We start from the raw sequence: 57066 nt of genomic DNA, 5'->3' as shown, positions 1-57066 counted from the left end.
GTAACCGCGTTGGCTTGTGCACATTAGGGGTTTGTTAACCCTATTTTTCTTGCCATGCTGCGGGAATCGGGCAATTGTCACGATAATTAGATCAAACTTCCAGAATTATCGTGACTGAAGGCGAATAGCTAAATGAACGTGAAAATGGCCGCTTCGGAGAAAGTGACGAGTTTCGCGGACACGATCCTCGCACAAGGCGGGGATATATCCTCGAAGCTCGACATGCTGCGGCAGGAAAAATTCCCGCCAAACGCTCAGAAGACACTACGTCAATTCTCACTGGCCGAAGTCGCCGACTTTATCGGTGTGTCGCAGAGCTATCTCAAGAAGCTGCACCTTCAAGGGAAAGGCGTCGAGCCGAGCACAACCTCGACCGGCCGGCGCTATTATACCGCCAATCAGGTCGACGAGCTTCGCCAGTTGCTTGATCGGGTGCCACATCGGCAGGCTCATGAAAAGTTGCAGGTTATAGCAGTCGTCAATTTTAAAGGCGGTTCAGGGAAGACCACGACATCAGCTCACCTTGCGCAATTCCTCGCGTTGAAGGGCTATCGGGTGCTTGCCGTTGACCTCGACCCACAGGCATCGCTCACCGCGCTGTACGGTATACAGCCGGAGTTGGACGAGAAAAAAATCGTTTTACGAAGCATTAAGATATGACGGTGAACGCAAGTCGATCAAGGAGGTAATCCAGCCTACCAATTTCCCTAACCTTGATGTCGTGCCAGCGAATCTCGAACTTCAAGAATATGAGTACGAGACGCCAATCGCCATGCAGCGCAAAGATTCGACTGCCGGCAAGATGTTCTACACGCGGATAGGCGATGCTTTGGCGGAAGTTGATGATCGCTATGACGTCGTTGTCGTCGACTGCCCTCCCCAGCTTGGCTATCTCACACTGACCGCGTTGACTGCGGCTACATCGGTGCTCATCACAGTGCATCCGCAGATGTTAGACATCATGTCGATGTCTCAGTTCCTTCTGATGCTCGGTGAAATCCTGAAGAGTGTCGAAAGCGTGGGTGTCGATGTCTCGCTTGATTGGTTCCGCTATCTGGTCACGCGCTATGAGCCGACCGATATTCCGCAACAGCAGATGGTCGGCTTCATGCAGTCGATGTTCGCTCAACATATGATGAAGAACCATATGGTGAAGTCGACTGCTGTATCTGATGCGGGGCTGACCAAACAGAGCCTGTACGAAGTCGAGCGCGCTCAGTTCACGGCTACGACATATGACCGAGCCCGCGAAGCGATGGATGCTGTTAACAACGAAGTCATTGAACAGCTCCATAAGGCTTGGGGGCGGCGCATTGGCTAATAAGTTGTCAGCCGTACAGATGTCGAGATTTATCAACGAAAACAGCTATGTTGTGGAATACGGAGGGTGCTCCCATGGCGCGTAAAAACGTATTTGCGAACATCACTTCTCCGTCAAGCGAAGTAACCGAGCGTAAGGCAACACCAGGCTATGCCAATCATGGTGCTTCTCGATCGATGATCAGTTCGCTAAGCGAGCTTCGGGATAAGGTTGCGCAGGCGGAACAACAGGTACCAGGCGAGACGATCATTGAGCTTGATCCCAACCTCGTCGAATCCTCATTTGTCTCAGACAGGATGGGTATCGACGATATCGCCTACGCTGAGCTGCTCGAAGCAATCCGGGAGCGTGGTCAGGACACCCCTATACAGGTCCGGCCCCACCCTACAGCGGAAGGGCGCTATCAGATCGTCTTCGGGCATCGTCGCGCGCGCGCAGCCAAGGATCTCGGGCGCCCGGTGCGGGCGGTCGTAAAAGCAATCTCAGACGCGGACCATGTCATTGCCCAGGGTCAGGAAAATTCTGCCCGAGAAAATCTGTCCTTCATCGAGCGTGCAATGTTCGCCAAGCGGTTGGTTGACATGTCATATGAAAGGTCAACGATCCAGGCCGCACTCTCTGTTGACGCGCCGATGTTGACGAGGATGTTGTCGGTATCTGGTCGCGTACCAACGGAAATCGCAAACGCGATTGGCGCGGCGAAGTCCGTCGGTCGTGATCGTTGGACCGAGTTCGCACAGCAGATCGAACGACCGGCAACGCTCGAGTTAGCGTTGAAGCTGGTGAATGATCCGTCATTCTCGTCGCTCGATTCAGACGCACGTTTCGAGTTTCTTGCTATTGCCTTCAAGAAAGCTGCCAAGCCCTCGAAACGGCCTAGCAATACGAGCGAGTGGCGCGCGGATGATTCGAGTGTGCGGGCGGAGTTTAAGGGCAGCGGGAAAAGCTACTCGATCGCGCTAAAAGCGAACGACGCAGGCAGGTTTGGTCGGTTCATTGCCGAAAACCTCGGTCGTCTGCATCAGGAGTTTCTACGTTCAACTGAAACAGAAGGAAAATAGCGGCAAAAGAAAAAGGCCCCCAAACGTCGCCGTCGTGGAAGCCTTCCTCATGTCTAAGCAACCTGAGAATCGCATTTTCATGAATCGCAGTCAAGAGTCTTTGGCGCCAGTTTGGTGAACTGATTTCCTTTGCCTTTAAAAAGGTGAAAGAAACATGCGAACAGGAAATGTGACGACGCCGTTTGGGCGGCGGCCTATGACTCTTGCCTTGGTGAAACGGCAGCTTGCGACGGCAGATATCCAAGCGGGGAAAACTGTTGACAAGTGGAAAGTCTATCGCAGCGTCTGCGAGGCGAGGACGATGCTCGGCCTGCGTGACCGCGCCTTGGCCGTCTTGAATGCCTTGCTGAGCTTCTACCCCGACCAGGAGCTTAGCGAGCAGAGTAATCTCGTCGTCTTTCCATCGAATGCGCAGCTTGCGATCCGCGCCAACGGTATCGCGGGAACGACGCTGCGTGAGAACCTCGCTCTTCTCGTTCAGGCAGGACTTATCCAGCGAAACGACAGTCCGAACGGCAAGCGCTACGCGCGCAAAGGAACTGATGGAGTAATAGAAACCGCCTACGGGTTCAGTCTTGCGCCGCTTCTTGCCCGCGCAGAAGAACTCGCGATAATGGCTCAACATGTTGCCGAGGAGGGCCGGCGGCTGCGCATCATCAAAGAACGCATTACGATTACACGCCGCGACATTCGCAAGCTGATCACTGCTGCTGTGGAGGAGGAGCTGCGGGGAACTGGCAAGCTGTCGAGGATGCTCTTGTGACTACAATTGCTCGTATAAAGCTGGCTAAGACACCCCCTGCACTCGAAGCTTGCCTCGATGAATTGACCTTATTGAGTCAGGAAGCTGTCAACATGTTGGAAGTCCAGATGATTTCTCAAAAAACCGACACCAATGGCAACGGAAATCGGCATCACATACAGAATTCAAATACCGAATCCGTATATGAACTTGAGCCTAGCTCTAGAAAAGAGCAGGGCGAAAATGCGGTCGCAAAACCGATAGCAGCTGCCGAGCCGATAAAGGCTTTCCCGTTGGGTATGGTGCTTAGGGCTTGCCCGCAGATTGCAGATTACGCTCCCGGTGGCTCAATCTCTCACTGGCGGGAACTGATGACGGCCGCAGTTGTGGTTAGGAGCGCGCTTGGGGTTAGCCCGTCAGCCTATCAGGACGCCTGCGAAGCGATGGGACCTGAGAATGCAGCCGTGGCTGTGGCTTGCGTTTTGGAGCGGGCAGGGCACATCAACTCGCCTGGCGGATATCTGCGTGACCTCACGAGGCGGACGGTGCGAGGCGAGTTTTCGCTTGGGCCTATGCTGATGGCGCTGCTGCGGACGAAAGCAACGGATGAGCAGAAGTCGGCTTGAGATCCATGGTGGTTCCTCATCGTTTGAATCAGAGCAATCATGAGGTCCTTCGATTGTCAGCCGTACAGATAGGCATTTTTACCAATGATTACAGAAAGATGAGATAGTTTGTAGCCGGCAGGCGAGGCTATCGAGCGCCTGACAACGACCGTTAAGTCGGGAAACAGGCCAATCGACAGCACGCTGCACATTGGCTCGATCTCGAGCACAGAGTGGTATTCATCGATGAAGGAAATCATCGGCTCAGTGCGCGCTCGGGTTCCGTTACCGCAAATTATGCCGAAGCTTATGGGGGCTTCCGCTATAGAGCCTTCATTCTCTCGGCGAAGTTGCTCGGCAGCCCCGCCCGTTAGCCAATGTCGACCTTGGCCTTCTTCACCCACTCGTGGAGCGGATTATCCGATTTTGGCGGCATTCAAGGAAACCGCAGCCCCAGCGAGACGGATGCGTGGCCTCGTGTTCCGCCACCATACGAATAGCGCGGGCGCGGACATCAGAGCAAAATTTGTGCGTCATCTTGCTTGTCACAGACCCTACTCTTCACGAGATGGAGTCTTCGGCAAAGCCGGGGCGGTTCACAGCATGAAGTTTGCCTGCGCCTATGTGCGAGAGCCATCAACATAATGGGCAGACTTTAAAGGTAAGAATGAGGCAACTTAGGCGCTGTCGTGCGCAAATGACTGTTTGTTAGGGGGCGCTGTCTCGGTCAGTCAATCCCGGCGAGGTATTTCGATTGCCCTAAAAGCTGAGCAAAAACCATCTTCATCATCATAACGCACCGTTCGTAAGCGTCAGGTAATGTAAGGGAGAGTAACTCCAATTTCAGAGTTGTAGCGTCAGCGCTCTTTTAAATCATGTGCTGGCGAACTGCGCCATCATTCTATTTGTGATCCTCGCTTGGACACACGTTCCCTCTGGACGCAACACCAGCAGCCAATTTAATCACATCAAGACTGGTATTGTGTTTGGCCTTGGGGCACTCGCCGTGATGTTGCGGCCGCTCGAGGTTGAGCCCGAAATATATATCGACTTGAGAACCATTCCTGTCGCTATGGCAGGGTTGATCGGCGGTTGGCCCGGGGCTGCGGTTGCGGCTGTCATGACGAGCGCGTATCGGCTTTGGCTCGGGGGCGCCGGCGCATTGCCCGGTCTTGTCGTGATCAGTCTTACGGCGGCAACCGGCGCCGCGGGGGCCGCCTATCTTGGCCGTCGGATTGCACGTTTTATGGAAATCGCCCTATTTTCCGCAGTGATCTCATTGGGAGATTTCTTGGTCATTCAGCTTCTGCCAAAGAGCAACAGCATCATTCCGGAGATCCATAGAGCTGCCTTCATATGGACAACGATTGTCTTCTTCACAACATTCTTCGCCTGTCTTGCCGTTTTCGCTGAGCTCCGCCGGCGGGTCGCGGAGCAACGCCTCCAGATGTACGAGGCCGTCATCCAATCGCTCCCAGAGAGCTTGAATGTCAAAGATCCAGGAGGACGTTTTGTGCTGGCGAACCCAGCGACCGCCTCGCTGATGAAAGCGCCGTCGGCGCAGGCTCTGATTGGTAGATCAGACTTTGATTTCTATCCTGCCTTCGTTGCCAAGACGCTCCGTGCCGATGAAATCGCTGTTATGGCGCAGGGAGAGCCGCGCACGATGGAGCAGACCGTTTCGTGGGACGATGGTGAACCACTGGTTCTTTCCACGTTGAAGTCTCCACTCCATGACGAAAGTGGCGAGCTCATAGGACTTATCACTCACAACCGTGATCTCACGGAAAAGAAACGGCTTATGCTAGCGCTGGCCGATAGCGAGCGGCGCGCAAAAGCAGCCCTAAGCAACATGGCTGACGGCTTGATCATGTTCGACGCTGATCTGAATGTGGTCTTTTGTAACGAGCAATATCGGGGCATGTTTCCGCTGACGGCGGATCTGAGAGTGCCGGGAACGCCAGCGCGATCCATTCTTGAGGCAGCCATTGCGCGCGGCGAATTTGCCGACATAGCCGCTGACAAGGCAGACGAGTTCATCGATGCAGCGATGGGGAAACTACGTATGCCTGGCGTGGTCGAATTCCCGCTCTATGATGGCAGATGGGTGGAATCCCGTACAACGCCGACCGAGGATGGCGGCTGTCTCGTCGTCTGTTCTGACATCAGCCGTTCCAAGCGGGATGAGCAAGCGCTGAGGGATCTGAATGAAAAACTCGAGGAGATGGCCACGACGGATGGCCTGACAAATCTTCTTAACCGACGCGCCTTTGACGCCTCGCTGGCAGCGGAGATGACTCGTAGCCAGAAGAACGGGACATGCGTCAGCTTGCTGCTAATCGATGTTGACCGCTTCAAAGCCTATAACGATACCTACGGCCACACCGCTGGCGACGAATGTCTCCGCCAGATCGCGCAGGCAGTTCGCGCCACCGCGCGCCGACGCGGAGATCGTGCCGCGCGTTACGGAGGCGAGGAAATGGCTGTCATCCTTCCAAACACACCTGCTCCGGACGCCTTGGCGGTTTCGGATGATCTACGGCAGCGTGTCCGCGCCCTCAACCTGAACCATGAGGCAAGCGAAAAGGCATTGTCACCATTAGCGTCGGCGTTGCTACCTTCGGTCCGGATGGCAACTTAAAGACCCCTAGTCAATTGGTGAATCAGGCGGATGAAGCGCTTTACCGAGCAAAGGCTGAAGGACGAGACGCAGTGCGAACCGCAGAGGGTGCAAATCATTTGAGTGCAAAAGCGGAGCGGCAATAACTTATTTGGTTACCGGCCCAGTTCGAATGCGCCTGCAGTTCCAGCACAATAAATTTGGTCAATCAACGAAGTTTAACCAGACCTCAGCGACAAGGCGACGCTTTCGCCCCTGAAGCTAAGAAGAAAACAATCCCGCGAGAGACCAGTTCCTTTTCTATCTTGTTGAGTGCTGCGCTCTTGCTTGAAACGATTTCATCCTCGATGCGACGGATCGTGGAAAAGGACACGCCCGCAGCTTCGGCGAGGTCTCGGGCCGTTATACCCAAGAGCGCGCGAGCTGCCCGAACATGGCAGCCTTGTATTCGTGGCGTCTGCTGAGTATTCTGCGCTTGCGCTTCTCTTACCCACGACATTCCGTGCCACTCGATCAGCTCGCCATCTGACGCCAAAACCGGTGTCACTTTACAGTCGACATAGCAATATTCGCCATCGGCCCGTCTGACACGTATTGTAAACTCAACAGCCCTTCGAGAGCGTAATCCTTCAGCGCGGGTCTCTCTAACGATTTGGCGATCCTCAGGGTGAATTGCCGGGAGGCCCTCATGATCACGCAGGCGCTCGGCTGTCTCTCCGGTCAGCCGTGACCAACTGGCAGTATCTATCAATCGTCCTTCTGCATCAGTTCGCCAAAAGTCTGCGCCTGTGATCTTTTTGATGGACGAGATCTCAGTTGCAAGCAGGTGCGCATCTGACCGCACCTTCTCTTGATCCGATACGTCCTGAACAACGCCATGAAGAAGCACCAACCGTCCTTGCCGATCGTATTCCCTTTGCGAGCGGCTCTCCAGCCAAAGCAAACGCCCGTCAGGTCTGATCATCCTGAAGCGGCGGATCGCCAGTCCCCCGGATTCGGCTCGTTCGATAAGTTCTTCGTGAGAAAGTCGATCATCAGGGTGGATCATGAGGTCATAGAGTTCACGACTCGCCGAGACTGTCCGGGGATCTAAACCGAGCAAGGCGTAAAGACCCGCGGACCAATGCAGATCCCTTGTCTGAATGCTGTAGGTCCACATCCCACATACGAGAAGATTTTCGAGCAGGCTCAACCGCTTTTCGGGGGCACTGGCAACGCGTAGAGGCATGGGTTGTTCTCGTCATTGCCACCATGGGCACAAATTGCTCACAGCCGAACCTGAGCTCAGCTCGATATGGGCAGATAGTGCTCTTTTTCTCAAAATGAGCAACAAGTATTCATCATTTAACGTGATTTATAGGTCCGAGATTAATGCTGCCTATAAGAATGTGCTGATATGTTGTGGGCGTCCGCTCATCACATTCAGATGGTTCGTATGCTTACTGTTACGATATCACGTCTCACCGTCATTTTTGGCGCAGTTGTTTCTCTTGGCCTTGTCTCTGCCTTGGGCCTGCAGCGCAACGCGCTTGGTGAACTGAAGGTTGGCGGACCGGTCTACAGCAGGATAGAGCTCGAGAAGGATCTTGTAGCGGACATCCTGCCGCCACCCCTCTACGTCGTTGAGGCCTATGGCCTTGCGAGTGAAGCTTTTATCCATAAAGACGTGACGCAGAGGGACCTCACCAGGATCGACGGCCTCAAGAAGGCTTTTGACGGGCGGCGGCAATTTTGGAATTCGGCAAACCTGTCGCCGGCTCTCGCTCCATTGGTGCAGAAGGACCTGGAAACCGCAGACGCATTCTGGGCGGCTCTTACGACTTCGTACTTTCCAGCCGCAAAAGCCAATGACACAACGGCGATGCGAGCAACGTTAGATGTCTTAGAGGAGCGTTTTCATACTCATCAACAGGCGGTCGACGAGCTTGTCGCAACCGCCAATGCGGCGATGAACGAGACCGAAGCCTTCGCTGCCAAACAGGATTCCTTCTACAGCAAAATGGCGATGACCGGGGGCGTCGGGTCTGTCCTGCTTTTCCTTGTGGGGCTTTGGTATATTCGCCGCCGTGCCGTGACGCCTTTGGGAGCATTCGCCGCTTACATGGGCAACCTCGCCGGTGGCGACTACAGCCAGCAGGTGCCCTATACGGAGCGAAATGACGAAATAGGCGGAATGGCGCGGGCTGTTGAGGTCTTTCGGCAGGCGGCTCTTGAACGCCTGCGGATGCGACAGGAAATGGAAGAAGCCCGCACCTTTTTCAGAACAAGAGCGTCTTGACAGGGAAAAGCTTCAAGCTGAGCAGGCGGAGAACCTGGAGAAAGTCGTCCAGACTTTGGGCGCTGGCTTGGGCCGACTGGCAGAGTGCAATATCCGTATGACGATCGACGAGCCTTTTTCCGGGGATTCGAGACGCTGCGCAATGACTTCAACAATTCGATCGCCACGTTCCAGGCGACTTTGGAGCAGGTGCTTTCCAAGACCGTGAACATCACCGCGAATTCCCAGGCTATGAAAGAAGCTGCTGACAATCTTTCGCGTCGGACCGAGCAACAAGCAGCGGCGCTGGAGCAGACTGCCGCGGCGCTTGAGCAGGTGTCTTCCGCCGTCCAGGCTTCGACGGGCCGAACATTGGAAACACGTGATCTTGTTCGCGACGCCCGTGTTTGCACATCCCAATCCACGACGGTCGTCCAAGAGGCTATCCAGGCCATGTCCCGGATCGAGGGGTCGTCAGAAGCAATAGGGCAGATCATCGATGTGATCGACCAGATCGCGTTTCAGACAAACCTGCTTGCCCTGAACGCAGGCGTTGAGGCCGCACGAGCGGGTGAGGCAGGAAAGGGCTTTGCCGTTGTTGCACAGGAGGTAAGGGAGCTGGCGCAGCGGTCCGCCAAAGCGGCCAAAGAGATAGCTGGGTTGATCCAGCAGTCCCGCGGCGATGTGGCCGATGGCGTCAAGATGGTCGGACAGACGGTCGATGCTCTTCATCGCATTCACGGCTTCGTAAACGAAATCGATGGCAAGGTGGATGCAATTGCCACGGCCTCAAGAGAGCAATCGGTTGGATTGACCGAAATCACCACAGCGGTGAATTCCGTTGATCAGATGACCCAGAAGAACGCTTCAATGGTCGAGGAGACAACGGCTATCAGCCATGCAATCGCATCTGATTCTGAACAACTGTCGGAACTGGTCGGTAGGTTCAAACTAAACCGCCGCAAACACATTCGGGAGCCGGGGTCCCGAGAACGGACTTTGCTTCTGATACCCGTCGGGCCGTGGGTTGATCGAGATCGATAAGGGGTTTCTCAGTGAATCAAGCGACACCTGATACGTGGAACGATCTTGCTGGGAACTTTGCAGCTGTCGCTCTCATCATCTCCATATGGGCTCATGCGACTGTCCACAGCGAGGGCGTGTTAAGAAGCCAGCTTCGCGCAGTCTCGATTGGCTTGGCCTGTGGTTTGGCAGCGGCGATTTCTATCTCTATGGCCGTGCCTTTGGCTCCGGGCATCATCGTGGATTTCCGCAACGGACTTATTGCGGGCGCTGTGGTGGCTGGTGGGCCGATTGCAGGCGGGGTGTGTTTCGCAATTGCCTGCGTCATACGTGTTCTGCACGGCGGCGCAGGAGTACATGATGCCCTGGCCGCAATGTCTATGGTCCTGGCAGTATCATTCGCCTCTCATGCAATAGTCGGCAAACGAGCAACTGTTGTCCGGCTCGTGGTTTCCATTGCTACTCAGCTGTTAGTTTCAACAGCGCTCTTTCTGACTCTGCCTGCCTTAACCGAAACAGATGCGCTAGCCAGAGTAGGTCTTCCCTTCATCTTCCTGAATACACTGGCAATATTGCTGGTTACCCTTGTCGTCGAAGTTGTAAACGCCAACGGCAGGGAAAATAGGATCTTGCGAGCCGCACTCGCCCAGGCCCCGGATTTTCTTTATGTCAAGGACCTCAACTCGAAATTTATCGCAGTTAATCGCAACACAGCAGCGCATCACAAATACACCACGCCTTCTGCCATGATCGGCCTTGATGACTTCGCACTGACATGTCCGCCGAGGGCGGAAGAGCTGTTTGAGCAGGAACGGGCGATCATGAGGGGCAACAAGCCACTTTTGGATCATCTTGAGCATCTCGATGGCCGTATGTTTCTGACGTCGAAAGTCCCGCTACTTGATGCAGATGGCCAGGTTATCGGTTTGGCGGGCGTCACAAGAGACATGACGGAGCAGGCTAAGCTTGAAGCGGAAGTAATCGAGAAGGGTAAGCAGCTGACAGAGGCGCTAGAGACTATGTCTGACGGCTTTGCCATGTTTGACAGAAGCGGCACGCTGCTTCTTTGCAATGATCAATATCGTTCAGCCTTCCCACTGACCGGTCATCTTTTGGTTCCAGGCGCATCTGTGTTCGAAGCATTGCGCCGCGCCTTACAATTGGGCGAGCTATTGGACATTGGCGCAAACGACGACGATCAAGCGATGAATGAGTTGACACGAGCGATGAGCGTCGATGGCGTCAAGGAACTACATGTCTGCGACGGTCGATGGCACAGTATGAAGCTGAGGTGGGCAGGTGACAGGGCCATTGTGATTGCTTCTGATATCACTGCCATCAAGCAATCCGAAAGCACGCTGAGAGACGCCGCGGAGGTAATGCGGCATTTCGCTGAGACGGATGGGCTGACGGGGCTGGCAAATCGGCGGATGTTCGATCTCGCTCTGTCCCGCGAATTCTTGCCTGACACGGCAAGCCAGTCGCCGCTCAGCCTGATGATTATCGATGTGGATCACTTCAAGGCCTATAACGATCGCTATGGGCATCAAGCAGGTGATGATTGTCTCCGGCTGATCGGCAAATTGCTACGAGAAACAATGAAGCGAAGCAGCGACACCGTTGCCAGGTATGGCGGCGAAGAGTTTGTTGCAATTCTGCCTCAAACTGACGCGACAGCCGCCATGGCTTTGGCTGAGAAGCTGATGCAACGTCTAAGGGTCGAAGGCATCCCTCATGAAGGCTCCGGGTCAGGCATTGTGACGGTCAGTATTGGACTAGCCACAACATCGCGCGGTCCATGGTCAAACCTTCTAGAAGATCAATTTGTAAAGTATGCGGACGCTGCTTTGTACGAAGCCAAGCGGCTCGGCAGGGACAGAGCGTGCGTTTGGGGGCGAGCCTGGCCGATGAGCAACAACTGCAGAAGCTGATCCAAAGGTAGCAATTGCCATAGCGTTTGGCGACGCACGGTGCACAAGCCAAGGACGAAGTCAACTTGTAGAGCACAAGCGGGTCGCCCGTCCCATTTGGCCTCATAATCTTGAGATCAAATTGATGCTCCAAGTGGCGTGATGGCCCTCCTTAAGGCAAGCGGCCGCTCCGCATATTTGAGGGTGGGATAGCTGTGCGAAGCCTCTCAGTCGAGCAGCCTGGAGGCGCGGCCGCTGCGGCGTTGGGCATTGTTGTAGTAGCTGGACGCCTGCTGCACCGAACGATGCCGCGACTGCTCCATGGCTTCCGGCAGCGGAATGCCACGATTGGCGGCTTCGGTGAGATAGCCGGACCGCAAGCCGTGCGCGGAAAACTCGCTCGGATCGAGCCCTGCTAGCTCCGCCCGCTGCTTGACGATGTCGTTGACGGCTTTGGGATCGAGCGCCCGCCGGGACAGATTGCCCCAGCGATCGATAGCGCGGAAAATGCTGCCGCTGTCAATTTTCGATGCTCGGAGCCAACTGTCCAGCACGTCGACCGGCCGGCCCGTGAGATAGACGATCTCGCCGCTTTCCGCCGAACTGGTTTTGGTGCGGCCGAGGTGAATGGCGAGCGAGGGGAGGGATGCTCCGTCGACCTTTACAGGCTCTTCCGGCGCCAGTTGCTCTACTCTGAGCCCCGCGACTTCGCTGCGCCGCCGCCCGCCGGAGGCGAAAGCGACCATGAGGAGGGCTCGATCGCGGAGATCGCGCAGACTATCGGTCTTGCAGGTGGCGAGCAGTTTTGCGAGCACATCGCCGGTCACCGCTTTGGCGCTCTTGCGCCGCCGTGGTCGAACACTGGCCCGGACCGCGAGTTTGATCGCGGATTTGAGGGCAGGGGAGGGGAAGGCGCCATCGAGCCCGCGCCATTTGGTCAGGGTGGACCAGGTGGCGAGCCGACGCCGCACCGTATCCGGCGCATGCGGACCGTCCGCGCGGAGAAAACCCTGCAGCCGTAGTTTGTTTTCCACATCCGCCGGCATGCCATGCAAGGGATCTGTGAGGCGGCGTTCGGGATCCCAGAGATGATGGGCGACAAACTTCAACAGCAGCGCTTCTGGCGCCGGCCATGGCAGGGCGTCGCCAGTCGACGCAAGCGACCAGGCCTGCAGATATGCGAGATCGGAGGTCAGCGCTCTCAGCGTGTTGGCCCCCATGCCCTCGTTGACTAGATGACGAAGCGTCTCGACATCCTGATCGGTCAAAAGTTCCGCCAGCTCATCGCGGCGATCCATTGGCAGCACTGCAGCGATAGTGTCGAGTTTGGCCGCGCGGAGATCGACAGGATCTTTCATGAACAGTGAACCTCAGAATTGGAGCATCTAGTTGCAATGTGGGCCATGAGCGATTTGCAAAAGTTCCGTAATCCCCGTATAGTCCGGAACAAAGGAGACCTGCCATGACATCGATTGTGACAGCCGCTGCGGTTTCGAAGAACTTTGGCGCTTATCAGGACGCCGCGGTCCGTGAGCCGGTGATTATCACCAAAAATGGTCGCCCGCGTACTGTGCTGATGGCCTATGAGGATTACATCCGGCTGGCGAAGCGTGATCGGCGTGTCGAGCTCACTACTTCTCTCGATGACGATGAATTGGCCGCGGTCGAGGCGTCGACGATGGAGCCTGGCCTGGATCATCTCAACGCCGAACTGCTGATGGACAAGAATACTACCGACTGACCCGAAAGTCGGCTGGGTCTTTCGCTATTCCTATCTTTGGCGCTGGCAGCATCTGCAAGGGCGGGAAGAGGGTGACAAGGATCGCCCTGCTCTCGTGCTGGCGATTGTCGCCACACTTGAGGATGGAACGCCTGTGGTTCGCGTCCTGCCGATCACGCATTCCCCCCGTCCGATCCCAGCGAAGCCATCGAAATCCCAGCGGCCACCAAACGCCGCCTGGGCCTGGATGACGAGCGGTCGTGGATCGTGCTCTCGGAGAGCAACCGCTTCGTCTGGCCAGGACCCGACGTCCGACCTGTTGACAGCGAAACCGGTTATTGCGGAGCCGTGCCGCCCGCTTTGTTCGAAGAGGTGAAGCGACGCTTTGTCGAATTGGCAAGGAGCCAGCGCCACAGGGCGACCGTCCGCAGCGATTAAGCGGCTTTGCATTCTCTTGTCTGCCATCGAAATCCGCGCGTCCTGCAGTCGTTTTCAACGTGATTTGCTGCGACTCTAAGGCTTCAGAGTCGCCAAATCAATCAGTTCCGATAAGGGTTACTTATCGGCGGCCAGGCGTGGCCTGGAGCATTCTATGGGGTGGCGAACTCAAATGTAGAGATAGATTTCGCTTAATGAATCATTTACCATAAATTCAATGTCTTACGATCTCGCAAAATTGCCCATCCAGAGCCTGCTGCGGCCAATTTCCGACGCCGCCGTCGTGCTTGCCCGCCTCGATGAGCGCATTGCCCGCTCTCCCGTCGGTAAGGGCTTTCTCGAGCGCTCGCATTTCCTCGAGGCGCATGCCTCACTCTGGGTCGATGGCGAACTCGTCCATCTCGAGGACCTCGTCCTGCATGATGCACTCCGCGACATCCGCGCACCCACCCACGAACTTACTATCGCCCGCGACATCCTGAAAACCCGCCGTCGCATCGCCGCCCATCCACCGGCCTGGGCGCTCTCTGTTCAAGGCCTCGCTTCGCTGCGCGGGCGGGCGTGGCCCGCGGCATCATCGGGTGACGACGGGGAGGGTTTGCCGGATGGGAATGTTGAGGTCAGCGACACTCGGGCTGGGGTAGGGGAGGCCGGAGATCCTGATGCCGACGGTCTGAGTGATGCGTTTGCCGCGATCGATGCGGTGCTCGCCCGGTCCGAGGCCGCGATCGAAGAGGCGAAGACGCCGGGTCGCGCCAAGAACACTCCGGACAAGGATCCCTTCGTTTATGACCTCGACTGGGATGAGGACGAGCGGCTGGCGGAGTGGCAGGCCGTGCTGGCTCGCGCCCAGGATCTGCCACCGGTCCTTCAGGCGATCGTCGCCCTCGATGCCTGGAATGAGATCTCCGTCCTCCAGCATGCGCCCTGGCTTGGTCGGCTGCTCGCCGCCTCCCTTCTGCGCGAAGGAGGTGTGACTACCGGCGGTCATCTCGCCGCGATCAATCTGGGGCTCAAGGCTATTCCTGTCGATCGGCGCCGGCATCGTGATCGCGAGACGCGGTTGCTGGCAATTACAAGGGCATTGGCCATCGCGGCTGAGAGCGGCCTGAAGGAGCATGACCGGCTGGTGCTGGCGCGGCAGATGATGATGCGCAAGCTTGAAGGACGGCGGACGTCATCCAGGCTGCCGGAGCTTGTTGAGCTGGTCATGGCGCGGCCGCTGATTTCTGCCGGCATGGTGGCGAAGACGCTTGAGGTCACACCGCAGGGAGCGCGGCGGATCGTGCAGGAACTGGGGTTGAGAGAGATGACGGGGAGGGGGAGGTTTCGGGCGTGGGGAATAGTATAGCCTTGACCGTTTCTCGAACGACCAGATCCGCTATCTGCTGTAATTCGCTAAGTACGTGCAATCGCTTTAACATCAGAGTGGCCTAGCTGGTGCGAAAGTGTGTAGCGAGGCATGAGATGACAGAGGGTGGCACATGTTTACGCGCAACCCGCGCCCCAGTAACTTCGACCTCCGATCGGACCATGAACCGTATTGCGGTTTCCCTGCCACAGGGCGCTCTCAAGTTCACAAGATCCCTTAGGAGGACTACGCTGGACCTGTTGCGGGCCGTTGCACAGGGGTGAGACAATCAGAGCGATCCGTCCCGACTTATGCGCGGGAGTAGCAACTGCCACTCAAACGAAAAGAGGCCCCGTAGGGCCTCTAACAGCAATCACATGGAAAAAACTTAGCCCGGAACGCGGAAGAACTTGCCGGGGCGATTGCCACGGTTGTTGCAGATAAAGGCATTGCCGGTGGTCTGGCTGAACATAATTACGCTACCAATACGAGCCTGTATCCCTTTGCCGATAATGCGAAGGAATTCGCCAAACGGCATATTGTCCGGCTTGGTGATCTGCAACGTAGTCTTGTGCGGCAGGATGTCAGCGGGAATGCCACGCCGCTCGAAGTAACGAAGCGCCTTGCGCACGCTGTCCCCAACGGCACGATTGAGCTCCAAAATGTAGCGTCTCGGTTTGCTGGCTACTTTCCTACGAGTCTTCGGCATGAAATTGTCCTCTCCGGATGAGAATGATGGCTCTACAATTTTGCGCTCTACGTTTTCCATCTGGGTGTGAGGGGAGGAATTATCAATCTGCAACGATGAAAAAATCCGTCCGTTTCGCCAATTATCAGTTGCGAATTGAGGGAGCCGTCCAAGGTTTGCGCGGAGCTTGAGGAAATCGGGCTCGACGCGTGGGTAGGTAACTCTGCGTGGTCACCACAGCCCATACGATAGACAGTGATCGTTACCCTATTCTGCTTCGGGATCGCCCTCTTTGGACTTGACGGTCCAAATCATATGAGTCTTGTCACCAACCTCAGCCAAGAGTGATGCGACATTCACAGGGTAGTGATGGTGGGTAATCGACGACGTTGGGTGAAAGTGAGGCGTAAAACTGGTGACCTGTCCATCGTCGCCACAAAAATGATGTGCGGCACCTGGTAGCATTTCCACCTGCAAGGGCACTCTAGCTCTGGGATTGTGATAGACGTTTAGTCCTTCGATCCAGTCTTCCTCATATCCATCCGAATTGACGATAACCTTGAAGAACTTGTTGGTCGTTGCATTCGGGTCGTGATCGACCATCCTACCTTCTCGCACGAGCAAGACCCTTTTAGAGCCGAATTTCCCTAACACGCCCAATCGGTTGAATTTAGCAATGGTTCCAGCATTCGTGCTGACGACTGCGCTTACATTCTCTGAGTCTGGCAATCGAAAAAAGCCTGAAGGAATAACCTTTCCATCGTATTGATGCTGCTCGATTCGACGTGGCGTAATGACTAGCGTGCCGCTATCATTGAGCACTCCTTCGTGTTCGTACCCCCATAAATATCTTTCCAGAGCCGGCTGGGAATGAACCATCGACATAGGCGACGAGAAATCGGCGATCGCAAGAACCAGCGGAGCGTCGGCTACGTGTGGATGAAGCCAGTATTTCTTCCTCAGCTTTGAGAAGAGCGGACTGCCAAACTTAATCGGCATGTAGTCCTTGAGATGGCGCTCCAGTCCCTCCGGCGTGTCGATTGCCGGCGGGGAACGATTCGACCTTCTCGCACTGTCGGTCCGACTGTGACTGCCTCGACGAAGAGCTTTCCGAGGAAGCCGCTACAAGAAAAATCGGGAACATTGTGCTTTCGATCAAGCAGGTAACCGGCCTCGATCAGAAGGGCGAATAGATACAGCTCCCAGATCCGCTGGTCGAATCCGGTGGTTTGGAATTGCTCGACGAAGTTTCCATCAGCATCCTCGTACCACCGCATCATCGGTTCGATAATATCACGTGCGGGCGAATACCCCTCGTTTGTGGTCAATTGGACGAACGATGGGTTGAGGCGGGCAGGTTCGTGTCGATGCGCAAAGAAATCGACGGGTTCGCCGACTTCGTCGCCTTGGTGATGAGCCTCTACCTGTACTCGAGCCGCATTCCGCATGCCATCCACCAGGGCTTCCCTCGCTTCTTCCGAGTGCGCGAAAAAACCTGTCACGTCTACGCCACGAAAGCGGAGATTGCGGTCTCTGGCCATGACTATTCCGCCGAAATCCTCGTCCGTCAGGTCTTTTGTCAGTATGCCGATCACGCTTCCGCCCTCAATCTCAAGATATTCGAGTTCCTCAAGCGTCATCATCGTAGCGGGATGTCGAGCGTACCCTCCAAGCGCGTTGAAGCGCGTCAAAGAGATCGATTTTATTGCGAGCTTTTCCATCCCTCTATATCTGCCACGAAAGCAAGGCTTGAGACAGCCGGGGATTGCAGCGACCCCGAAAGAATCCGAAAGCGGCCGCATCGAAGTGAGTCCGTCGATGCACAAGTTTGAACCGCTCGCTTGGGGCGTTGATAGGTTGCTGTCGAAATCCATGAAGACGCCCTAAAAATCGCCTCCATCATTTGAAAGTATGGTCTTCTTGAAAACATGATATATAGAAGAACCGTCATCAAACTTTAGCCGCGTGAGCGAAATGAGCGACGCCGAAACCGACAACCTCCAACTCAAGGTCCCCTCCACGCTAAAGCGCGAACTTGCGATGGATGCGGCGAAGAAGGGAGTAACGATCCGCACTTTGATACTGAGTGCGTTGTCCGCAGCAGGTTACGAAGTCGCGAGCGAAGAATTGCGGGACAAAAGGAAGGGGCGCTCATGAATCAAGCCGCTGTGTCGTTGAAACGTAGACCACGTAGCCAAGCTCAGTCTCTCAGCTACGGGTCCGTCGTCGATCTGTTTTGTGGAGCCGGCGGGCTCTCCCATGGTTTCAAGCTCGAGGGGTTTGATGTCGTTGCCGGCGTTGACATCGACGAAAAGTGCCGGTTCCCCTTTGAGACGAACAACGACGCCCCCTTCTTGCCGCTTGATGTCGCAAGCATCGACCCCAAGGAGCTGAACGACAGGTTCGTTCCGGGCGTTCCGAGGATCCTCGTCGGTTGTGCGCCTTGCCAACCCTTTTCCAAGTATTCGCAAGGTCGCGAAGACGGCCGCTGGCAACTACTCGAACATTTCTCCCGGCTCATCTGTGAGATAAAACCCGACATCGTGTCAATGGAAAACGTGCCGAGGCTCCAGAAGTTCAAGGACGCGTCGGTGTTTCACGCTTTCGTCCGTGCTCTGCGCAACAACGACTACTTCGTCGATTGGACGGTAGCGTATTGCCCCGACTTCGGGATCCCGCAGTCGCGATCGAGGCTCGTTCTTCTTGCCTCCAGATATGGTCCTCCCGGTGTTCCGACTCCGACACATACGACAGAGCGCTACGTGACCGTCCGCCAGACGATTGGATCGCTGAAACCATTGACGGCCGGCGAGGCCGACGCGGACGATCCTTTGCACCGGTGCAGTGCGCTCTCTTCAACCAACGTGACGCGGATGAAAGCGTCGAAGCCAGGCGGCAGCTGGAGAGACTGGGACGGTGATTTGGTCACTGATTGTCATCGTAAGGAAAGCGGTCAAGGATATTCTTCCGTCTACGGAAGAATGGAATGGGACCAACCCGCGCCGACGATGACGACACAGTTCTTTGGTTTTGGGAACGGCAGGTTCGGCCATCCGGAACAGGATCGTGCAATCTCGCTGAGGGAGGGCGTTGATACAGACGTTCCCCCGGACTACGCGTTCGTTCCCGAGGGTCAAAGGATCGAAATGAAGTCGGTTGGACGCTTGATCGGGAATGCGGTACCAGTCGACCTGGGAAGAGCAATTGCTCGTAGGATTAAGGACCATCTTGAAGAGTGCTCAAAATGAGCTCGGATGCAGAGACGATCGACCCTACGCGACATCGGATTATGGCCTCCGTGGGTCAAAAGGACACCAAGCCGGAAATGATCGTGCGCCGCCTGTTACATTCCATGAATTACAGGTACCGGCTCCATCGGAAGGACTTGCCCGGTCGACCTGACATCGTTTTCGGGAGCAGACGAAAGGCAATCTTCGTCCACGGCTGCTTCTGGCACCGTCATCCCGGATGCAAGAAGGCTTCAGTTCCCGCAACCCGAGCCGATTTTTGGGCAGACAAGTTCACACGCAACGTTGAGCGCGACGCCGAGGTGGAACGAAAGCTCCGAGACCTTGGGTGGGAGACTTTCACTGTCTGGGAATGCGACACGTCGAAACCGCATGCTCTCAGTGAGAGATTGCGAGAGTTTCTAGAGCGCGTAGACGGGACACCAAGCGAAGGTGAACGACCACAATGACAGACGTCGTGTCGTCCACAATCGAGAACCGAGACGGCTACGACGAGCAGGTCGCTGCCGGTGCGAACGAGGTCGCTCTTTTCAAAGCGGATTCGGCACTTCTTAGGGAACTGGGCGAACGCCTTGTTGGCAAGCCATATATCGCTTTGGCTGAGTTGATCAAGAACGCTTACGACGCCGACGCGTCCCGATGCATCGTGGAACTCTCAGCAACGGAAATCAGAGTATCGGATGATGGTCATGGAATGTCGGAAGAGGATTTTCTCGGGTATTGGATGACCATCGGCACCCGCCACAAACAACACGCCGACCGCAGCAGAAAGCTTGGCCGTCGTGTGACTGGGTCCAAAGGTGTGGGTCGCCTTTCGGCGCAATTTCTTGCCCGCCGCATGCAACTGTTATCGACTGCAGTCGGTTCTGCCATGCGCCTCCACGCCTTCGTGGACTGGGAGAGCGCCATCGATAAGGGTAACCTGACGGAGGCTGAGGCGCTCTACCGTATGGAGCCCTCGGACGAGCCGCTGTATCCTAGAGGTTCAACTCACGGGACTGTAGTTCGGCTGCACGATCTCAAACAGAGTTGGGATGCGCAGGAGATACGCGAGCTCGGGCGGCAGATATGGATGCTCAATTCGCCGATCTATCTTTTCGGAAGCAATCGGCGGCAACGAAACGACGCCAATGACTTTCGTATCGTCTTCAAGACGGATTTGCCAGGGATTGACGAGGCGTTTGAGACCCAGCTGACTCAGGCGCTTGAAAACTATCAAGCGATTATCCGCGGAAAGATCGATCGTGAGGAGGGTCGAACGGTTTCTCTGGTGACGGTCGAGTTCGACGACGGCGATAGGCGATCGGAGAAATTCGATTGCCCCGACTATCTGCGTGAGGCCGATTGGGAGATTCGGATTTACAATCTAGCGGGACGTCAGGCCGGCGGCGTATCTGTCACTGACATGCGGGAGTATTTTGAACGCTACGGCGGCGTAACTGTTTTCGACAAGGGGTTTCGTCTTCCTTATTACGGGGCAGAGAATGACTGGCTCGAATTGGAATACGACCACTCCCATCGTCGCAATCGGTCGAAACTGCTTCCGGACCACTTGCATGTGGCTAGGGCGTTGAACGACCTACCGACCCAAGGCCGTATCTTCGGCGTGGTGAACGTGAATACGTCGCGTGAAAATAGTCTGGCGGATGGGAGCCGTAAAGACTCCGGCGAATTTCTCAAAATCCAGGTATCGCGCGACAGGTTGGTGGCCAACAAGGCTTTCGCCGCTTTGAAAGACAGCGTCAGGCAGTCCATCGACTACTACGCGACACTCAAACGTCGCCGAGTTGCCGAAACGATAGAGATCGTTCGTCCTTCCGAGCGCCCCGAATCGAAGTTAAGGCGCATGCGCATGCTGGTGGACGACGTGGTCGCCGCCTATCCGGACGATGAGAACATCGCAGCGCTCGAGAGCGAACTCGACGACGTAGACGCCAGCCTGGAGAGAGTTCGGGAGACCGACGAGGCTTCGCGAGTGATTTTGGGACCCTTGGCTTCAGCCGGGATGGCTGCCTTGGCAATCGAACACGAAACTCGGAAGGAAATGCAGGGGGTTCGCTCGAAGCTTCGCAAGCTGAAGAGGATCGCTGTTGAGAATGACATTCCCGAACTAAGCTCTACGACCGACGAGCTTGTTGCCTGGGTTGATAGGCTAGAGGCCACAAGAAACATCTTCCTGCCACTTCTCGATGCCGAAGACAGAGAGAAAGTAGAGGCGCTCGACAGCGAAGGTGTGGTGCGGGCTGTCGTCGATAACCTCAAACCGCTGCTCGGAAGCGTCGCTATCGGGTTCCGTCTGCAGAGGGGTCTCTATCTACCTGCAGCGGCTTTTTCCGAGTGGAATGCGATACTTCAGAACGTTCTTTTGAATGCGGTGAACGCGACACTCGACAGGGAAAACCCAAAAATAGAGATTTCGTCGTCAATTCATAATCGCTCTGCCCGCTTGCAGATTTCGGACAACGGTGTTGGGGTCGGCGAAAACGCCGACGATATGTTTAAGCCATTTGTCCGAAATTCGAAGATTTCACAGGAGCGGCGGGAATTGGGTATGGGTGGAACCGGATTGGGACTCACTATAGTCGAGATGATCGCAGAGAGCAGGCACTGCTCCGTCGCTTTCGTCACGCCGGAAAGCGACGCATGGAGCACGACCTTCGAACTGAGCTGGAGGGTAGATCGGTAAGATGAGAATTCGTGTTTGTGATGATGTCAAAGACATCGCGGATTCGTGGGTAAAGGATATTTCCGATGCGCTTGATAGCGCCGATGTTGCGCGGATGGACAGCGCAAAGGACGAAATATCTAAGTTGCTCAATAGAAAGATCGCGGTTGAGGAAAAATCAGATCCGCACATCCACTCAACCGAGTTCGACGAAATTGACGTACTAGTTGTCGACTATGACCTCCTCCACCTTGATGGGGCCGGCAGCAGAACCACAGGTGAAGGTGTGGCACGCCTTGCGAGGACCTACTCTACTTGCGGCGCGATCGTGGTGATGAACCAGTACCGAAGTGCCCAGTTCGACCTCGGGATGAGAGGACATCTGGAGAGCTTTGCGGACCTGAACGTTGCGGCGGAGCTGATCGGAAGCACGCCGCTCTGGCGTCCCGTTGAACCTTATGCGGGAACGTTCAATCCCACGATTTGGCGGCCGATGCCTACCTTGCTCTCCGCAGCGCGAAGTCTGGCGGAGTCGCTTTCCGGCGCGGGTTACGACGCGCCGATCTGTGATCTGATCGGCTTGGATCTGGAGGCGGCAACAGAACTTTCCGATACTGCATTCGGCTTCCTGAGCAGTAAAGCGCAAACAGCTGAAGATCTTCGGAAGGTCACGCTCCGCGGATTTCTGACTCAATCGCTTGATCCCAAAATTTCCGAGTCGCTGATCGAAACGATGCCCGACGAGCTCACCAACTATGCGGCATTCCGAATCGCCAAATGGTTGGACCGTGCTGTCTTGAGACCAATGGACGTCCTCATCGACGTTCCGCATCTGATCGATCGACTGCCGTTTGTGATCTTGTCTGACAAGAGCGATGTCGGAGATCCTGAGGCGTGGATCAAGGCGACCCTCGACCCGGAAAACCTACTGGATTGGGACCTGCTGTCCAAATACATCAACGAGCGCGCTTCGAGCGCGCTCGGTCGCCAGGTCTTCAATTGGTACCAGTTGTCACGCGACAGCAAGATTGACGATCTGCAGGACGAATATCTTGAGAAAGAGAATGTTCGCTTCCATCTTGCGGAAGATACATCACGATTCCTGCCGAGCGAAAAGTTGACTCAGTACAGAGCTGACTTCCATAACTTCGGCGACAGGCGCGCGATTGAGAAACTAAGTTCGATCACTTACGGCCCGCAGCGCCGGATGCGTTTCGGCTGAAGCCATGAAGGAGCAGTATGAGGCCGTAATATTGATCCTGGAGCGGCTGAAAACCGAAGGACTGTCGTGGTACCGACGTGCTGCGCGCGATGACGTCGATCTCTTCGAACGCCGAGTTTCTGGAAATTTCGCCGTCTTCGACGGCGGCGAAATTCACCTGATTGGCCGTAAACCGGTTGGGTGCCTTCCGTCGAAAAAGATCTTGATCATGCCGCCCCTTGGACGAGAAAAGGAATCGGTTCTAGGTATGTGGCTGAGATGGAATTTCGCTGCGGATCCCTTTGAATTTCGCCTGTTCCTCGGTCATTGGTCGGAAATCGACGGCTCGAAATCGTTTATCGCATTCCGGTTTGAAGCGCCGGAGCAAGGTGAGGAGCACGACTTCTACCACTGCCAGCCGTGTAGAAATTTCGGTGACAAAGAAAAGGTTCCTCATGCAGTACCAGTATCGGAGCATTTTCCAACCGTTCCAGTCAACGCTTCAAATATTGTCGAATTGACAACATGCGCTATCATGGCCGTCCTGGGCCGAAAGGACACGCGCCGCTTCTTTCAAAAGATGATGCGGGACTCCGGCTTTTCGACGAGCAATTCTATAAGAACCGCTTACGCGAGGTGCTGCAAAGAGGTCTCGGTTGATTTTTCCCGCTTCGCTCCTTTGAAAGACGAAGTTGCGGTAGGGAAGTGATGCCCACGTGCGATAGGTCAGCAAAGATTCAGGGATTCCTGATATGAACTTGCTGGCTATCGCCCTCTAGGGAGCAGTGACAATTCCGGACACTTGGGAAGACTGGAAACTCTACGAGCGATTAGTCGCACGCTTGATGGCAGATCAACTGTCCACGGAATTTTGCGTGACTCCGAACGCTTTAATACGTGGAGCAATCACCGGCATCAAGCGACAGATCGATGTTCTGATCGAAGCGCGACACGACACCGACAACACGCGGCGGATCATCGTCGACGCGAAGCGGCGCAAGCGTAAGATCGACGTTAAGGATGTTGAGAGCTTCCGCGGGATGATGGAAGACGTAGGTGCAACCCACGGCTACCTTGTTTGTCCTCACGGACACACGGAGGCTGCGGAGAAGCGAGCCCAGACTGCGGTCAGTATTCGCTTATTGCCACTCAACCGTCTTGAGGATTTTGACCCAAGAACTTGGCCCCGCTGCTCTCGCCCACGCTGTAGCAACGGACGCGTTTTCTGGGATGGCTATCCGGAGGTGTCGCTAGGCCTTCTAGCTTTCGACGGCACCCCAGCGCGACGCGCATTCGTTCACCATGTCGGGAAGTGCGATCGCTGCGGTGTCTTTCATGTATTGTGCGCAACCTGCGGCGAGATTCTTTGTGTTCCCGCAGACGACGGCACCGACATAGGCCATCGGTGCGCGTGTCGACTGCCGTGGTTCTGGCTCGCGTCTATCGAGGAGGATGAGCGAGGCGCGCAGTCCGCAGAACTTCATCTCGTTACGGGCTTGGGCAATGTCCGAACAGTAAACCGACGATCTCTATCCACGGCGTGATTGCGCGAGAGATCTCAGATGCAGCCTGACCTTTTGGCTCCGTGCAGGCTGGAAAATTTGAGCGGTCATAGCCCCATCCTGGTACGCGCTATCCATGCACTTTTGAGAGCTGAATTCGGTTGGCGGTTGAACATGCGCGTAACCCGCTTTACGCTCGACCTGACGGGGAGCGGGGGTTTATCTTGAGAGGTATATTCGATACCAAGCGGGACTCTGGTTACATGGACGAAATTGCGTTCCGTTACCATTTCCCGCGACAATACCGCGCCGTCGCCGAGACATTGGTCGGCGGCTGGATCATATATCGGGAGCCACAGCGGAATGGTGGTCGCAGGGCATATGTAGCCACCGCGCAAGTTGTCGCTATCGAAGATGACCCTATCAAGCCCGGCCACGCGTTCGCCGTGATGGCGGAATATCAAGAGTTCGACGAACCCGTACCTTTCGTCCGCGATGGACGTTATTGGGAGACGTCACTTTCGTCGTTGAATCCAACACGTGTGGGTGCCTTCCTCCAAGGGAAATCCATTCGTGTCATTCCTGACACCGATTTTGCAGAAATCGTCCGAGCTGGGCTTTCCGAAACACTCGCGGCCGAAAACGCCGTCCGGCTGGAGCTGGATCCCAAGCATGTCGATGGCCCCACACAGGAGCTTCTCGATATTACGCTCGTTGAACAGAAGCGCCGCATTGAGCAGATTTTGTTGAACCGCAAGATTCGGGAAGCCAGCTTTCGGCGCAAGGTCTGCGATGCTTATGACAACCGTTGCGCTATCACCGGACTGCGAATAGTCAACGGCGGGGGCAAATCCGAAGCACAGGCTGCCCACATATGGCCGGTAGCCGACGGCGGTCCGGACGTCGTACAGAACGGCATCGCACTCTCGGCAACGGTGCATTGGCTTTTCGACAGACACCTCATCTCGCTCACCGATGATTACCGGATTCTCGTTTCGCACAACAAAGTACCTTCGGAGCTGCGAACGCTGTTTACGAAACAAATGGACCGGATTCATTTACCTGAGGATGCCCGGCTGTGGCCTCATCAGCCGTATGTCGCGCGGCATCGCGAACGATTCAGTTCGATGTGACGGCTATGCCTTCTTTCGCTTGCGTGAAGAGGGTCGTTCCAAGCAAAAAATAGTGCTTATCTTTCAGCTGCATAGGTCCTTTGCCTTGCCGTCGACGGTTCGATTCCTTTCAAGGCGAAGACACTGGCAAGGCATCTTGCTCAAGCCTATTGCGGGTCAGGCCCAGCGACGGCTTTGCGCCGTCATTCCTGTCATTCACGCGGAATTGCCGAGTACTGTAAGCAGACCATTCGAGTTGTCGGCTCTACGCTCGAATGGAGTTAAGAAGCTGCTACGCGCAAATCGTCGACCTTGGCTTGCAGGCGACTCGACGCTGAGCTCGGCAAAAGCTCCGTCAACCCATCTAAGGCGCTATCGGCCTCGACGTGACCAAGGCGGCACGGCGCCAGCAAGAGCCTGAGGCGTAATTTCATCGAGCGTCAGCGGTGACGGTCGGCGTTCCGCTTCTTGCAACGCCGTGTATCGTGATCAACGGCTTCTATGCCGCCGAGGGGTATGACAGGTTCCGTGGGAAAGACCTGCAGAACGACGGGTCCTAACCTGGCGAAAGATCATATGATAAAGAAAATATTGATCGCATCCTTTGCGATCGCGTCCATCTCCGTTTGTCGAGCAGAGACCACTCAGGGGTCACCGGGCGCCGACCTCATTGTTTTCAATGCGAAGATATTCACTGGTAACGTTGGGCAGCCAGAAGCATCCGCGATCGCTGTTACGAAAGGACGGATTTATGCTGTCGGATCGGATTCAGACGTCCTGAGCCTTAAAAACTCTGAGACAAAAGTGATCGATGCGCACAGCCGGCGCCTCATTCCCGGCATTATCGACGCCCACACCCATGTGCTCAACGATAGCGGCTTTAACTACAACATCCGATGGGATGGCGTGCCTACAATCGACAAAGCGCTCGCAATGTTGAGCGAGCAAGCTTCGCGTACGCCTGACGGACAGTGGGTCAAGGTGATAGGAGGCTGGTCGCCTTACCAGTTCAAGGAAAATCGCCTCCCTACGATGGAAGAACTTGAACAGGCCGTACCCGACAAGCCGTTGATCGTTCAATACGCGTACAACCAGGCCTTCTTGAACAAGCAGGCGATGGAAACCCTCGGCGTCGGGACTGATCGGTTTCCAAACTTGCCCGACACCAAATTCGAGCGGGATGGCGAAGGCAGATATACCGGCGTCGTCTTCGGCAACACCTGGACGTTCGTGGCTCTTGAGACCATGGTGCCGCAGCTCTCCTTCGACGAGGAAGTAAGCTCGTTGACCTCAAGCATCCACGGGTTGAACCGCTTCGGTGTCACCTCGATCATCGATGCTGGCAGCAGGTGGGGATATCCGAAAGCGCAGGCGATGGTGGAGGTTCTCTCACGCGAGAAGCGCCTGAACGTGCGCATGCCCTTCATCGTTCTTCAGCTTGGCGGCGGACCCGGCGTCAGCATGACGGACTTGCAGCTTGAGGCGATCACGAAGACGGCGCCTATCAGCCCAGGACAGAATCTGGATCCATCGCTCGCCCACGGACACGAGTACCGGGGCGCAGGCGAAGTCCTCGAGGCGGAGGTGCATGATCATGAGAACTTCGAGCGTCCAGCCATGATCATTCCGCCCGAGCAAATGCATCGGCTGGTTGACCGGGAAATCAGGAAGCTTGTCCAGAGGCGGATGCCGTTCCGCGAGCATATCAGCTATAACGAGAACATCACGCCCTTCCTCGACGCCCTGGAAGCTCTCAACCGGGAGATCCCTTTCAATGGACTGCGGTGGAGCCTCGAGCATGCAGAGACCATCAGCCCGGAAAATATCGAACGGGTCAAGAAACTGGGCGGAGGGATCGCGCTAGATCACAAAATGGCACTTCATGGCGACGCTTTCATCAAAAGCCATGGACGGGATCAGGCCCTGTGGACGCCGCGTCTGCGCCAGCTTGTCGATAGCGGCATTCCGCTTGCAATGAGCACGGATGCATTTCGTGCCGCCACGTTCAATCCTTGGGTCGGTCTGAGCTGGATGGTCACCGGCAGGTCTGTTTCGGGATCCGAAGTGCTTGCTCCGGAAAACAGGCTTACCCGCGAAGAAGCCCTGAAACTCTTCACCAGGGGAGGCGCTTGGTTCATGAACACGGAGTCGGAGATGGGATTGATTGCTCCTGGCAATCTCGCAGATTTCGCCATCCTAGACCGGGATTACTTCTCGGTTCCGGACGATCAGATCAAGTCAGTCTCGTCGGTGCTCACCGTCATGGACGGCAGGGTCGTTTTCGGTGCACAGGACTACGCCGCCCTTTCGCCGACCCTCCCGCCGATTTTGCCTGATTGGTCGCCGGTGAAATATTTCGGAACATACTACGGCGAGAAATGAGCTTGCAGGTTCCTTTGAATTGCTGACATGGCGGCGCGACGCTTGGAAGGCATTCCCGCAAGGGCTGCACTCACATGACGGACGATGGCAACTTCGCCAGTTCCGGGACGAAGCGATGATCGGGCGGAAACGCGTGCAGCGCCTAGAAGAGCTTTCGCCACGGCACGAAACCACACATTATCAACTCACGGAGATCGATTACATGAAACCCTCTATCAGGCCTTCAGGTGAAGACGCGGCCGCTAGCTCGGCCCGGCTGGAAATTGAAAAGGCGCTCGCGCAATATGAGGCCGCCTTGAATGCTTCGGACACCATGGCCGTCGCTAAAATGTTCGTTGCCGACGCCGTCTTCATGGCGCCGAACAATCCCTCCGCTATCGGCCTGGACGCGATCTGGAAAGCGTATGATGGAATCTTCCAGACGATCACCTTCGACACGGAATTGACTGTGGAGGAAGTTGTGCAGACCGCACCAGAGTGGGCCTTCGTACGCACCAGCTCGAAAGGTTTCGTCACCGTCAAGGCCACCGAACAACGCGTTCCAGACGCCAACCACGAGCTCTTCATTTTCCAGAGGGACGCCAGCAATCAGTGGAAAATAGCCCGCTATTCCTTTGCGACAACCAATCCGCTGCCGCATTGAATTCAAGCTGCGCCATCAACCTCTGAAGTGGCGGCAATAATGCCACCTTGAACCTGGGAGAGCGGCATCAATAAGTGCCGCTTTCGACCAAAGGCTGCTCGTCGTGGTGCGGGCGATCGAAACATTCGGCAAGCATCTCCGTTAGCCTCTTCACTTTTTCCGACGGATAGGGACTGGGCGCCCGCACGACGAAGATACCTGCAGGGGGCACAGGGTATCGGTTCATGACTGCGACCAGCGCTCCTGACGCGATGTGATCCGCGACGAGTGGTTCGGGAAGATAAGCGAGTCCCACCCCTCCACAGCGGCTGCGACAAGTGACAGTGCATTGTCGGCGACGAAGCGTCCGTTGGGGCGCACGGCAGTGATGTCGTCTCCATCCACGAATTTCCAAACCTCTGCCTCCCTCATCACAACGCGATGGTTCGCGATCTCCTGAGGCGTCTGGGGCGCTCCTTCAGCATCGATGTAGCTCGGACTCGCGACGAGCTTACCGAACATGGGGCCGACCCGCTTTGCAACGAGATTGGAATCTGGAAGATGACCTACCCGGATCGCACAGTCGAAGCCTTCTCCCACAAGGTCCACGAAGCGATCAGTGTACGAGGAAAGCACCTGGAGCTTCGGATGTCGCCGCGCAAGGCTGGCGAGAACAGGAGCGAAATGTGTGGGTCCGAACGACAGCGGAGCGGCGATCCTCATTCGCCCCTGCAACTCGCCCGCCCGCGAAACCGCCTCCCGAGCCATGTCAACTTCGGCGCAGATGCGGGCGGCATACGCCCTGAACGTCACTCCGGTTTCGGTAACGACCATGCCGCGCGTCGTTCTCGCGAGCAGTTGCGCGCCGAGATCGGCTTCCAGTTGGGTAATCCGCCGGCTGATTATCGTTTTCGAGATGCCCAGACGGAGCGCGGCGGCGGAGACGCCGCCGGAGTCTGCAACCTCCTGGAAAATCCTCAGATCTTCTATTTCCAAGGCTGAATCCTTTCTTGGCAGGAGACACCGTGGGTTCGATTGGGGTCGGACACGCTCCCTAGGCCCTCCCGAGCACAGCGAAGAGGGACGGCCCTTCGTCCGAAGGCCGTCCGTGGATGAAGATGGCTCAGGCGATCGCGCCGCCATCGGCGGTGAGCGTCGCGCCCGTGATGACGCTCGCTGCGGAGCTGGCCAGGAAAACAACGGCGTTTGCGATCTCCTTTGGCTCGCCAAAGCGCCCGAGCGACGTCAGGCTTCGCTGGAAGTCTGCTGCTGTGCCGTCGGCCGGGTTGGCATCCGTGTCCGTCGCCCCAGGCTGGACCAGGTTTACGGTGATGCCGGACGGCCCAAGCTCACGCGAAAGGCCGCGCGTGAAGGATGTCAGCGCCGCCTTTGACATGGCGTAAGGCGTCACACCGGGAAAGGGCACCCGCTCGCCGAGCGCCGATCCGATCGTGATGATACGGCCGCCGTCCCGCAAATGTGGGATGACCGCCTTTGCAAACAGCACCGGCGCCCGAACGTTGACGTCCATGAGGGTTTGATAGTCGTCCAGGTTCAGATCAGCGATGTTTCCAGAATGCCCGATCGCTGCGTTGTTCACGAGGATGTCCAGCCCGCCGAGCGCGGCCACGGCGTCCTCGACAGCCCGCGCGATCGCCTGCGGATCGGCGCTGTCGGCCTGGATGGCGACGGCGCGGCGGCCGCGGCTTTCAACGGACCGGGCAACCGCCGAAGCCTTCTCGCTCGAACTTTGATAGGTGAACGCCACATCCGCACCATTCTCCGCTAGCGCTTCCACGATGGCCGCGCCGATGCCGCGCGAGCCGCCCGTGACCAAAGCGCGCTTTCCACTCAAATCGATCATTTGCGTCGGTTCCTTTCTTCGTCGTCAGTGGTGAAGTCGGGAGTGCCGCAGCTCCGCGGATGCGCCCGACAGGGTGTCCGGTCTATTTCGTGGCCTAGCGCGGCGGTTGAAGTGGCGATGAATGCGACAGCTTGTTGCGCGGTGGGGAACAGCAACCGCTTTCCATCCCGCCCGTTGCAAGTCGCGCAACATGGCGTTCCCGACAGGGCGCCCTTTCTAGGAAGCGCGGACAACCTACATGTCACCACAGGCTTCTTTGGAGAATGGAGTGAAGATGAAGGCCGCTGTCTACGACAATCCGGGACCACCGTCTGTCCTCAAATACGTTGACCTGCCTGATCCGGTCTGCGGGCCGGACGAAGTCGTCATAAGGGTGGAAGCGATATCCATCGAAGGCGGAGATTTGATTAATCGAAGATCGACGTCCCAGGTACCCCGGTGGGTGGTCGGATATGCAGCGGCCGGCACGGTCGTCAGTTTAGGCAGGGACGTGACCACCCGTGCCGTTGGCGACAAGGTCGCTGCCTTCAGCATGCAAGGATCGCATGCTGAACTCTGGGCAGTCGCTGCTTCGCGAACGTGGCCGATTCCGGCGGGCCTGGACATCGCGAAAGCCGCCGTGCTGCCCATCTCGTTCGGCTCCGCCTATCACAGCGTGGTCACCCGAGGAGGTGTCGGGGAGGGCGAAACCGTCCTCATCCACGCCGCGGCTGGAGGGGTGGGGCTGGCGGCGGTACAGCTCGCCAAGCGGGCAGGGGCGACCGTGATCGCGGTGGCTAGCGGGAGCGAAAGGCAGGCTCGTCTGATCGAACTCGGCGCCACCTTCGTCGTCGATCGCCTTCAGAATGACGTCGTAGGAGAAGCGCGCCGACTGACCAATGGGAAGGGCGTCGATCTGGTCATCGACCCGGTCGGCTCCACATTGCAAGCTTCGCTTTCCGCGCTCGCACCGGAAGGGCGTCTCGTCTTCCTTGGCAATGCTGGCGGCGGAAAGCTCGATGCCGATCTATGGCAGCCGATGCAGAACAATCTGACGCTGCACGGGGTATTTATGGGATCCATCTTCGAACGGCCTTCGGTGCACGGCAGCGTCGACGATCTCCTTGCTGCCGCCGCAGCCGGAAAGATCGACGTCGTGATCGACCGATCTTTCGCGCTCGACGACGCTGCGCGCGCGCACGAGTACGCCGAAACGGCCAAGCCCCTCGGGCGGGTCGTGATCACCCCCATGAACAGAGAAAGTAGGGCCACCGTATGATCAAGCGGGTTTCGTTCAGGAACAGAGATATCGAGGTCGTCGGCAATATCCACCTGCCGCCCGACTTCGATGAGGGTGGCAGATATCCCGCGATCGTCCTTTCGACGCCGGGGAGCAGCGTCAAGGAACAGATCGGCGCCGTCTACGCCGAAAGGCTCTCCGCATGCGGCTTCATAGCCCTCACGTTCGATCCGTCATACCAGGGCGAGAGCGGGGGCCAACCACGCGATCTCGAGGATCCTGCCGTTCGTGTCGAAGACATTCACTGCGCGGTCGATCATCTGACGACACTACCCTACATCGACGAGGCGCGGATCGGGCTTCTCGGGATTTGCGCAGGCGGCGGCTACGCGGTCAAGGCAGCCCAGACCGAGCGGCGCTTCAAGGCGGTGGGAACGGTCGTTGCCAACGACATCGGCGAAGCGATGCGCCGGCTGCTTCCCGACTTCCGTCAGACCCTCCGGGACGTCGCGGCAGAGCGCACCGCGCAGGCCCGCGGGGCCGCGCCCCGGAGAGATCCTTGGATCCCTGATAGCCTTGCCGACGCCAAGGCCGCGGGAATAACCGATCCCGAGCTGCTGGAGGCGGTCACGTTCTACCGGAAGTCGGAGTATCGGCATCCGAATTCGACGAACCGCCTGCTCTTCGTCAGCTATGGGGACCTGTTGGGTTTCGATGCGTTCAGCCTAGTGCCCGAACTGTTCACCCAGCCGCTGCAGGTGATCGTCGGCGGGCGTCGCGGTCCGACCGGACAATACGAGGCGGGTAGGCGTCTCTTCGAACTTTCTCCGTCGAACGCGAAGCACTTCTTCGAAGTCGAAGGCGCCGGTCACTATGATATGTACTACAAACCGGAATATGTCGGCCCGGCGGTCGCAAGGCTGTCCGAGTTCTTTTCACAGCACCTTGCGCCATAGGATTCGGCGGGCTTCTATGACGATCCGGTATCGTAGCACTCGATCAGCATCTCTGTCAGCACGCGAACCTTCTTGGCAGGATGCTGTCCAGGAGGCCTGACCACGAAGATGCCCGCGGTGGGAGGCGGATAATTCGTCATTACCTCGACGAGGGCGCCGGAGGCGATGTGTTGGTCCGTTAGACCGTTGGGAAGCCTGGCGATGCCTAGCCCTTCCAGCGCGGCAGCGAGCAATGCTACTGCGTTGTCGGCCTTGAAGCGGCCTTGCGGGCGAATGTTGAGCACTTCATCGCCATCAGTGACCGGCCACAATTCCGTTCCCACCATCAGCGCCTCATGCTTGAGCAGTTCGTCCGGCGTCTTGGGCGAGCCATTCCGGGTGACGTAGTCGGGGCTGGCGACGAACTTTGCGTAAAGAGGTCCGACGCGCCTCGCCACAAGATTGGAATCCGGCAGGTAGCCGATCCGGATCGCACAGTCGAACCCCTCGGTGATGAGGTCGACGAAACGGTCGGTGTAGCACGACGTGACATGGAGGTGCGGGTGCCGGCGCGCCATCTGAGACAGGACAGGAGCGAGGTGGGTCGGCCCAAACGACAGAGGGGCGGCGACCCTGATGCGCCCGCGAAGTTCGCCCGCCGGCAAGATCGTCTCGCGGGCCGCATCGATCTCCGCCGAGATCCTCGCCGCATAATCTCGGAACGTCGCGCCTTCCTCGGTCAGCGCGATGCCTCGGGTTGTTCGCGCGACGAGCTGAACGCCCAACTCTGCCTCGAGACGAGCGATACGCCGGCTCACCATCGATTTGGAGACGCCAAGCCGTTGAGCGGCGGGTGTCACCCCTCCTGCGTCGGCGACTTCCACAAAGGTCCTGAGATCGTCGATCTCCATCTTGCGTTCCCCTCTCTGCAACACAGCTCGCGTTTTCGAGGGCTACCGCATCAGGACCGGCACTGACAAGGTTTTCGTCGATCGCATCGTCATGAAGCGGTCGGACGGTTTTGCTGAAGCTGAAGCACCGATATAGCATGACCTTCTTACCACTAGGGCACCGAAGGCTAGTGCTTGAGCACAAGCGGGTTTATTACAGAGAGCTGGGGCGCCTGCGTGTCCTGCTCCTAATCATCAATGATTATCGATTGAAGAAGAGGACGAGACATATGAGCTGGAACCCTGCGATCGAACCAGGATGCCCTGATGAGGTCGGCGTAGAGGCGATCGAGACGTTGATCGTTCCGCGCGCCCGCGATCTTGGCGGCTTCGAAGTCCGACGCGCACTGCCCGCGCCGAACCGACAGATGGTCGGCCCGTTCATATTCTTCGATCAAGCCGGTCCCGCCGAACTCCTGACCGGACAGGGCGTGGATGTTCGACCGCATCCGCATATCGGTCTCGGCACCGTGACCTACCTCTATGAAGGTGACTTCCATCATCGTGACAGCACTGGTGCCGATCAAATTATCAGGCCAGGCGAGTTGAACTGGATGGTCGCAGGAAAAGGCGTATCGCACTCGGAGCGTACGAGCGCGGCTGCAAGGAGCGGCCCGAACAGCCTGTTTGGAATACAGACCTGGCTCGCCCTGCCTGACGGCCACGAGGACGTGGCGCCTTCTTTCGAGCACCACGGCAGGAACGCGCTTCCGATGATTCAAGACAAAGGCGTCTCGGCGCGCCTGATCCTGGGAAACGCCTACGGCGAGCATGCTCCCGCCAAAATGTTCTCGGAGACCTTTTACGCCGACGTCAAGCTCGATCCGCTCGCACGTCTGCCCATGCCCGATGAACATGAAGACCGGGCGATCTACGTCATCGAAGGTTCAATTTCGGTCGCCGGACAGGAATTCGGCACTATGCAGATGATGGTGTTCCGTCCCGGAGACAGGATAACCGTTGCGGCCGGCGAACGCGGCGCCCGGATTATGATACTCGGAGGCGCAACGTTCTCTGGACCAAGATACATCTGGTGGAACTTCGTCGCCTCATCGATGGAACGTATCGAAGAAGCCAAGGCGGAATGGCGAGCCGGAAGGTGGGGCGAGGGCCGTTTCGACCTTCCTGCTGACGACCGCGGTGAGTTCATACCCTTGCCCGATTGATGCCTCAGGTAAGCAGGGACGCGGGAGCTTGACCCAACGTCATGTAACGACGGACGCTAATTTGTGAGAGAGACTCATGTCGACGACAATGGACGAGCTGCGTCAGGCGGACGAGGAGTTGTTCCGCGCCGTTGACAACGCGATTGATCACGCCGTTCGTGCTGCCGGCGCCAAGCTCCGGTCCCTCGGCGTGCCTGCTTCGCCGCACGACTACTTCAGCGATGCAGCACTTCGCCATTTGTTCATGCGTCTGTGCGGAGCCGACGTGCGAACATATAAGAATGGCGATGCTGATGTCGCGTGGAAGATCCTGTATGCGGGCCGCCACGTCGCTCGGAAATGGGAACGGGAGCAAGGCGGGCCAGCGTCTGTGCGAAAGAAGAGCGAACGCGCTGAAGATATCGCAAAGGATCACAGCGAAGGCCAGCAGTTGGCGAAATCGGCGGAATCCTTTGCCCTGAGATCCGTTCTTCGTGCCCTGATGGAGCACGCGCGTGCCACTGATCCCCAGATAGACGCTCGGCTACAGGCCGCGGTGGATGAACGCGCTTCCGACCTGGGCGACGGCTCCGAGGCAGCGCAAGCCTTTATCGAATCTGCGCAAAACTACCTGGCGCTCTTCACCAAATGACCGGCTGACGACAGTCGATGCCGCCGAAAGAAAGAGGCATGACAAGATACAATCCCGCCCGATTCCATGGATAGGGACATCGCCACCGTCATTGAGCGTGCCGACAAGACGTTGGCCGAAGCCATCTTCGCCGCCCTGCAGGATGCGAGAGATCAGGCCGCACTAGGGATGGCGGCTATAGGACACGAGGAAGCGACGCCCGCGCTGGAATTCTTCGCAGCGGTCGTTCATCAGCGGATGTATTGCCTGATGTTCGGCGCCGATTCGGACACGTTCGCTGGAGGTAATCCCGATATTGCATACTACGTCATCCGCAACAGTCAGAACATTGCCAGGCACTACTGGTCGGCGGAGATCGACGTTTATCCTGCGAACTTCAAAGTCCCATAGGTCACCGCATGAGACCGCTTCCAAGACATCGGCCGCATGTCCGCTTCGGGGCCGAAAGGGGACGTCGGCTATAATGTAAGCGGCGTCTACTTTTCAATTCAACCTCGTGGCAGCAGACCTCCCGCTCGCGGCCCCATACCGGACATTCGAGAGCAAGTGGTTGGCCGGGTTAGAAAAATTCAATGCGAATGTAGCCATTGAATGAAAGGGTCGGCGGTTCGGCTCCATTCAAGAGCCTAAGCCCAGAGCTCAATGTGAATATTGATCAGAAAGATGACGCCGTGCGTGTGACCTTGAGGTGGTGAACGAGATCACGCCGAGGCCGGCAAGCGAGGGTGATCGACGCCTGCATCTCTAGACGCGGCGCCGCTGGTTCCCACTGAACATGCCGCCTCGGTAAACCTCCGCTGCAGGATCCATCGAGAACAGCAAGACTTCTGATTCAGCCCATGCGGTGAGATTGTCATAGGCAGCTGTCGAAAATGCGCTTTCCCCTTCCGATATGACCTCGCCCGCGATGTAGATCTTTCCACTGTAAACGTAGAGCAAGGTATTTCTTCCGGTTTCCTCGGCGGGCAGCCGCATTTGGACGCCTTCGGCGATGTGGGCGTCAAAGACGCGGACGTCAGATCTGACCTTCAACGGTGCAGCGCTCGGTCCGGCGATGAGTCGCCAGTGATCGACGCTGTGTTCCTCCGGGAACTCATGGAACTGTACCATCGACTCCAGATCGGGAGCGTTCGGTCGCAGAAATATCTGCAGCGCGCGCACTGGACGATTTCCGAGCATCAGCTCTTCATGCTGGAAGGTATGCCCGGCGTTCATCATCATGAAATGCGTCTTGTCGAGCGTCTTCTCGTTCCCGACAGTGTCGCGATGAAGCATCTCGCCGCCGCGAATGTAAGTCAGGATTTCGTCGTCCTTGTGCGGGTGCATACCGATGAGATGACCCGGCTGAGCCTGAGCGCGGTCGATCCTGCCGATCGGGCCGATCCCGCTATCGTCCGAGGTCAGTGTCAATCCGGGATAGAGGATCTCGACGCCGAAGCCTTGGGCGAAGTCGCCGCGTGTCCGGCCCGCGGGAATCCTGGTGATGGTCATTATGTTTCTCCTTTCATCCGTGCGCGGGCTCTATGGCCCGCGCCGAACGGCCCAGTTGTCGAGCTCAATGGTAGTTCAGGATGCCGACCAGCTTCTGACCGAGTGGGCTTGTCCAGTCCACGGCAAGCTCGGAAATGATCTGGTCGACGGTGGTAATGATCGCGCCGGCCTTCTCCATGCGGCGCAGGGCGATATCGTCACCGTATTTGGTGTAGGACGCGGATGCGTCCGCTGACACCTGGACCTCGTAGCCTTCGTCGAGCATCTGCAGCACGGGGAAGGTGACGCAGATCTCGGTCGTGACGCCGGCAACAAACAGCTTCTTGCGACCGGTCGCTTTGACCGCCTTATTGAAGCCGTCGTGGTGCATGGCGTTGACGATGCCAGGACGCTTGATGCGGGCTTCGAACGATTCCGGCAGAATGGTCTCGAGTTCCGGCAGCAGCGGTCCCTGGATCTGATTTTCCATGCTGGAGGTCAGGATCGTCGGGATATTGGCAGCCTTGGCGATGCGGGCGAGCTTCAGTGCGTTCTGCTTGACCAGATTAATGTCGTGCGAGTGCGTCCAGGCCATGGTGCCGATCTGGTGGTCGATCAGCAGCATTGCGGAATTCTCGGGGTGAATACGTCCTTATGCATTGTCGTGTTCCTTTTCTTTGCTCGGCGGCTGTTGGTGAAGTTCGTTTCGGTCCGCTCGATGTTTGGAATTTAGCGTTGCGATCAGCGGCACGGTAGCTCTATGGTTGGCCACTCTGTAGAACGAAAAATGGAACACTGGAATGATCAGCTTCGAGGACATGCAGACCTTCGTCGAGGTGGCGGATGGCGGCGGAATCACGGTCGCCGCACGGCGTCTCGGCTTGCCGAAGTCGATCGTCAGCCGACGGCTCGTCCGGCTTGAGAGCGAGCTTGGCGTCCAGCTTCTGGCCAGGACGACTAGAGGTGCCTCTCTCACCGAAGCTGGCGTCTCTTTCCGCGAGCATGCCGCCCGCATGTGTCTTGAAATGGACGTTGCGCGCGAGGAGATGCTTCCGACCGGAGAGCTGCGGGGACGCCTTCGCGTGGCGGTTCCCTCGTCTTTCGGTCCTGGGCACTTCGCCCCGGCACTGGCCGAGCTTGCTCGCCTGCATCCGCTGCTTCAACTTCACGCGCATTACAGCGACCGGTATGTCGATCTTGTCGCGGAGGGCTTTGACTGCGGCATCCGCGTTGGCTACCTGCAGGATTCGAACCTGACCGCGCGCAAGATCGGCGCCTTCTCGGCCGGCCTGTTCGCGAACCCGGAATACTTGCGTATCCAGGGCGTTCCGCAGAAGCCCTCGGACCTGCTCGAACATCAGGCCATCCTGCAGGGGACCGAAAGCTGGAAGGTTTCCGACGGCACCCGGACGGTGGTCGTCAACGGTCAGGGACGGTTCAAGGCCGACAGCGCTGCGGGCATCGCCGAAGGGACGGCGGCGGGCCTAGGGGTCGCGGCGCTGCCTGTCGTCATTGCGCAGAGCTACGTGGAAGCCGGAACTCTCGTGGCGATCATGACGGACTACAGCCTGCCGGAGATCGGTGTCTACATCGTGCGCCCGCCGGGGTCACACGTGTCGAGGAAGGTCCGGGTTCTGATCGACTTCTTTGTCGAGAGGTTCTCCGCAAACGGAGGTGCTGGCCAGAGCAACGAAGGCTAGTATTACGTGGCCGAGCGCCGCTCCTGGAACGCCACACCCCAGTCACGCATAGCCATCAGCACGGGTGCCAGAGTCTGCCCGAAGGGCGTCAGAGAATATTCGACGCGGGGCGGAACCTCCGCGAAGACTTCGCGGTCGACGATCCCGTCGGCTTCGAGCTCGCGGAGCTGCATCGTCAGCGAGCGCTGGCTCGGGTCGCCGACAAGGCGGCGCAACTCGCCAAACCGTCGCGGCCCGTCCAGCAGCCGATAAATGATCATCGGCTTCCATTTTCCACCCGTAACGTCGACGGTTGTTTCGACGGGGCACTTCTGGCCAGCAGTCATTGCGTGCTCCAATAGTGTACTTTCTATCCCTATAGGCAGATCTGTTGCCTACTTGCAAGTTTGCCTGTATCGCTCCTAGTTGAAAGCAGTTATATTCAGAGGTGCGTCATGCGAGCTGCTTTCTACGACCGACAAGGATCTGCAAAGGAGGTGCTGTTCGTCGGCGAGCTACCCGATCCGCAACCGGGAGCCGGAGAGGTTCGGGTAAGGGTGGTCGCGTCAGGCATCAATCCCTCCGACATCAAGACGAGGACTGGATTCGGTGGAAAGGCAATGCCGTTCCCACGGATCGTGCCGCATCAGGACGGCGCGGGCATCATCGATGCCGTCGGTCCCGGCGTGCCTCCGTCGCGCGTCGGCGAGCGGGTCTGGATCTATATGGCGCAGTGGGGTAGGGCGTTCGGTACTGCGGCGCAATTTGTCGTCGTGCCGTCCGTTCAAGCCGTAAAGCTTTCCAACAACGTGCCGTTTGAGACCGGCGCCTCGCTCGGCGTTCCAGCGATGACCGCGCATCGATGCCTCTTCGCCGACGGAGACCTGCGCGGCAAGCGAGTCCTCGTCCAAGGAGGAGCAGGCGCCGTCGGCAATGCAGCGATCCTTCTTGCGAAGTGGGCGGGGGCATGGGTGGCGGCGACGGTGAGCCGTGAGCTGCAAGCGCAGGTCGCGCGTGCGGCGGGCGCCGATCTTGTCGTCAACAGGCGCAAGGAAAATGTCGCTGCGGCCGTCCGATCAGCCACCGGCGGCAATGGCGTCGATCGCATCGTCGACGTCGATATCTCCGCCAACATCGACGTAGCAATCGCCTGTCTAGCCGGCGACGGTGTCGTGTCGGCCTATTCGACGGAATCGCCAGATGCGAAGCTGACGATCCCGTTCTTCCCGGCGCTAATGGGCGGCTTCTCGTTCCGTTTCGTCTACGTCTATACCATGCCGGAAATCGCGATGAGGCAGGCAGCCGATGAGGTTTCGGCCTGCGCCGCATCGGGGGCATATGCTCCGCCAATCGCGAAGACATATGCGCTTGACGAGGTGGCCGAGGCACACGAGTTGCAGGAGAGCGGCACGGCCATTGGAAAGATCATCGTCCGAATTCAGAACCCGTGACGCGGCCTGCTCAATCTCACCTCATCAGGCGATGACTGCCCTCGGCTCCAGGAAAGCCTCAAGGCCGAACACGCCATACTCGCGACCGATACCCGACTGCTTGAAGCCGCCGAAAGGAGCGAGCGGCTCGTGCGGGGCGCCATTGATGACCACGCGGCCGCACTCGAGGCGATCCGCAATCGCCTGCATGCGTGCGACATTCGTGCCATGCAGATAGGCCTGAAGCCCATATGGCGTGTCGTTGGCGATCGCCACGGCTTCGTCCTCGTCTCGATAGGAGATGACCGACAGGACCGGCCCGAAAATCTCTTCGCGCGCGATGCGCATCTGGTTGTTGACATCAGTGAATATGGTCGGCTTCGTGAACCAGCCGCGCTCCAATCCGGCAGGTCTTCCCAGACCGCCCGCTAGCAGGCTGGCGCCTTCTCGCATCCCCAGCTCGATATAGGACTGCACGCGCTCGTACTGCTTGCGGCTAACCATCGGTCCGATCATCGCATCCGGGTCGTCTGGCGCACCGACCTTGAACGTCTCGATCTCCTGCTTCAGCCTGGCCAAAACGTCGTCGAGCCGATGGCTCGGAACCAGGATGCGAGTGCCGGCGATGCAGGCCTGGCCGCTGTTAATGAAGCCCATCCTCAAGACGGCGGGGATAGCTGCATCCAGATCGGCGTCATCGAGAATGATGTTCGGTCCCTTGCCGCCAAGCTCAAGCGTCACGCGCTTGAAGGTGCCAGCGGCATTGCGCATGATTTCCCTGCCAACCGCGGTGGAGCCGGTGAAGGTCACCTTCGCGATGTCCGGATGCCGGCTGAGTTCCGCGCCGACGACATTGCCGAGCCCGTTGACGATGTTGAATACACCCTTCGGTAAACCCGCTTCATGAAGGCACTCGGTGAGGATCTGCGTCTGTATCGCGCTCATCTCGCTGGGCTTGATGACGATGGTCGTGCCGGCGGCGATGGCGGTTGCGAGCTTCGAGGTGATGAAGCCGATATTGCTGTTCCACGGCGTGATGGCGGCGGTGACCCCGACCGACTGCATGACGACGCGGGCCCGGCCCATCTGTCGCTCGAAGTCGTAATCCTCCAGCACCTTCGCCATGCTCAGAAAGCTTGAAGCAGCATGGGGAATAGCGAACCGGGTGAAGGTCTGAGGAGCACCATATTCGAGTGCCATCGCTTGCGTTAGATCGGAGGTGTGTGCCGCGACGGCTGCGTTCAAACGCTTAAGCATCTCGATCCGCTCGACCTTCGTCGTCAGTGAGAACGCCGGGAAGGCCCGTTTCGCGGCGGCGATAGCCTCACGCGCATCTTCGAGGCCGCCAAGTCTGACCGTGCCGATCTTTTCCTCTGTCGACGGATTGTAGAGATCAGCGGTCTCCGATCCCTTCGGTGTGACGAAGCTTCCATCGATATACGCCTTGTCGATGTTGAACATCTCAAACTCCTTTTGGCTGTTCCGTCATATCTGGCACTTCGACACTGTCCTGATAAGCTGGTTAAAGATGCTCAGCCTGATAGGAGATTACGGACAATGATGCGTGGTTCGCTTGCTGAACTCGAGGCGGTTCTCGCCGTCTCTTCCCAAGGCGGGTTTAGGGCCGCGGCTCGCGAGCTCGGTATCTCGACGTCCTCGCTCAGCCAGCAGATCGCTGCGCTGGAGACCCGCATGGGCGTCAGGCTGTTCAACCGCTCGACCCGTAGCGTTGTGCTTTCAGCCGCGGGAGAGCAGTTCGTGGCCAGCGTGGGTCCGGCGCTGGAGGCGATCCGAAGCGCTGTCGAGCATGTCGATGAACATCGGGCGGAAGCAACGGGCACTCTGAGGATCAACACGTCGGTGGGCGCAACGCGGATGATCCTGACGCCGCTGATCCTGGAGTACATGCGCCGGAACCCGCAGATGTCGGTGGAGATCGTGACGGAGGGCGCGCTGGTCGACGTCAATGCCAAAGGCTTCGACGCCGGGATCAGGATCCGGGAGGCCGTTCCTCCCGACATGGTGGTCGTCCCGATCGGCGATAATATCCACCCGGCCATCGTCGGGTCGTCCGATTACTTCCGCCGTCATGGAACGCCTCGGGATCCGGCAGAGCTCCAAAACCACCTGTGCATTCGTGCCCGAATGGCGAGCGGAACCATCTATCGCTGGGAGTTCGAGCGGCGAGGCGAGAGCTTCGCGCTCGACGTTCCTGGCAAGCTCGTGCTCGACGATAGCGACCTTATGCTCCGGGCCGCGCGTGAGGGGGCCGGGCTAGCTTACCTGAGTGAGTGGCAGGTCGAAGACGACATTGCCGCGGGCAGACTGGAGCAGGTGCTTGCTGACTGGACCCCGCCTTATCCGGGCTTATGTCTCTACTATCCCGGAAGGCGCAATTTACCGGCGAAGCTGCGCCGGTTCGTCGACTTGATCAAGGAGCTGCGGACAACCGTAACGATGTGACCGTACTCTTCAGCTTGGAGGATCGCCCGACGGGGTGGAGGCGAAGTTCTCCCTTTCATCCTGGTGCTAGCGGACTATTCCGCTCCGCGTAACAGTCCAATGTCAAACATGCGTATTCAGCCGCGCGGTTGCGCATTGCATCCTGTGTTCACGGATCGGGAACGAACCCGGCCTTCAATCAGGAGCGATCACATGAAACTCTATCACCATCCGCTGTCAGGTCACGCACACCGCGCCCGGCTCTTCCTTTCCCTAGTCGGGCTCCCCACGAGCTGGTCGAGGTGGATCTGAAATCTGGCGCGCACAAGCAGCCCGACTTTCTCAAGATGAACCCATTCGGTCAGGTGCCGGTGTTGGCGGATGGGGATGTCTTCATCTCCGATTCCAATGCGATCCTCGTCTACCTCGCCAAGAAGGCGGGTCAGACGGAATGGCTTCCGGAGGACGCTAAAGGAGCCGCCGACGTCCAGCGCTGGCTTTCTGTCGCAGCCGGGGAGATTGCCTATGGACCGGCAGCTGCGCGTCTGGTGACAGTGTTCGGCGCCAAGTTCAATCCGGAAGAAGTTATCGGGCGTGCACATATCATCCTTGGCCGGATTGAGAGCCATCTGCAAGGGCGCGAATGGCTGGTGGGCAATCGCCCGACGATCGCAGACGTCGCGGTCTACAGCTATGTCGCGCGCGCTCCGGAGGGCAATGTCGACCTGAGCGCCTATCCGTCCGTAAATGCTCTGCTGCGCCGGGTCGAGCAACTTCCGGGCTTCGTCGATTTCGTCAAAACGCCAGTTGGTCTTGCTGCCTGAGCCTCTATAGAGCGTGCGGCACCTCGCACGCTCTCCGCCTCTTTTCTGGAGAACGCAGATGTCCGTGAAGCTTACAAAACTGCCGACGTGGCATGAAGGCGAGACCTTTATCCAGGAAAAGCTCGGCGTAAAGGAACGCATGGCTTCCGTCGGCCAGCGTGTCGTTCGCGACTTCATGCCGGACCAGCACCGGGACTTCTACGCCCAACTCCCCTTCATCGTTCTCGGGAGCGTCGATCAGGCTGGTGACGCTTGGGCAACTTTTGTGGAAGGCAAGCCGGGGTTCATGTCGTCGCCTTCGCCCGTCGTGCTCGACATTGCCGCGACCCAGGATCCGAGCGACCCGGCCAGTGAAGGACTGGCAGAGGGCTTGCCGATTGGTCTTCTCGGCATAGAGATGCACACGCGCCGCCGCAACCGCATGAACGGTTTTGTCTCAACGACCGGGAGTGGCTTCCGCATCGATGTCGATCAGAGTTTCGGTAATTGCCCGCGCTATATCCAGCTGCGCGACTTCGCGTTCGAACGCCAGCCGGGGACCTTGTTTCAAGGTGCAGTCGAGGAACTGCCTGCACTCGACGACCAGGCACGCGCGATCATTCAGGAGGCTGACGCGTTTTTCGTGGCGTCCTACGTCGATCGCGAAGATCGGCGCCAGGTGGACGTCTCACATCGCGGCGGCAATGCCGGGTTTGTTCGCATCGGTGACGATGGCGTCCTGACGATTCCGGATTTCGACGGCAATCTCTTCTTCGCAACGTTGGGCAATATCCTGCTGAACGGAAAGGCTGGGCTGCTTTTCGTGGATTTCGCAACTGGCGATATGCTGCAGATGACGGGGAAAGCCGAAGTCATTTTCGACTCGCCGGAGATAGCTGCCTTTCAGGGCGCGGAGCGGTTTTGGACATTCAAGCCGACACGGATCGTACGTCGCCGTAATGCACTGGCGTTGAGATGGGCTTTTCAAAAGGACGGCTGGTCGCCGAGCTCTTTGATGACAGGCAGCTGGAGCCAAGCCGCCGACCGTCTCCGCGCGGCAGAGTTTGCTAACAGCTGGCGGCCAATGACCGTCAACGCGATCGTTGATGAAAGCGCGACGATAAAATCTTTCCACCTCCAGCCAGCCGATGGCGCAGGGCTTCTTCCGCACGCGGCCGGTCAGCATCTGCCCATCCGCATCAAGCTGCCCGGCGAAAATAGGGCGGCCATTCGCACCTACACGCTCTCGGTCGCGCCGTCCGATGGAATCTACCGCATCAGCGTCAAGCGCGATGGTCAGGTATCTCAGTTCCTCCATGATCGCATCGCCGTTGGCGATGTCATCGAGCGCGCGCGCGCCGGCCGGCGAATTCAGCATTGACGCCCGCTCGACACGCCCGGCGGTTCTTCTTGCGGGGGTGTCGGCATCACGCCGATGCTCGCGATGCTCCGTCACGTTGTCTATGAAGGGCTGCGCAAGCAACGCGTCCGTCCGGTCACTTTGTTCTACGCGGCTCGCTCCAAGGCTGATCGGCCTTTTGACAAGGAGATTGCGGACCTTATCGGTGCGACCAAGGGTGTTGTTCGCTTGGTCAGGGTCCTCAGCGACACGACGGATGCTGAACAGGGCAGGGACTTCGACGCGACAGGGCGGATCGATATGGCGATGCTGACTCGGTTTCTTCCCTTCAACGACTACGATTTCTACCTCTGCGGACCTGCCCAGTTCACCCAAGGGCTCTATGATGGACTGCGGGCCCTCAACATTGCTGACGATCGCATTCAGGCTGAAGCCTTCGGTCCGTCGTCGCTGGTCCGTACAGGGCAATCCACACCGGCAGCCGTGTCTTTCGCCACGCAGCCGTCCGAAAAACCTGTGCCCGTCATATTCACGAACTCCTTGAAAGAGGCACGGTGGACACCTGGTTCCGGCACTCTCCTAGAGTTCGCTGAGGCGCGCGGTCTCGAACCCGAGTTCAGTTGTCGGGAAGGAAACTGCGGGACGTGCCGGACCAAGCTTGTCAAGGGCGCCGTCGCTTACGTCAAGCAGCCCACAGCAAAGATCGAAGCCGACGAAGTGCTTCTGTGCTGCGCTGTTCCTGCCGACCAGGAAGGCGGCCTGCAGCTCGCTGTCTAAGGGCCGATTGCTGCGTCCAGCGCAACGGTCCCTTGTTTCCTTTCGATGTTCAGCAATCGTTCCGACCGGATCATATTCAATCTCAAGGGAGCGACGTCTCCCTCAACCAAAAAAAGGAGAATACAATGTCACGCATTCCTACCCCCGTAACGATCGACGACGCTCCAGAAGCCTCTCGTCCGATCCTCGAGACCATCCAGAAGCAGATCGGCTCTGTCCCGAACATCTTTCGTCTGGTCTCCAACAGCCCCGCCGCATTGACGGGCTTGACGTCGCTCCAGGGCGCGCTCGGCAAGGGTAAACTGCCGCCGGCTACTCGCGAACGCATCGCACTCGCCATGGCTGAAGCAAACGGCTGTGACTATTGCTTGTCGGCCCACACCTTCACCGGCACGAAGTTCGCCAAGCTCGACAAAGTGAAATCGCTGCCAACCGCAGCGGCACGTCGAACGATCCCAAGGCGGCGGCCGCTGTCGAGTTCGCCCGGGCACTAACCGTGGCTCGCGGTTCTGTTGCGCCCGCTGAGATCACCAATGTCCGTGACGCCGGCTACAGCGATGCCGAGATAGTCGAGATCATCGCTCATGTGGCGCTGAACACCTTCACGAACTACGTGAACGAGGCCCTTGATACCGAGATCGACTTTCCCCGTATCGATCGCGCGGCTGCGTGACCAAACCCTCGAGAGGCGGTGCGAGATGCGCCGTCTCTCGCCAACAAAGACAAACGCCATCTTGAGAGGAACTTTAAACATGTCCCGTCCCCCGCTTCCCCCATTCACCAGAGAGACTGCTATCGAGAAGGTCCGTCTTGCAGAGGATGGCTGGAATAGCCGCGATGCGGGGAAGGTGGCACTTGCCTATACGCTCGATACGCGCTGGCGGAACCGCGCCGAGTTCGCGAAGAACCGCGCCGAGGCAGAGGCATTCCTGACCCGCAAGTGGAACAGGGAGCTCGACTATCGCCTGATCAAGGAACTCTGGGCCTTCACCGACAATCGCATCGCTGTCCGATATGCCTATGAGTACCGCGACGACAGCGGTCAGTGGTTCCGCGCCTATGGTAACGAGAACTGGGAATTTGCCGAAGACGGCCTGATGCGGGAACGCCATGCCAGCATCAATGAACACCCGATCGCCGAAGCGGATCGCAAGTTTCGTTGGCCGCTAGGCCGCCGGCCGGACGACCATCGTGGCCTCAGCGATTTCGGCTTTTAGACGGCTGAGCCAGGAGATGGAAAAATGGCCAGCTCGTCAATCGATGCTCGCATAAGGCTTTCAGTAGAACTGGCTCTCACCGGAACCAATGCGAGCAAGCCACTGTTTGCGAAACAAGAAGAAGCCGGTCGTGCACTTGGTATGACCGGCGCCGAAATGGACATGGCGCGTCGGGGCTCAAGCTTCGACTTCGAGACGTCGATCGCAATATCCCTTGCATTGAATGCTTGTCAGGAAACGCACCAGCGCGCACTGTGCGCCGGTCTTTCCGAGGAAGCCTGTGCGGAAATAGAGCGCATCTCGCAGGCTTGCCGTTCGCCAATCATGATCCTCTGTTAGAGGCTCTTGAGGCTTTGGTTCCAAGCCCTTAGGGTCGTGGAAACGCGAGTGCTTTTGGGGGAGTGGATGGATCGTTGGCAGGCAATGAGGATCTTTGTGAAGGTCGCCGAAACTGAAAGTTTCGCGGATACCGCACGCCAGATGTTCATGAGCGCACCGGCTGTCACGCGTGCGGTTTCGTCACTCGAAGACCTGATTGGAGCGCGCCTCCTGGTGCGGACCACCCGCTCGGTGAAGATGACCGAAGCGGGGTTCGCTATTTTGAAGACTGTCGCCGGATCCTTGCCGATATTGCTGAAGCAGAGGCAGCTGCCGGCGGTTCCTACGCGACGCCGACGGGGACGCTCTCGATAACCGCGTCCGCGCTGTTCGGGCAGATGTACGTTCTTCCGGTCGTGACGGATTACCTCGATACCTATCCGACGATGAAGGCAAAGACACTGTTCATCGACCGACCGGTCAACATTGTTGAGGAAGGCATCGATGTCGCTGTGCGCATCGGCCATCTCCCCGACTCTAATCTTTCTGCCGTGAAGGTTGGTACGGTCCGTCGAGTCATGTGTGGTTCGCCAAAATATTTCGAGCGCTTTGGTGTTCCGAAATCGCCAGCCGATCTTAAAGACCACCGTATCGCGGCTTCCACGGCGGCCTGGGCTTCACCAGAGTGGAAGTTTCGCGACGATCTGCGAGTATCCGTGGATGCGGCTTTACAATGCAACACCAACGAAGCAGCGATCCAGTCGGCCCGCGAGGGGTGGGGTCTGACAAGAGTGCTCAACTACCAGATCGGCCCAGCTCTCGTTGCTGGAGAGCTGCAGATCATCCTCAGCGAATTCGAGGAACCGCCTTTGCCCATACACATCCTCCATCCGGAGGGTCGGCACGCTCCAGCAAAGGTGCGCACCTTCGTCGATATGGCTGCGGCAAGGCTGCGCGAGAACCGCCTTCTCAACTAGCCCCTCGATATCACCGAGCTAGGCCTAGGCTCTTGGAGCGAACTGCTTTCGCACCCCGTCTCGTTGGGTGGCACCGCCGCTCGAGTAGACAATCATCCCTGTTTCTGAACGCGATCGTAACACCGCAAATCGATCCCCTGAGCTACGATCCTGCGGACAGCTTTTACCACGCCGACGCCACCGTAGCGGCTCATCCAAATGGTCACTGTTGTACTGCATTCATATCACTAGAAGCAATAATCCCTTGTCGAATACGACCATTCTCCTTCCGAGCTGAAAGAGCGATGTTGGCTCCAGGCAACAAGCCCCCACAACCGTTCCTGAGGAGAACCACAATGTCCCGTACTCTTACCGCCGTACTTTTCGCATCCGCCAGCATCTTTATGACCACGCCCGCAAACGTGGTCTTCGCCGAAACGCCGGCGATCGCCCTGCAGGAATCTGCAACAGTTCACTATCGCTCCGTGAAAATAGACGGTGTCAACGTCTTCTATCGCGAAGCCGGACCGGCCGACGGCCCGGTCGTCGTCCTGCTTCACGGTTTCCCCACATCGTCGCACATGTTCCGCAACCTGATCCCGCTGCTCGCTGACCGTTACCGCGTCATCGCCCCTGACTATCCGGGCTTCGGTCAGAGCGATGCGCCCGATCACACCAAGTTCGAGTATTCCTTCGGCCACTATGCCGATATCGTCGACACGCTGCTGACCAAGCTCAGCGCTACCAAATATTCGGTGTATCTCATGGATTATGGCGCACCCGTTGGCTACCGGCTAGCGCTCAAGCACCCGGATCGCGTCACCGGAATGATCGTTCAGAACGGCAATGCCTATGACGAAGGCATCCGGGATTTCTGGAACCCGATCCGCGCCTACTGGAAGTCGGGGGCGAAGAAGGATCGGGAAGCGCTCTCTGTGCTCGTCGCGCCGGAGACGACCAAGTTTCAATATACCGATGGCGTCGAGGACCTGACGCGGATCAGCCCCGACAACTGGGTCCACGACCAGGCGCTGCTCGACCGGCCAGGCAATAAGGATATCCAGCTCGACCTGTTCTACGATTACCGCACCAACCTGCCGCTCTATCCGCAGTTCCAGGCATTCTTCCGCGACCGTAAGCCGCCGACGCTGATCGTCTGGGGCAAGAACGACAAGATCTTCCCGGAAGAGGGCGCGCATCCCTATCTTCGCGATCTTCCCGATGCAGAGTTCCATCTCCTTGATACAGGCCACTTTGCGCTTGAAGACAAGCTGGACGAGATGGCTCCGCTGATCAGGAGTTTCCTCGATCGCAAGATTGCAAAATGAAAGCGGAGTGAGGCTCCCGCATCGGCTGAAAACGATTTACGAAGCCTCCTCCACAAGCCTCTCTTCATGGGGCAGCCATTTGCTCTGATCGCCTGCCGCATCTCGCCTCCCGCGGCAGGCACTTTTAGATGGAAATGTTGGTCATCATTATCGTCGGCTCTCGTTTGGCAATCGCAGGTACAGGTCGTCGGTTCAAAACCCATCAAGAGCTTAGATCGATCGATTGGCCTTCAGAAAGTCCAGAAAGGCCCGCATTCCCGCTCCAATATGGCGGTGTTTCGGGTAGTACAGGCACAGGCCAGGATAGGGCGGGGTCCATTCGGCAAGCACCTGCCGGAGTCTTCCGTCCGCGAGTGCGTCAGCCGCCATCCACCGCGTCACATAGGCAAGCCCGCAACCGTCCAAAGCCGCCGCTAGGAGAAGTCGGGACTGGTCGACGACGAGGTTGCCTGTCGTTGCTACTACGACCTCCTCGCCGCGGCGCTGAAACTCCCAACGATAGATCAACCCGCCTGCCATCCGGAGCTGGATGCACTGGTGAAGCGAGAGATCCGAGGGGCTTGCGAGGGGAGGCGCATTATCGAGATAGATGGGCGACGCCACGATGATGTGCTGCTGATCCGGACCGATCGGGATCGCAACCATCTCTCCGGGAACCAGTTCGGCAGCCCGGACGCCACAGTCGAAACCTCCTTCGGCGATGTCGACCAGTTTTCCCTCGGACTGGATCTCAAACCGCATCGCGGGCTGCAGCTTCATGAAGCGGGTCAGCAGCGGCATCAGCACTTGCTCGGCGGCATTTGTGTCGCAGTTGATCCGCACGAGCTCGGAGGGAGTAGCGGCCTGTTCGTGCAGTTCCTCGACCGCCAATCCGATTTCGCTGAGCGCCGGCATGAGCCGCTCCGCAAGTCTCCGCCCAGGCTCTGTCAGCGAGACGTTCCTCGTCGAACGGTGGAAGAGCTTCACTTTGAGACGTCTCTCCAGTCCAGCGACCGCGTGGCTCAGAGCCGACGGCGTCTGGCCGAGTGTTCGTGATGCAGCGCGAAACCCTCCGTGCTCCGCGACGGCGAGGAAGGCTGCTAGCTCGCCGGGTGGGAGCGTGCTGACTGTTCGAATTATCTCATCATTGCGTGTAACGGTGATCATCTAGTTCACGAATGCCACGTGCTTATCTTTTGGGCAAGCCGAATGTCTGAAGGAGAATGACCATGACATCACCCATCCCGTTTGGGTTCTCGTCGACCGCCGCCGATGTATTGGAGGGTATCGACCTTGCCGGCCGGAATGTCATTGTGACCGGTGGCGCCGCAGGCATCGGGTTGGAGACGAGCCGCGCTCTCGCCGCAACAGGCGCGGCTGTGACGATTGCGGCCCGCCGATCGGATGAAGCCGAAAGGGCTGTTGCGGAGCTGAAGCGCGCAATGCCTAAATCCCGCCTTCGCGTTCGTCGCCTCGACCTCGCCGACCTGACTTCCGTGAAGGAATTCGCAGAGAGCTGGAACGAGCCTCTGCACGTCCTCGTCAACAACGCGGGTGTCATGGCCATTCCGGAATTGCAGCGGAATGCGCAAGGACGGGAGATGCAGTTCGCCACGAACTACCTGGGGCATTTCGCGCTCGCACTCGGCCTGCGTCCGCATCTGGCCAAGGCAAATGGTGCCCGTGTCGTTTCGGTCGCCTCGACCGGCAACCTCTTTGCGCCGGTATTCTGGGATGATCCGGACTTCCGCTTCATTCCGTACGATCCGCTGCTTGCCTATGGGCAGTCAAAGACAGCCTGCATCCTGATGTCCGTCGGAATCACCAAGAACTGGGCCAGCGACGGCATCACGTCCAATGCGCTCAATCCCGGAGCAATTGCAACGGGTCTTCAGAAACACACCGGCGGTCTCCGAACGCCTGAGCATCTGCGCAAGACGATAGAGCAGGGGGCCGCCACGTCGGTGCTACTGGCGGGTTCGCCTCTGGTGGAGGGCATTTCCGGAAGATATTTCGACGACTGTCAGGAAGCCCCAGTCGTCGACGAGCGCGGACCTGGGCCGTTCAAGGGGGTAGCAAGATACGCGGTCGATCCCGAAAACGCGTTCCGTCTTTGGGAGATGGCGACGAGAATGGTATTGTCACCGTTGTAGTTGGAGCAACCTGCCGGACCGCGAACGGACCGGCAGGTCGGCTCTTTCGGAGCGTTGCGACGCGATCAGGCCTTTGCCGCCACCGGAAGACGGAACGGCGCACCAAGTCGGTTGAAGGCGTTCATCGCGGCGATCGTGATCGTCAGATCGACGAGGTCCTTGGGTTCGAAAGCGGCCGCGGCAGCGGCATAAGCTTCGTCCGACGCGTGAGTCTGGCTGACATTCGTCACCTCCTCAGCCCAGGCGAGAGCGGCGCGCTCCTGATCATTGAACAGATGAGGCACCTCGTCCCACACCGGCACCAGTGCGATTTTGTCGACGGAAATCGTCTTGCGCAGATCACGGCTATGCATGTCGATGCAGTGGGCGCAGCCGTTGATCTGCGACACGCGCAGAAAGACGAGGTGGATCAGCTCGGCCGGCAGGTTCGTCTTAGCTGTGACGTAGTGGTGGACACCAAACAGCGCCTTTGCGCCGTCGGGGGCGACTTCGGACCAGTTCATGCGGGACATATTGTTTTCCTTTCTTGTGGACGCGGTTCTCCGTTCGCCGGTGAAACCGTCGTTGCTTGTGCGGTAGGTGAGGGGTGGATCTGGTAGGTAGCGCTATGGCTTGCGCGGCGTCGTCAGGACGGTGTCGTCGGTATCGACGACGAAGACGGCGAGCAGCTTCGCCGGCTCACTCCTGCTGGCATTGGCGCTGACGTCATGGCGGTCGCCTGGCAGCTCGGTGAAGTTCTGACCGGCGGTAAAGGTCTTCGTCTCGCCGCCGTTGACGGCACTCTGGATCGCTCCCTCGAGAACCGTGGCGTAGATGAGTGCGGACTTCGCATGTGTGTGAGCGGAGCTGTACCCGCCCGGCCCGTATTCGACGAGCACGCCCTTGACGCTCTTGCCAGGGACGTCGGGCAGGGGATGCTCGTAGACGAGCGTCACCTTGGCGTCCTTCGTATCGTAGGCTAGTCCTGGCTTAGCGACATCGTGAGCGGACGCGGTGGCAAGGGTGGCCGCGAGTGCCGCAGCCGCATATGCAATTGTCTTCATGATCGTGCGCTCCTTCTATGCCTTAAGCCATTCGGCGACCGTGACGCGGCCTTTGATGAAGTCTCCGCCGGGAACAAGAGAGCCTGCGAGGACGGACGCGCCAAAGTAGTCGACGGAGGCGTCGGCGTGCACCGGTCGGGCGTCGCCCTTCGCATCGAGATACGTCCGGATGAAGGATTCGAACGATGACCGCTCCGGTCCCGCAAGATCCACCGTCCCGTTCCTCGGTTCGCCGAGCGCGGCTTCGACGAGAGCGGCGGCGACGTCGTCGGCTGCGATCGGCTGGAAGTCAATGTCAGGCACTTTCACCACTCCGTTGGCCGAGTACGCGCCGGCCAGAGTCTCGAGGAACTCGTGGAACTGCGTTGCACGGACGATGGTGTAGGCCTGGCCCGACGATGCCACCGCCTCTTCCTGCGCCAGCTTTCCCGCCATATAGGGATTGGCCGCGAGCTGGTCGGCGTTGACGATCGACAAAACAACGTGATGACGCACGCCCGCGGCCTTTTCCGCGCTGGTTAGGTTGCGGCTCGACGTGCCGAAGAAGTCGACGAGCGCCTGTCTGTCGAACGACATCATGTTCGACACGTCGATGACGGCGCCAGCGCCCGCTAGCGCATCGGCCAGTCCTTCTCCGGTATAGGCGTTGATGCCGGTGCGGGAGCTTGCGGTGACGGCTTCGTGGCCGGCGTCCTGCAGCAGCTTCACTGCCTTCGAGCCGATCAGGCCCGTGCCGCCGATGACGACGACCTTCTTCATCTTGGTCATGGTGCTTTCTCCTATGACGAGGCGCGATTGCCCGTCTTGCGTTCGTGGAGTTCGAGGAAGGCGCATCCGCGGGCGGCGATACCGCCGTCGTCGTCTGCGCCGAGATCCGCCAGAAGGTCCGCGACGGATACCTTGGCGAGTTCTGCGCGATAGGCCTTTTCAGCCTTTAGCATCGCGGCGTTGATCTGGCAGGGCTTTGTGAAATAGCGCTGCGGCAGAGGGTTCGGCCCCCGCTGACGGATCTCGGCGCATCGGAAGGCGGGCGCCGGCCCTTCGACCGCGAGGACGATGTCGAGAAGGCTGATGTCCTTCGGTGCCTTGGCCAGCCGATAGCCACCCTTTGGTCCCGGCGTCGTTGCAACGATGCCCGCGCCGGACAACGCCTGCAGGTGCTTCAGCAGATAGCTCGTCGACACGCCGTGGAGTTCGCTAAGTGCCGCGGCCGACAGGACGCCGTCTTCCGACAGACCCGCCAGGAATGCCGTGCAGTGGATGGCCTGCTCGACGCCTTCGCTCAGTTTCATCTTGCATCTCCTAATCGTGGATATAAGATGTCTACGATTATGGAAGGTGTCAATCCCCGATCACATGGTCTGCTCGAAAATCCGAATATGAGATCAGAAAACGGAGTTTCGACGCCTTGGGACCTCGCCATAGTCAGGACGCTCGCACGAGCAGAACAACCACGAAGGACATCGAATGACCACCAAGCTCGCACTCTCCTCGACGCCGGAAGGCATCGTCCCGGCGCTTCTCGCCCATCTGAACTCGCTCGACGTCGAGACCATGCTCAACTTCTACGACCCGGAAGGGTTGATCGTCGATGCGGCGGGCGTCGCTCACGTGGGCAAAGACGCAATCGGCAAGGAGCTTGCCAAGTACTTCAGCCTCGGCCTTCAGATGTCGATCACCCAGCGTCACCTGTTCGTAGCTGGGAACGTCGCGTCCCTCATTCTCGATTGGTCATATATGGGCACGGCGCGGGACGGCACGGAGATCAATATGGTGGCGACCGCAACCGACATCGCTCGCAGGGGGCCGGACGGTCTGTGGCGCTACCTGATCGACAACCCGTTCGGCTCGATGCAGAGGAGCGCCGGCTGATGACGGACGCCGCGGAAGTTCCGAACGAGGCGACTGCGTCCGCATTCCGCGGCGTCCTCACAACCGGCGTCTATTGCAGGGCGACATGCATCTCCCGTCCGCCTCGGCCGGAGAACATGCGCTGGTTCGAGTGCGTCTCCGACGCCCAAAGAGCAGGCTTTCGCCCTTGCCGACGATGCCGTCCCGACGACGAGAAATTCGCAAGGAGGAATGCCGATCTCGTGGCTGAGGCGTGCATGCTGATCAATGCCGGCGACAGCTCGCCGACTGTGGCGGCTCTCGCACATGCGCTCGGCGTCAGCGAAGGGCACTTCCACCGGACTTTCCGCGCGCAAACAGGAGTGACCCCGCGAGCATACATTCAGGAGAAGCGGGCAGCCCTCCTACGAGAAGGACTACGGCCGGGAAAGTCGGTGACGTCGACATTTTACGATGCCGGCTACGGCTCGAGCAGCCGGTTCTACGCGGTGTCCAATCGTGCGCTCGGGATGGCGCCTGCAGACTACCGCGCTGGCGGACGCGCGGAAACTATCCGCTTCGCCCTTGGTCTGGCGTCTCTTGGCTCGATCCTTGTCGCGTCGAGCAAAAAGGGCGTCGTCGCCATCCTGATAGGGGATGATCCGGGTAAGCTCCTCAGAGATCTTCAGGATCGCTTCCCGAGCGCCAATCTTGTCGGCGGTGACCAGGACTACGAACATGTCGTCGCCTGCGTCGTCGGAATGGTAGAAGCTCCCGGCCTGGGTTTGGACCTTCCTCTCGACGTACGGGGAACCGCGTTTCAAAGGCGGGTATGGACCGCCCTGCGGGAAGTTCCGCCGGGCCAGACGGTGAGCTACGAGGAGCTTGCTCGCAGGATCGGGAGCAGGAAAGGAGGGAAAGCGGTCGCCAGCGCCTGCGCGAGTAATCCACTGGCCGTCGCTATTCCCTGCCATCGCGTAACAAAGAGCGACGGCTCCGCCTTCCGCTACACCTGGGGCATCGATCGCAAATGCGAGCTTCTGAGAAGGGAGGCAAGCTTTGCCTCGGACCGCTGCCCTGCTAATGAATGTCTGGGCGAGAGACAGCTGGGTCCGCATCTGTGATGATTGTCAGTAGCGCGGCAAGATCGGATTTCCTGCGAGCCACGTCGGCCAAGGTGTAGCGGTCGAATACGGCGACAAACGCGGCTGTCGCTTCCCGGAGAACAACGGGAAGACCGCATGCTGGGGCGATGATGCATCCATCGCAGACGAAGAGGTCGGTAAGCTTTTCCGTGTGGCGGAGGATCGATCCGAGGTTGATCTGATCGGCCGGCCTCGCAAGCCGGATGCCACCATTACGACCACGCATCGCTTCGATGAACCCGGCGCCGGCAAGATCCTGAACGACCTTCATCAGGTGGTTCTGGGAAATATCATAGATGGTGGCCACCTGACGGATGGATGTCAGGGCATCGTCCTTCGCCGCCAAGTGGATCATCACCCGCATCGCGTAGTCACTGTAGGTCGAGAGTTTCATCAGCATCCCTGCGACAAAATGGCAGCCGTACAAAATATGCGTTTACATAGCATGTTTTTGGAAACATGAATAGATGCATGTCGTTTGCATCATTTAAGGTGAGCCATGGTTACCCAGACAATTCAGCAGGAAGACATCATGCCGGTGCTGTCGAGATTCTATGCACGGGTCAGGCGAGATGGCGAACTTGGGCCGGTTTTCAACGAAGTCGTGGCGGACTGGGCGGAACACCTGCAGCGGCTCGAGGACTTCTGGTCATCGTTGATGCTCACCAGCGGGCGCTACAAGGGAAATCCCGTTGCGATGCACGTCATTCATGCGCACCGGATCCAGCCCCAAATGTTTTCCCGATGGCTTCAGCTATGGGAGGAGACCACCAATGATCTGGTGCCGCCCGACGTTGCGCGGGAAATGCAGACGAAAGCCACTCGAATAGCGGATCGACTGAATAGGGCGATGTATGGCTCAGAGGCCGTTATCGGCGCCCGCTGGCCGTCGGATGCAGCGGTTACAGAGCCATATCGCAGAACAAAGATCTTCGACCAGGTGACCGTGCCGCCGGCTTTGCTCAGCCAGCACCAGACAAAGGACGGCGCATGGGCGGTTGTGAGGATCATGGACGGGCAGGTCGTCCTTCACTTCGAAGAGGCTGCCATCCAACCCATTGTCCTCGACCCGCAAAACCCTGGTGTCATCGAACCGCGTCGGCCTCACCATCTCGAGCTTCGTGGTCCCGTACGGTTCCAGCTCGAATTCTTTGACCGCGATCCCCGACCAAACCTCGACGTAAACCAGCAAGGAGGCTACCATGCCTACGCCCCTCAGTGAGAACACAATCCTGATCGTAAAGGAAAGCGCGCCTGCGCTCGCCGTCCATGGGACCGCGATCACGACGGCGATGTATGCCCGGCTTTTCCAGGACGCCCATATCAAAGAGCTGTTCAACCACTCAAACCAGGGGAGGGAGGATCGCAGGTTCACGCACTGGCGGCGGCGATCATCGCATATGCCCAGAACATTGATAATCTCGCCCCGGTCGTTCCGGTGGTCGAGCGTATTGCTCACAAGCACATCGGGTACCACATCCTCCCGGAGCACTACCCTTACGTCGCCACCGCGCTCCTGGCCGCGATCAAAGACGTGCTGGGCGACGCCGCCACGCCAGAGCTGATCGAGGCTTGGGGTGAGGCGTATTGGTTCCTCGCCAATCTCCTTATGGAGCGCGAAGCTGATATCCGCGAAAGTCTGGAAGCGCAGGTCGGCGGGTGGAACGGCTGGCGACCCTTCGTGATCGTCGAGAAGCGCGAGGAAAGCAGCGTCATCACGACGTTTATACTGAAGCCTGCCGATGGCGGGAGCATCGTCAGGCACAAGCCGGGCCAGTATCTGACCATCCGTCTATTTCTTCCGGATGGTTCTCAGATAAAACGGAACTACTCGATCTCGTGCTCGCCGAACGACGACTACTATCGCATCTCTGTCAAACGGGAAGCCGAAGGTGCGGGCGGA

At 58.2% G+C, this 57066-nt stretch carries 47 protein-coding genes and 12 pseudogenes (1 of these 59 cut by a window edge); 40 read left to right on the top strand and 19 right to left on the bottom strand.

Going from position 1 to position 57066, the window contains the following annotated elements; genetic code table 11:
• Nucleotides 1-138 precede the first annotated feature (138 nt).
• The 3 genes and pseudogenes from repA (at nucleotide 139) to repC (ending at nucleotide 3750) form a co-directional block, all read left to right on the top strand.
• Nucleotides 139-1321, top strand: a pseudogene (gene repA / locus H2O14_RS26470) (plasmid partitioning protein RepA).
• Between the two features lie 74 nt (nucleotides 1322-1395).
• Nucleotides 1396-2382 (top strand): plasmid partitioning protein RepB, encoded by a 987-nt coding sequence (gene repB / locus H2O14_RS26465; protein WP_182830274.1) that lies wholly within the window; start codon nucleotides 1396-1398, stop codon nucleotides 2380-2382.
• 154 nt (nucleotides 2383-2536) lie between these two features.
• Nucleotides 2537-3750: pseudogene (gene repC / locus H2O14_RS26460) on the top strand (plasmid replication protein RepC).
• 170 nt (nucleotides 3751-3920) lie between these two features.
• Here repC and H2O14_RS28315 read toward each other — a convergent pair.
• Nucleotides 3921-4266 (bottom strand): annotated as a pseudogene (locus tag H2O14_RS28315) (IS3 family transposase); the annotation flags it as partial.
• A 340-nt stretch (nucleotides 4267-4606) separates the two neighbouring features.
• Between H2O14_RS28315 and H2O14_RS26450 the strand changes: the two are divergent.
• Nucleotides 4607-6495: pseudogene (locus tag H2O14_RS26450) on the top strand (diguanylate cyclase).
• Between the two features lie 83 nt (nucleotides 6496-6578).
• Here H2O14_RS26450 and H2O14_RS26440 read toward each other — a convergent pair.
• The gene (locus H2O14_RS26440) at nucleotides 6579-7541 is read right to left on the bottom strand and encodes a PAS domain-containing protein (protein ID WP_182830271.1); all 963 of its coding nucleotides are present in this window, start codon (nucleotides 7539-7541) and stop codon (nucleotides 6579-6581) included.
• Between the two features lie 243 nt (nucleotides 7542-7784).
• Here H2O14_RS26440 and H2O14_RS29150 point away from each other — a divergent pair, with 243 nt between their 5' ends.
• The 3 genes from H2O14_RS29150 (at nucleotide 7785) to H2O14_RS29140 (ending at nucleotide 11560) form a co-directional block, all read left to right on the top strand.
• Nucleotides 7785-8627, top strand: a complete 843-nt coding sequence (locus tag H2O14_RS29150; RefSeq protein WP_182830270.1) for a HAMP domain-containing protein — start codon at nucleotides 7785-7787, stop codon at nucleotides 8625-8627.
• A gap of 84 nt (nucleotides 8628-8711) precedes the next feature.
• A complete protein-coding gene (locus H2O14_RS29145; protein WP_312858744.1) occupies nucleotides 8712-9650 on the top strand; it encodes a methyl-accepting chemotaxis protein in 939 nt (312 codons plus the stop codon).
• A gap of 11 nt (nucleotides 9651-9661) precedes the next feature.
• Complete coding sequence (locus H2O14_RS29140) at nucleotides 9662-11560, top strand: diguanylate cyclase (RefSeq protein ID WP_182830269.1); 1899 nt, start codon at nucleotides 9662-9664, stop codon at nucleotides 11558-11560.
• 206 nt (nucleotides 11561-11766) lie between these two features.
• Here the strand turns inward: H2O14_RS29140 and H2O14_RS26420 are convergent, their stop codons facing one another.
• Nucleotides 11767-12897, bottom strand: a complete 1131-nt coding sequence (locus tag H2O14_RS26420; protein WP_182830268.1) for a tyrosine-type recombinase/integrase — start codon at nucleotides 12895-12897, stop codon at nucleotides 11767-11769.
• A 104-nt stretch (nucleotides 12898-13001) separates the two neighbouring features.
• Between H2O14_RS26420 and H2O14_RS26415 the strand changes: the two genes are divergently transcribed.
• The 3 genes and pseudogenes from H2O14_RS26415 (at nucleotide 13002) to H2O14_RS26410 (ending at nucleotide 15048) form a co-directional block, all read left to right on the top strand.
• Nucleotides 13002-13280 (top strand): type II toxin-antitoxin system Phd/YefM family antitoxin, encoded by a 279-nt coding sequence (locus H2O14_RS26415; RefSeq protein WP_182830267.1) that lies wholly within the window; start codon nucleotides 13002-13004, stop codon nucleotides 13278-13280.
• Nucleotides 13267-13697: pseudogene (locus tag H2O14_RS28305) on the top strand (plasmid maintenance toxin (PemK-like)). Before H2O14_RS26415 ends, H2O14_RS28305 begins: the two are co-directional and overlap by 14 nt.
• Before the next feature lie 217 nt (nucleotides 13698-13914).
• Nucleotides 13915-15048, top strand: a complete 1134-nt coding sequence (locus H2O14_RS26410) for an RHE_PE00001 family protein (RefSeq protein WP_182830266.1) — start codon at nucleotides 13915-13917, stop codon at nucleotides 15046-15048.
• A 388-nt stretch (nucleotides 15049-15436) separates the two neighbouring features.
• Here the strand turns inward: H2O14_RS26410 and H2O14_RS26405 are convergent, their stop codons facing one another.
• The 3 genes from H2O14_RS26405 to H2O14_RS26395 form a co-directional block, all read right to left on the bottom strand.
• Nucleotides 15437-15757 carry a hypothetical protein gene (locus H2O14_RS26405; RefSeq protein ID WP_182830265.1) on the bottom strand — a complete coding sequence of 107 codons (321 nt, stop codon included), beginning with the start codon at nucleotides 15755-15757 and terminating at the stop codon, nucleotides 15437-15439.
• Nucleotides 15758-16003: 246 nt separating this feature from the next.
• Complete coding sequence (locus H2O14_RS26400; RefSeq protein WP_182830264.1) at nucleotides 16004-16735, bottom strand: hypothetical protein; 732 nt, start codon at nucleotides 16733-16735, stop codon at nucleotides 16004-16006.
• Nucleotides 16696-17457: a hypothetical protein gene (locus H2O14_RS26395; RefSeq protein ID WP_182830263.1), complete on the bottom strand. Its 762-nt coding sequence runs from the start codon at nucleotides 17455-17457 to the stop codon at nucleotides 16696-16698. The genes H2O14_RS26400 and H2O14_RS26395 overlap by 40 nt, the downstream gene beginning before the upstream one ends.
• A 253-nt stretch (nucleotides 17458-17710) precedes the next feature.
• Between H2O14_RS26395 and H2O14_RS26390 the strand changes: the two genes are divergently transcribed.
• The 10 genes from H2O14_RS26390 (at nucleotide 17711) to H2O14_RS26345 (ending at nucleotide 28489) form a co-directional block, all read left to right on the top strand.
• Nucleotides 17711-17893, top strand: coding sequence for a hypothetical protein (locus H2O14_RS26390; RefSeq protein ID WP_182830262.1), 183 nt, complete (start codon nucleotides 17711-17713; stop codon nucleotides 17891-17893).
• The gene (locus H2O14_RS26385) at nucleotides 17890-18984 is read left to right on the top strand and encodes a DNA cytosine methyltransferase (protein ID WP_182830261.1); all 1095 of its coding nucleotides are present in this window, start codon (nucleotides 17890-17892) and stop codon (nucleotides 18982-18984) included. Before H2O14_RS26390 ends, H2O14_RS26385 begins: the two co-directional genes overlap by 4 nt.
• The gene (locus tag H2O14_RS26380) at nucleotides 18981-19433 is read left to right on the top strand and encodes a very short patch repair endonuclease (protein ID WP_182830260.1); all 453 of its coding nucleotides are present in this window, start codon (nucleotides 18981-18983) and stop codon (nucleotides 19431-19433) included. The genes H2O14_RS26385 and H2O14_RS26380 overlap by 4 nt, the downstream gene beginning before the upstream one ends.
• Nucleotides 19430-21670, top strand: a complete 2241-nt coding sequence (locus tag H2O14_RS26375) for an ATP-binding protein (RefSeq protein ID WP_182830259.1) — start codon at nucleotides 19430-19432, stop codon at nucleotides 21668-21670. The genes H2O14_RS26380 and H2O14_RS26375 overlap by 4 nt, the downstream gene beginning before the upstream one ends.
• A gap of 1 nt (nucleotide 21671) precedes the next feature.
• Nucleotides 21672-22871, top strand: a complete 1200-nt coding sequence (locus tag H2O14_RS26370) for a hypothetical protein (RefSeq protein ID WP_182830258.1) — start codon at nucleotides 21672-21674, stop codon at nucleotides 22869-22871.
• Nucleotides 22872-22875: 4 nt separating this feature from the next.
• A complete protein-coding gene (locus H2O14_RS26365) occupies nucleotides 22876-23559 on the top strand; it encodes a hypothetical protein (protein ID WP_182830257.1) in 684 nt (227 codons plus the stop codon).
• Nucleotides 23560-23695: 136 nt separating this feature from the next.
• Entirely contained in the window at nucleotides 23696-24394 is a 699-nt protein-coding gene (locus H2O14_RS29695; protein WP_409526988.1) for a restriction endonuclease, read from the top strand.
• A 221-nt stretch (nucleotides 24395-24615) separates the two neighbouring features.
• Complete coding sequence (locus H2O14_RS26355; protein ID WP_246697853.1) at nucleotides 24616-25485, top strand: HNH endonuclease; 870 nt, start codon at nucleotides 24616-24618, stop codon at nucleotides 25483-25485.
• A 555-nt stretch (nucleotides 25486-26040) separates the two neighbouring features.
• Entirely contained in the window at nucleotides 26041-27846 is a 1806-nt protein-coding gene (locus H2O14_RS26350; protein WP_182830254.1) for an amidohydrolase, read from the top strand.
• A gap of 202 nt (nucleotides 27847-28048) precedes the next feature.
• On the top strand, nucleotides 28049-28489 hold the full coding sequence (locus H2O14_RS26345) for a YybH family protein (RefSeq protein WP_210275632.1): 441 nt from the start codon (nucleotides 28049-28051) through the stop codon (nucleotides 28487-28489).
• Between the two features lie 67 nt (nucleotides 28490-28556).
• Here H2O14_RS26345 and H2O14_RS26340 read toward each other — a convergent pair.
• Together H2O14_RS26340 and H2O14_RS26335 are read right to left on the bottom strand one after the other, a co-directional pair.
• Nucleotides 28557-29464 (bottom strand): annotated as a pseudogene (locus H2O14_RS26340) (LysR family transcriptional regulator).
• Nucleotides 29465-29591: 127 nt separating this feature from the next.
• Entirely contained in the window at nucleotides 29592-30332 is a 741-nt protein-coding gene (locus H2O14_RS26335; protein WP_182830252.1) for an SDR family NAD(P)-dependent oxidoreductase, read from the bottom strand.
• Between the two features lie 274 nt (nucleotides 30333-30606).
• On the opposite strand from H2O14_RS26335, the gene H2O14_RS26330 reads away from it, so the two are divergent.
• Together H2O14_RS26330 and H2O14_RS26325 are read left to right on the top strand one after the other, a co-directional pair.
• Nucleotides 30607-31590 carry a zinc-binding alcohol dehydrogenase family protein gene (locus H2O14_RS26330; protein WP_182830298.1) on the top strand — a complete coding sequence of 328 codons (984 nt, stop codon included), beginning with the start codon at nucleotides 30607-30609 and terminating at the stop codon, nucleotides 31588-31590.
• Nucleotides 31587-32507, top strand: coding sequence for an alpha/beta hydrolase (locus tag H2O14_RS26325; RefSeq protein ID WP_182830251.1), 921 nt, complete (start codon nucleotides 31587-31589; stop codon nucleotides 32505-32507). The genes H2O14_RS26330 and H2O14_RS26325 overlap by 4 nt, the downstream gene beginning before the upstream one ends.
• A gap of 14 nt (nucleotides 32508-32521) precedes the next feature.
• Here the strand turns inward: H2O14_RS26325 and H2O14_RS26320 are convergent, their stop codons facing one another.
• Entirely contained in the window at nucleotides 32522-33397 is an 876-nt protein-coding gene (locus H2O14_RS26320) for a LysR family transcriptional regulator (protein ID WP_182830250.1), read from the bottom strand.
• A gap of 269 nt (nucleotides 33398-33666) precedes the next feature.
• Here H2O14_RS26320 and H2O14_RS26315 point away from each other — a divergent pair, with 269 nt between their 5' ends.
• The 3 genes from H2O14_RS26315 to H2O14_RS26305 all read left to right on the top strand — a co-directional run bounded on the left by H2O14_RS26315 (nucleotide 33667) and on the right by H2O14_RS26305 (nucleotide 35623).
• The gene (locus tag H2O14_RS26315; RefSeq protein WP_182830249.1) at nucleotides 33667-34602 is read left to right on the top strand and encodes a pirin family protein; all 936 of its coding nucleotides are present in this window, start codon (nucleotides 33667-33669) and stop codon (nucleotides 34600-34602) included.
• Between the two features lie 76 nt (nucleotides 34603-34678).
• Entirely contained in the window at nucleotides 34679-35233 is a 555-nt protein-coding gene (locus H2O14_RS26310) for a hypothetical protein (RefSeq protein ID WP_182830248.1), read from the top strand.
• 66 nt (nucleotides 35234-35299) lie between these two features.
• Nucleotides 35300-35623, top strand: coding sequence for a hypothetical protein (locus tag H2O14_RS26305; protein ID WP_182830247.1), 324 nt, complete (start codon nucleotides 35300-35302; stop codon nucleotides 35621-35623).
• 354 nt (nucleotides 35624-35977) lie between these two features.
• On the opposite strand, the gene H2O14_RS26300 is transcribed toward H2O14_RS26305, so the two are convergent.
• Nucleotides 35978-36724 (bottom strand): pirin family protein, encoded by a 747-nt coding sequence (locus H2O14_RS26300; RefSeq protein ID WP_182830246.1) that lies wholly within the window; start codon nucleotides 36722-36724, stop codon nucleotides 35978-35980.
• A 64-nt stretch (nucleotides 36725-36788) separates the two neighbouring features.
• A pseudogene (locus H2O14_RS26295) lies at nucleotides 36789-37363 on the bottom strand (isochorismatase family protein).
• 140 nt (nucleotides 37364-37503) lie between these two features.
• Here H2O14_RS26295 and H2O14_RS26290 point away from each other — a divergent pair.
• Entirely contained in the window at nucleotides 37504-38403 is a 900-nt protein-coding gene (locus H2O14_RS26290; RefSeq protein ID WP_182830244.1) for a LysR family transcriptional regulator, read from the top strand.
• Between the two features lie 2 nt (nucleotides 38404-38405).
• Here the strand turns inward: H2O14_RS26290 and H2O14_RS26285 are convergent, their stop codons facing one another.
• Nucleotides 38406-38729: a helix-turn-helix domain-containing protein gene (locus H2O14_RS26285; RefSeq protein ID WP_182830243.1), complete on the bottom strand. Its 324-nt coding sequence runs from the start codon at nucleotides 38727-38729 to the stop codon at nucleotides 38406-38408.
• Between the two features lie 150 nt (nucleotides 38730-38879).
• On the opposite strand from H2O14_RS26285, the gene H2O14_RS26280 reads away from it, so the two are divergent.
• A complete protein-coding gene (locus H2O14_RS26280; RefSeq protein WP_312858743.1) occupies nucleotides 38880-39833 on the top strand; it encodes an NADPH:quinone reductase in 954 nt (317 codons plus the stop codon).
• Between the two features lie 24 nt (nucleotides 39834-39857).
• On the opposite strand, the gene H2O14_RS26275 is transcribed toward H2O14_RS26280, so the two are convergent.
• Nucleotides 39858-41273 (bottom strand): aldehyde dehydrogenase family protein, encoded by a 1416-nt coding sequence (locus tag H2O14_RS26275; RefSeq protein ID WP_182830241.1) that lies wholly within the window; start codon nucleotides 41271-41273, stop codon nucleotides 39858-39860.
• Nucleotides 41274-41372: 99 nt separating this feature from the next.
• Here H2O14_RS26275 and H2O14_RS26270 point away from each other — a divergent pair, with 99 nt between their 5' ends.
• From H2O14_RS26270 to H2O14_RS26235, 8 genes and pseudogenes are all read left to right on the top strand, one after another.
• Nucleotides 41373-42275, top strand: coding sequence for a LysR family transcriptional regulator (locus H2O14_RS26270; protein WP_210275635.1), 903 nt, complete (start codon nucleotides 41373-41375; stop codon nucleotides 42273-42275).
• Nucleotides 42276-42467: 192 nt separating this feature from the next.
• A pseudogene (locus tag H2O14_RS26265) lies at nucleotides 42468-43078 on the top strand (glutathione S-transferase family protein).
• Nucleotides 43079-43136: 58 nt separating this feature from the next.
• Nucleotides 43137-45194, top strand: a pseudogene (locus H2O14_RS26260) (pyridoxamine 5'-phosphate oxidase family protein).
• A 125-nt stretch (nucleotides 45195-45319) separates the two neighbouring features.
• A pseudogene (locus H2O14_RS26255) lies at nucleotides 45320-45867 on the top strand (carboxymuconolactone decarboxylase family protein).
• A gap of 79 nt (nucleotides 45868-45946) precedes the next feature.
• Nucleotides 45947-46411 carry a nuclear transport factor 2 family protein gene (locus H2O14_RS26250; RefSeq protein WP_182830239.1) on the top strand — a complete coding sequence of 155 codons (465 nt, stop codon included), beginning with the start codon at nucleotides 45947-45949 and terminating at the stop codon, nucleotides 46409-46411.
• Nucleotides 46412-46435: 24 nt separating this feature from the next.
• Nucleotides 46436-46750, top strand: a complete 315-nt coding sequence (locus H2O14_RS26245) for a hypothetical protein (RefSeq protein ID WP_182830238.1) — start codon at nucleotides 46436-46438, stop codon at nucleotides 46748-46750.
• A 66-nt stretch (nucleotides 46751-46816) separates the two neighbouring features.
• Nucleotides 46817-47706, top strand: a pseudogene (locus H2O14_RS26240) (LysR family transcriptional regulator).
• A 383-nt stretch (nucleotides 47707-48089) separates the two neighbouring features.
• Nucleotides 48090-49013 carry an alpha/beta fold hydrolase gene (locus tag H2O14_RS26235; protein ID WP_409526987.1) on the top strand — a complete coding sequence of 308 codons (924 nt, stop codon included), beginning with the start codon at nucleotides 48090-48092 and terminating at the stop codon, nucleotides 49011-49013.
• 210 nt (nucleotides 49014-49223) lie between these two features.
• Here the strand turns inward: H2O14_RS26235 and H2O14_RS26230 are convergent, their stop codons facing one another.
• Nucleotides 49224-50159 carry a LysR family transcriptional regulator gene (locus H2O14_RS26230; RefSeq protein ID WP_182830237.1) on the bottom strand — a complete coding sequence of 312 codons (936 nt, stop codon included), beginning with the start codon at nucleotides 50157-50159 and terminating at the stop codon, nucleotides 49224-49226.
• 62 nt (nucleotides 50160-50221) lie between these two features.
• Here H2O14_RS26230 and H2O14_RS26225 point away from each other — a divergent pair, with 62 nt between their 5' ends.
• Nucleotides 50222-51145 carry an SDR family NAD(P)-dependent oxidoreductase gene (locus tag H2O14_RS26225; RefSeq protein ID WP_182830236.1) on the top strand — a complete coding sequence of 308 codons (924 nt, stop codon included), beginning with the start codon at nucleotides 50222-50224 and terminating at the stop codon, nucleotides 51143-51145.
• Nucleotides 51146-51210: 65 nt separating this feature from the next.
• Here the strand turns inward: H2O14_RS26225 and H2O14_RS26220 are convergent, their stop codons facing one another.
• The 4 genes from H2O14_RS26220 to H2O14_RS26205 all read right to left on the bottom strand — a co-directional run bounded on the left by H2O14_RS26220 (nucleotide 51211) and on the right by H2O14_RS26205 (nucleotide 53480).
• Nucleotides 51211-51657, bottom strand: a complete 447-nt coding sequence (locus tag H2O14_RS26220; protein WP_182830235.1) for a carboxymuconolactone decarboxylase family protein — start codon at nucleotides 51655-51657, stop codon at nucleotides 51211-51213.
• Nucleotides 51658-51750: 93 nt separating this feature from the next.
• Complete coding sequence (locus H2O14_RS26215) at nucleotides 51751-52188, bottom strand: cupin domain-containing protein (protein WP_165225513.1); 438 nt, start codon at nucleotides 52186-52188, stop codon at nucleotides 51751-51753.
• Between the two features lie 15 nt (nucleotides 52189-52203).
• Nucleotides 52204-52956, bottom strand: coding sequence for an SDR family oxidoreductase (locus H2O14_RS26210; protein ID WP_182830234.1), 753 nt, complete (start codon nucleotides 52954-52956; stop codon nucleotides 52204-52206).
• An 11-nt stretch (nucleotides 52957-52967) separates the two neighbouring features.
• Nucleotides 52968-53480 (bottom strand): Rrf2 family transcriptional regulator, encoded by a 513-nt coding sequence (locus H2O14_RS26205; RefSeq protein WP_182830233.1) that lies wholly within the window; start codon nucleotides 53478-53480, stop codon nucleotides 52968-52970.
• Nucleotides 53481-53655: 175 nt separating this feature from the next.
• Here H2O14_RS26205 and H2O14_RS26200 point away from each other — a divergent pair, with 175 nt between their 5' ends.
• Both H2O14_RS26200 and ada read left to right on the top strand, forming a co-directional pair.
• A complete protein-coding gene (locus H2O14_RS26200; protein WP_182830232.1) occupies nucleotides 53656-54060 on the top strand; it encodes a nuclear transport factor 2 family protein in 405 nt (134 codons plus the stop codon).
• A complete protein-coding gene (gene ada / locus H2O14_RS26195; RefSeq protein ID WP_182830231.1) occupies nucleotides 54060-55142 on the top strand; it encodes a bifunctional DNA-binding transcriptional regulator/O6-methylguanine-DNA methyltransferase Ada in 1083 nt (360 codons plus the stop codon). The genes H2O14_RS26200 and ada overlap by 1 nt, the downstream gene beginning before the upstream one ends.
• Here the strand turns inward: ada and H2O14_RS26190 are convergent.
• On the bottom strand, nucleotides 55099-55557 hold the full coding sequence (locus H2O14_RS26190) for an Rrf2 family transcriptional regulator (protein WP_182830230.1): 459 nt from the start codon (nucleotides 55555-55557) through the stop codon (nucleotides 55099-55101). The genes ada and H2O14_RS26190 overlap by 44 nt on opposite strands.
• A gap of 138 nt (nucleotides 55558-55695) precedes the next feature.
• On the opposite strand from H2O14_RS26190, the gene H2O14_RS26185 reads away from it, so the two are divergent.
• Entirely contained in the window at nucleotides 55696-56385 is a 690-nt protein-coding gene (locus H2O14_RS26185; RefSeq protein ID WP_210275631.1) for a DUF1971 domain-containing protein, read from the top strand.
• Nucleotides 56366-57066: pseudogene (gene hmpA, locus H2O14_RS26180) on the top strand (NO-inducible flavohemoprotein); it runs 513 nt beyond the window's last position. Before H2O14_RS26185 ends, hmpA begins: the two are co-directional and overlap by 20 nt.

The organism is Rhizobium sp. G21 (genome assembly GCF_014158035.1).
GTDB lineage: Bacteria > Pseudomonadota > Alphaproteobacteria > Rhizobiales > Rhizobiaceae > Rhizobium_E.
Note: the sequence above shows the minus strand (reverse complement) of the source record. Positions and strands in the feature narration are given on the sequence as shown.

Bases quoted from the DNA above. Each gene is read 5' to 3' on its own strand.
- repB (WP_182830274.1), top strand. From the start codon at position 1,396: ATGGCGCGTAAAAACGTATTTGCGAACATCACTTCTCCGTCAAGCGAA.
- H2O14_RS29150 (WP_182830270.1), top strand. From the start codon at position 7,785: ATGCTTACTGTTACGATATCACGTCTCACCGTCATTTTTGGCGCAGTT.
- H2O14_RS26420 (WP_182830268.1), bottom strand. From the start codon at position 12,897: ATGAAAGATCCTGTCGATCTCCGCGCGGCCAAACTCGACACTATCGCT.
- H2O14_RS26415 (WP_182830267.1), top strand. From the start codon at position 13,002: ATGACATCGATTGTGACAGCCGCTGCGGTTTCGAAGAACTTTGGCGCT.
- H2O14_RS26410 (WP_182830266.1), top strand. From the start codon at position 13,915: ATGTCTTACGATCTCGCAAAATTGCCCATCCAGAGCCTGCTGCGGCCA.
- H2O14_RS26405 (WP_182830265.1), bottom strand. From the start codon at position 15,757: ATGCCGAAGACTCGTAGGAAAGTAGCCAGCAAACCGAGACGCTACATT.
- H2O14_RS26400 (WP_182830264.1), bottom strand. From the start codon at position 16,735: ATGCCGATTAAGTTTGGCAGTCCGCTCTTCTCAAAGCTGAGGAAGAAA.
- H2O14_RS26395 (WP_182830263.1), bottom strand. From the start codon at position 17,457: ATGGAAAAGCTCGCAATAAAATCGATCTCTTTGACGCGCTTCAACGCG.
- H2O14_RS26390 (WP_182830262.1), top strand. From the start codon at position 17,711: ATGAGCGACGCCGAAACCGACAACCTCCAACTCAAGGTCCCCTCCACG.
- H2O14_RS26385 (WP_182830261.1), top strand. From the start codon at position 17,890: ATGAATCAAGCCGCTGTGTCGTTGAAACGTAGACCACGTAGCCAAGCT.
- H2O14_RS26380 (WP_182830260.1), top strand. From the start codon at position 18,981: ATGAGCTCGGATGCAGAGACGATCGACCCTACGCGACATCGGATTATG.
- H2O14_RS26375 (WP_182830259.1), top strand. From the start codon at position 19,430: ATGACAGACGTCGTGTCGTCCACAATCGAGAACCGAGACGGCTACGAC.
- H2O14_RS26370 (WP_182830258.1), top strand. From the start codon at position 21,672: ATGAGAATTCGTGTTTGTGATGATGTCAAAGACATCGCGGATTCGTGG.
- H2O14_RS26365 (WP_182830257.1), top strand. From the start codon at position 22,876: ATGAAGGAGCAGTATGAGGCCGTAATATTGATCCTGGAGCGGCTGAAA.
- H2O14_RS29695 (WP_409526988.1), top strand. From the start codon at position 23,696: ATGGCAGATCAACTGTCCACGGAATTTTGCGTGACTCCGAACGCTTTA.
- H2O14_RS26355 (WP_246697853.1), top strand. From the start codon at position 24,616: ATGGACGAAATTGCGTTCCGTTACCATTTCCCGCGACAATACCGCGCC.
- H2O14_RS26350 (WP_182830254.1), top strand. From the start codon at position 26,041: ATGATAAAGAAAATATTGATCGCATCCTTTGCGATCGCGTCCATCTCC.
- H2O14_RS26345 (WP_210275632.1), top strand. From the start codon at position 28,049: ATGAAACCCTCTATCAGGCCTTCAGGTGAAGACGCGGCCGCTAGCTCG.
- H2O14_RS26335 (WP_182830252.1), bottom strand. From the start codon at position 30,332: ATGATCGATTTGAGTGGAAAGCGCGCTTTGGTCACGGGCGGCTCGCGC.
- H2O14_RS26330 (WP_182830298.1), top strand. From the start codon at position 30,607: ATGAAGGCCGCTGTCTACGACAATCCGGGACCACCGTCTGTCCTCAAA.
- H2O14_RS26325 (WP_182830251.1), top strand. From the start codon at position 31,587: ATGATCAAGCGGGTTTCGTTCAGGAACAGAGATATCGAGGTCGTCGGC.
- H2O14_RS26320 (WP_182830250.1), bottom strand. From the start codon at position 33,397: ATGGAGATCGACGATCTCAGGACCTTTGTGGAAGTCGCCGACGCAGGA.
- H2O14_RS26315 (WP_182830249.1), top strand. From the start codon at position 33,667: ATGAGCTGGAACCCTGCGATCGAACCAGGATGCCCTGATGAGGTCGGC.
- H2O14_RS26310 (WP_182830248.1), top strand. From the start codon at position 34,679: ATGTCGACGACAATGGACGAGCTGCGTCAGGCGGACGAGGAGTTGTTC.
- H2O14_RS26305 (WP_182830247.1), top strand. From the start codon at position 35,300: ATGGATAGGGACATCGCCACCGTCATTGAGCGTGCCGACAAGACGTTG.
- H2O14_RS26300 (WP_182830246.1), bottom strand. From the start codon at position 36,724: ATGACCATCACCAGGATTCCCGCGGGCCGGACACGCGGCGACTTCGCC.
- H2O14_RS26290 (WP_182830244.1), top strand. From the start codon at position 37,504: ATGATCAGCTTCGAGGACATGCAGACCTTCGTCGAGGTGGCGGATGGC.
- H2O14_RS26285 (WP_182830243.1), bottom strand. From the start codon at position 38,729: ATGACTGCTGGCCAGAAGTGCCCCGTCGAAACAACCGTCGACGTTACG.
- H2O14_RS26275 (WP_182830241.1), bottom strand. From the start codon at position 41,273: ATGTTCAACATCGACAAGGCGTATATCGATGGAAGCTTCGTCACACCG.
- H2O14_RS26270 (WP_210275635.1), top strand. From the start codon at position 41,373: ATGCGTGGTTCGCTTGCTGAACTCGAGGCGGTTCTCGCCGTCTCTTCC.
- H2O14_RS26250 (WP_182830239.1), top strand. From the start codon at position 45,947: ATGTCCCGTCCCCCGCTTCCCCCATTCACCAGAGAGACTGCTATCGAG.
- H2O14_RS26245 (WP_182830238.1), top strand. From the start codon at position 46,436: ATGGCCAGCTCGTCAATCGATGCTCGCATAAGGCTTTCAGTAGAACTG.
- H2O14_RS26235 (WP_409526987.1), top strand. From the start codon at position 48,090: ATGACCACGCCCGCAAACGTGGTCTTCGCCGAAACGCCGGCGATCGCC.
- H2O14_RS26230 (WP_182830237.1), bottom strand. From the start codon at position 50,159: ATGATCACCGTTACACGCAATGATGAGATAATTCGAACAGTCAGCACG.
- H2O14_RS26225 (WP_182830236.1), top strand. From the start codon at position 50,222: ATGACATCACCCATCCCGTTTGGGTTCTCGTCGACCGCCGCCGATGTA.
- H2O14_RS26220 (WP_182830235.1), bottom strand. From the start codon at position 51,657: ATGTCCCGCATGAACTGGTCCGAAGTCGCCCCCGACGGCGCAAAGGCG.
- H2O14_RS26215 (WP_165225513.1), bottom strand. From the start codon at position 52,188: ATGAAGACAATTGCATATGCGGCTGCGGCACTCGCGGCCACCCTTGCC.
- H2O14_RS26210 (WP_182830234.1), bottom strand. From the start codon at position 52,956: ATGACCAAGATGAAGAAGGTCGTCGTCATCGGCGGCACGGGCCTGATC.
- H2O14_RS26205 (WP_182830233.1), bottom strand. From the start codon at position 53,480: ATGAAACTGAGCGAAGGCGTCGAGCAGGCCATCCACTGCACGGCATTC.
- H2O14_RS26200 (WP_182830232.1), top strand. From the start codon at position 53,656: ATGACCACCAAGCTCGCACTCTCCTCGACGCCGGAAGGCATCGTCCCG.
- ada (WP_182830231.1), top strand. From the start codon at position 54,060: ATGACGGACGCCGCGGAAGTTCCGAACGAGGCGACTGCGTCCGCATTC.
- H2O14_RS26190 (WP_182830230.1), bottom strand. From the start codon at position 55,557: ATGAAACTCTCGACCTACAGTGACTACGCGATGCGGGTGATGATCCAC.
- H2O14_RS26185 (WP_210275631.1), top strand. From the start codon at position 55,696: ATGCCGGTGCTGTCGAGATTCTATGCACGGGTCAGGCGAGATGGCGAA.